The organism is Pseudomonas sp. SJZ077 (genome assembly GCF_007993905.1).
Classification (GTDB): Bacteria; Pseudomonadota; Gammaproteobacteria; order Pseudomonadales; family Pseudomonadaceae; genus Aquipseudomonas; species Aquipseudomonas mandelii.
This window is the reverse complement of the sequence record NZ_VIUJ01000009.1, coordinates 170,609-226,423: the sequence shown is the minus strand read 5'-3', so window position 1 is coordinate 226,423 and position 55,815 is coordinate 170,609. Positions and strand designations below refer to the sequence as shown.

The 55,815-nt window shown below is 58.7% G+C and carries 59 protein-coding genes (2 of these 59 only partly in view); 36 read left to right on the top strand and 23 right to left on the bottom strand.

What is annotated here, in order from left to right:
* Together FBY01_RS16125 and FBY01_RS16120 are read left to right on the top strand one after the other, a co-directional pair.
* A protein-coding gene (locus FBY01_RS16125; RefSeq protein ID WP_010457626.1) for an efflux RND transporter periplasmic adaptor subunit crosses the window boundary here: on the top strand, positions 1–438 show its 3' portion. It extends 711 nt beyond the left edge of the window; the window shows 438 of its 1,149 coding nt (coding positions 712–1,149); its start codon lies off the left edge, out of view; the stop codon is at positions 436–438.
* 13 nt (positions 439–451) lie between these two features.
* Positions 452–3,487: a multidrug efflux RND transporter permease subunit gene (locus FBY01_RS16120; protein ID WP_010457628.1), complete on the top strand. Its 3,036-nt coding sequence runs from the start codon at positions 452–454 to the stop codon at positions 3,485–3,487.
* 172 nt (positions 3,488–3,659) lie between these two features.
* Here FBY01_RS16120 and FBY01_RS16115 read toward each other — a convergent pair whose 3' ends face one another.
* The 5 genes from FBY01_RS16115 to colR all read right to left on the bottom strand — a co-directional run bounded on the left by FBY01_RS16115 (position 3,660) and on the right by colR (position 7,384).
* On the bottom strand, positions 3,660–3,887 hold the full coding sequence (locus FBY01_RS16115) for a hypothetical protein (protein WP_077749882.1): 228 nt from the start codon (positions 3,885–3,887) through the stop codon (positions 3,660–3,662).
* Positions 3,888–3,889: 2 nt separating this feature from the next.
* On the bottom strand, positions 3,890–4,603 hold the full coding sequence (locus FBY01_RS16110) for a lipopolysaccharide kinase InaA family protein (protein ID WP_145308550.1): 714 nt from the start codon (positions 4,601–4,603) through the stop codon (positions 3,890–3,892).
* 4 nt (positions 4,604–4,607) lie between these two features.
* Positions 4,608–5,276, bottom strand: a complete 669-nt coding sequence (locus FBY01_RS16105; protein WP_077749907.1) for a class I SAM-dependent methyltransferase — start codon at positions 5,274–5,276, stop codon at positions 4,608–4,610.
* Positions 5,277–5,436: 160 nt separating this feature from the next.
* Positions 5,437–6,711: a HAMP domain-containing sensor histidine kinase gene (locus FBY01_RS16100; RefSeq protein ID WP_145308548.1), complete on the bottom strand. Its 1,275-nt coding sequence runs from the start codon at positions 6,709–6,711 to the stop codon at positions 5,437–5,439.
* A complete protein-coding gene (gene colR / locus FBY01_RS16095; protein ID WP_010457636.1) occupies positions 6,701–7,384 on the bottom strand; it encodes a two-component system response regulator ColR in 684 nt (227 codons plus the stop codon). Before colR ends, FBY01_RS16100 begins: the two co-directional genes overlap by 11 nt.
* Before the next feature lie 217 nt (positions 7,385–7,601).
* On the opposite strand from colR, the gene FBY01_RS16090 reads away from it, so the two are divergent.
* On the top strand, positions 7,602–8,345 hold the full coding sequence (locus FBY01_RS16090) for a phosphatase PAP2 family protein (RefSeq protein ID WP_083375857.1): 744 nt from the start codon (positions 7,602–7,604) through the stop codon (positions 8,343–8,345).
* 169 nt (positions 8,346–8,514) lie between these two features.
* On the opposite strand, the gene groL is transcribed toward FBY01_RS16090, so the two are convergent.
* From groL to FBY01_RS16070, 4 genes are all read right to left on the bottom strand, one after another.
* Positions 8,515–10,158, bottom strand: a complete 1,644-nt coding sequence (gene groL, locus FBY01_RS16085) for a chaperonin GroEL (protein WP_008155543.1) — start codon at positions 10,156–10,158, stop codon at positions 8,515–8,517.
* 49 nt (positions 10,159–10,207) lie between these two features.
* Positions 10,208–10,501, bottom strand: coding sequence for a co-chaperone GroES (locus FBY01_RS16080; protein WP_007948593.1), 294 nt, complete (start codon positions 10,499–10,501; stop codon positions 10,208–10,210).
* 248 nt (positions 10,502–10,749) lie between these two features.
* A complete protein-coding gene (locus FBY01_RS16075; RefSeq protein ID WP_010457646.1) occupies positions 10,750–11,226 on the bottom strand; it encodes an FxsA family protein in 477 nt (158 codons plus the stop codon).
* Between the two features lie 66 nt (positions 11,227–11,292).
* Entirely contained in the window at positions 11,293–12,024 is a 732-nt protein-coding gene (locus FBY01_RS16070) for a HugZ family protein (RefSeq protein WP_010457648.1), read from the bottom strand.
* A gap of 166 nt (positions 12,025–12,190) precedes the next feature.
* Here FBY01_RS16070 and FBY01_RS16065 point away from each other — a divergent pair, with 166 nt between their 5' ends.
* Positions 12,191–12,949, top strand: a complete 759-nt coding sequence (locus FBY01_RS16065) for an SDR family oxidoreductase (RefSeq protein WP_010457649.1) — start codon at positions 12,191–12,193, stop codon at positions 12,947–12,949.
* 125 nt (positions 12,950–13,074) lie between these two features.
* Here FBY01_RS16065 and apbC read toward each other — a convergent pair whose 3' ends face one another.
* A complete protein-coding gene (apbC, locus tag FBY01_RS16060) occupies positions 13,075–14,169 on the bottom strand; it encodes an iron-sulfur cluster carrier protein ApbC (RefSeq protein ID WP_010457651.1) in 1,095 nt (364 codons plus the stop codon).
* Positions 14,170–14,495: 326 nt separating this feature from the next.
* On the opposite strand from apbC, the gene metG reads away from it, so the two are divergent.
* The 8 genes from metG (at position 14,496) to FBY01_RS16020 (ending at position 21,304) form a co-directional block, all read left to right on the top strand.
* Entirely contained in the window at positions 14,496–16,547 is a 2,052-nt protein-coding gene (metG, locus tag FBY01_RS16055) for a methionine--tRNA ligase (RefSeq protein ID WP_010457653.1), read from the top strand.
* 143 nt (positions 16,548–16,690) lie between these two features.
* A complete protein-coding gene (locus tag FBY01_RS16050) occupies positions 16,691–17,260 on the top strand; it encodes an electron transport complex protein RnfA (RefSeq protein ID WP_145308546.1) in 570 nt (189 codons plus the stop codon).
* Entirely contained in the window at positions 17,257–18,273 is a 1,017-nt protein-coding gene (rsxB, locus tag FBY01_RS16045) for an electron transport complex subunit RsxB (RefSeq protein ID WP_083375854.1), read from the top strand. The genes FBY01_RS16050 and rsxB overlap by 4 nt, the downstream gene beginning before the upstream one ends.
* Positions 18,260–19,243, top strand: coding sequence for an RnfABCDGE type electron transport complex subunit D (locus FBY01_RS16040; protein WP_145308544.1), 984 nt, complete (start codon positions 18,260–18,262; stop codon positions 19,241–19,243). Before rsxB ends, FBY01_RS16040 begins: the two co-directional genes overlap by 14 nt.
* The gene (locus tag FBY01_RS16035) at positions 19,240–19,851 is read left to right on the top strand and encodes an RnfABCDGE type electron transport complex subunit G (RefSeq protein WP_083375852.1); all 612 of its coding nucleotides are present in this window, start codon (positions 19,240–19,242) and stop codon (positions 19,849–19,851) included. The genes FBY01_RS16040 and FBY01_RS16035 overlap by 4 nt, the downstream gene beginning before the upstream one ends.
* The gene (locus FBY01_RS16030) at positions 19,844–20,353 is read left to right on the top strand and encodes an Rnf-Nqr domain containing protein (RefSeq protein ID WP_145308542.1); all 510 of its coding nucleotides are present in this window, start codon (positions 19,844–19,846) and stop codon (positions 20,351–20,353) included. The genes FBY01_RS16035 and FBY01_RS16030 overlap by 8 nt, the downstream gene beginning before the upstream one ends.
* Before the next feature lie 25 nt (positions 20,354–20,378).
* Positions 20,379–21,017: an endonuclease III gene (gene nth, locus FBY01_RS16025; RefSeq protein WP_083375850.1), complete on the top strand. Its 639-nt coding sequence runs from the start codon at positions 20,379–20,381 to the stop codon at positions 21,015–21,017.
* A 107-nt stretch (positions 21,018–21,124) separates the two neighbouring features.
* Complete coding sequence (locus FBY01_RS16020; RefSeq protein ID WP_010457665.1) at positions 21,125–21,304, top strand: PA3496 family putative envelope integrity protein; 180 nt, start codon at positions 21,125–21,127, stop codon at positions 21,302–21,304.
* Between the two features lie 95 nt (positions 21,305–21,399).
* Here the strand turns inward: FBY01_RS16020 and FBY01_RS16015 are convergent, their stop codons facing one another.
* Positions 21,400–22,026 carry a response regulator transcription factor gene (locus FBY01_RS16015; protein ID WP_010457667.1) on the bottom strand — a complete coding sequence of 209 codons (627 nt, stop codon included), beginning with the start codon at positions 22,024–22,026 and terminating at the stop codon, positions 21,400–21,402.
* Positions 22,027–22,624: 598 nt separating this feature from the next.
* Here FBY01_RS16015 and FBY01_RS16010 point away from each other — a divergent pair.
* Positions 22,625–23,194: a hypothetical protein gene (locus FBY01_RS16010; protein ID WP_010457670.1), complete on the top strand. Its 570-nt coding sequence runs from the start codon at positions 22,625–22,627 to the stop codon at positions 23,192–23,194.
* Between the two features lie 183 nt (positions 23,195–23,377).
* Here FBY01_RS16010 and FBY01_RS16005 read toward each other — a convergent pair whose 3' ends face one another.
* Together FBY01_RS16005 and FBY01_RS16000 are read right to left on the bottom strand one after the other, a co-directional pair.
* On the bottom strand, positions 23,378–24,595 hold the full coding sequence (locus tag FBY01_RS16005) for an argininosuccinate synthase (protein ID WP_007898502.1): 1,218 nt from the start codon (positions 24,593–24,595) through the stop codon (positions 23,378–23,380).
* Between the two features lie 129 nt (positions 24,596–24,724).
* A complete protein-coding gene (locus FBY01_RS16000) occupies positions 24,725–25,633 on the bottom strand; it encodes an OmpA family protein (RefSeq protein ID WP_102594577.1) in 909 nt (302 codons plus the stop codon).
* Positions 25,634–25,790: 157 nt separating this feature from the next.
* On the opposite strand from FBY01_RS16000, the gene pyrC reads away from it, so the two are divergent.
* Together pyrC and rnt are read left to right on the top strand one after the other, a co-directional pair.
* Entirely contained in the window at positions 25,791–26,837 is a 1,047-nt protein-coding gene (gene pyrC / locus FBY01_RS15995) for a dihydroorotase (protein WP_145308540.1), read from the top strand.
* Positions 26,834–27,511: a ribonuclease T gene (rnt, locus tag FBY01_RS15990; protein ID WP_008155580.1), complete on the top strand. Its 678-nt coding sequence runs from the start codon at positions 26,834–26,836 to the stop codon at positions 27,509–27,511. The genes pyrC and rnt overlap by 4 nt, the downstream gene beginning before the upstream one ends.
* A 75-nt stretch (positions 27,512–27,586) precedes the next feature.
* Here rnt and FBY01_RS15985 read toward each other — a convergent pair whose 3' ends face one another.
* Positions 27,587–28,189, bottom strand: coding sequence for a peroxiredoxin (locus tag FBY01_RS15985; protein WP_010457682.1), 603 nt, complete (start codon positions 28,187–28,189; stop codon positions 27,587–27,589).
* Positions 28,190–28,504: 315 nt separating this feature from the next.
* Between FBY01_RS15985 and FBY01_RS15980 the strand changes: the two genes are divergently transcribed.
* Both FBY01_RS15980 and bfr read left to right on the top strand, forming a co-directional pair.
* Positions 28,505–28,723: a bacterioferritin-associated ferredoxin gene (locus FBY01_RS15980; RefSeq protein WP_007943567.1), complete on the top strand. Its 219-nt coding sequence runs from the start codon at positions 28,505–28,507 to the stop codon at positions 28,721–28,723.
* 199 nt (positions 28,724–28,922) lie between these two features.
* The gene (gene bfr, locus FBY01_RS15975) at positions 28,923–29,396 is read left to right on the top strand and encodes a bacterioferritin (RefSeq protein WP_010457685.1); all 474 of its coding nucleotides are present in this window, start codon (positions 28,923–28,925) and stop codon (positions 29,394–29,396) included.
* A gap of 221 nt (positions 29,397–29,617) precedes the next feature.
* Here bfr and grxD read toward each other — a convergent pair whose 3' ends face one another.
* The 5 genes from grxD to FBY01_RS15950 all read right to left on the bottom strand — a co-directional run bounded on the left by grxD (position 29,618) and on the right by FBY01_RS15950 (position 33,272).
* Positions 29,618–29,959, bottom strand: a complete 342-nt coding sequence (gene grxD, locus FBY01_RS15970) for a Grx4 family monothiol glutaredoxin (RefSeq protein ID WP_145308538.1) — start codon at positions 29,957–29,959, stop codon at positions 29,618–29,620.
* A 97-nt stretch (positions 29,960–30,056) separates the two neighbouring features.
* Positions 30,057–32,165 (bottom strand): molybdopterin oxidoreductase family protein, encoded by a 2,109-nt coding sequence (locus FBY01_RS15965; protein ID WP_145308535.1) that lies wholly within the window; start codon positions 32,163–32,165, stop codon positions 30,057–30,059.
* 134 nt (positions 32,166–32,299) lie between these two features.
* On the bottom strand, positions 32,300–32,593 hold the full coding sequence (locus FBY01_RS15960; protein WP_010457688.1) for a hypothetical protein: 294 nt from the start codon (positions 32,591–32,593) through the stop codon (positions 32,300–32,302).
* Between the two features lie 156 nt (positions 32,594–32,749).
* Positions 32,750–33,085, bottom strand: coding sequence for a hypothetical protein (locus FBY01_RS15955; RefSeq protein WP_138739082.1), 336 nt, complete (start codon positions 33,083–33,085; stop codon positions 32,750–32,752).
* Positions 33,066–33,272 carry a hypothetical protein gene (locus FBY01_RS15950; protein ID WP_010457690.1) on the bottom strand — a complete coding sequence of 69 codons (207 nt, stop codon included), beginning with the start codon at positions 33,270–33,272 and terminating at the stop codon, positions 33,066–33,068. The genes FBY01_RS15955 and FBY01_RS15950 overlap by 20 nt, the downstream gene beginning before the upstream one ends.
* 448 nt (positions 33,273–33,720) lie before the next feature.
* On the opposite strand from FBY01_RS15950, the gene argF reads away from it, so the two are divergent.
* Entirely contained in the window at positions 33,721–34,641 is a 921-nt protein-coding gene (argF, locus tag FBY01_RS15945) for an ornithine carbamoyltransferase (protein ID WP_145308533.1), read from the top strand.
* Complete coding sequence (locus FBY01_RS15940) at positions 34,638–35,747, top strand: ABC transporter ATP-binding protein (RefSeq protein WP_010457692.1); 1,110 nt, start codon at positions 34,638–34,640, stop codon at positions 35,745–35,747. The genes argF and FBY01_RS15940 overlap by 4 nt, the downstream gene beginning before the upstream one ends.
* A gap of 55 nt (positions 35,748–35,802) precedes the next feature.
* On the opposite strand, the gene FBY01_RS15935 is transcribed toward FBY01_RS15940, so the two are convergent.
* Together FBY01_RS15935 and ybaK are read right to left on the bottom strand one after the other, a co-directional pair.
* Positions 35,803–36,585, bottom strand: a complete 783-nt coding sequence (locus FBY01_RS15935; RefSeq protein WP_010457693.1) for a PhzF family phenazine biosynthesis protein — start codon at positions 36,583–36,585, stop codon at positions 35,803–35,805.
* A 16-nt stretch (positions 36,586–36,601) separates the two neighbouring features.
* Positions 36,602–37,072, bottom strand: coding sequence for a Cys-tRNA(Pro) deacylase (gene ybaK, locus FBY01_RS15930; protein ID WP_077749898.1), 471 nt, complete (start codon positions 37,070–37,072; stop codon positions 36,602–36,604).
* 371 nt (positions 37,073–37,443) lie between these two features.
* On the opposite strand from ybaK, the gene FBY01_RS15925 reads away from it, so the two are divergent.
* The 4 genes from FBY01_RS15925 to glpD all read left to right on the top strand — a co-directional run bounded on the left by FBY01_RS15925 (position 37,444) and on the right by glpD (position 42,581).
* A complete protein-coding gene (locus tag FBY01_RS15925; RefSeq protein WP_010457695.1) occupies positions 37,444–38,295 on the top strand; it encodes an MIP/aquaporin family protein in 852 nt (283 codons plus the stop codon).
* 75 nt (positions 38,296–38,370) lie between these two features.
* Positions 38,371–39,876, top strand: coding sequence for a glycerol kinase GlpK (gene glpK / locus FBY01_RS15920; protein ID WP_077749900.1), 1,506 nt, complete (start codon positions 38,371–38,373; stop codon positions 39,874–39,876).
* A 94-nt stretch (positions 39,877–39,970) separates the two neighbouring features.
* Entirely contained in the window at positions 39,971–40,726 is a 756-nt protein-coding gene (locus tag FBY01_RS15915; protein ID WP_010457697.1) for a DeoR/GlpR family transcriptional regulator, read from the top strand.
* 316 nt (positions 40,727–41,042) lie between these two features.
* Positions 41,043–42,581: a glycerol-3-phosphate dehydrogenase gene (gene glpD, locus FBY01_RS15910; RefSeq protein WP_145308531.1), complete on the top strand. Its 1,539-nt coding sequence runs from the start codon at positions 41,043–41,045 to the stop codon at positions 42,579–42,581.
* Positions 42,582–42,642: 61 nt separating this feature from the next.
* Here the strand turns inward: glpD and FBY01_RS15905 are convergent, their stop codons facing one another.
* Complete coding sequence (locus tag FBY01_RS15905) at positions 42,643–43,530, bottom strand: LysR family transcriptional regulator (RefSeq protein ID WP_145308563.1); 888 nt, start codon at positions 43,528–43,530, stop codon at positions 42,643–42,645.
* Positions 43,531–43,635: 105 nt separating this feature from the next.
* Between FBY01_RS15905 and FBY01_RS15900 the strand changes: the two genes are divergently transcribed.
* From FBY01_RS15900 to FBY01_RS15845, 12 genes are all read left to right on the top strand, one after another.
* Positions 43,636–45,003, top strand: coding sequence for an MFS transporter (locus tag FBY01_RS15900; RefSeq protein WP_145308529.1), 1,368 nt, complete (start codon positions 43,636–43,638; stop codon positions 45,001–45,003).
* On the top strand, positions 44,984–45,394 hold the full coding sequence (locus FBY01_RS15895; RefSeq protein ID WP_145308527.1) for a DUF4440 domain-containing protein: 411 nt from the start codon (positions 44,984–44,986) through the stop codon (positions 45,392–45,394). Before FBY01_RS15900 ends, FBY01_RS15895 begins: the two co-directional genes overlap by 20 nt.
* 286 nt (positions 45,395–45,680) lie before the next feature.
* Positions 45,681–46,607 (top strand): glutamate/aspartate ABC transporter substrate-binding protein, encoded by a 927-nt coding sequence (locus FBY01_RS15890; protein ID WP_145308525.1) that lies wholly within the window; start codon positions 45,681–45,683, stop codon positions 46,605–46,607.
* A gap of 192 nt (positions 46,608–46,799) precedes the next feature.
* On the top strand, positions 46,800–47,546 hold the full coding sequence (locus FBY01_RS15885) for an amino acid ABC transporter permease (protein WP_010457703.1): 747 nt from the start codon (positions 46,800–46,802) through the stop codon (positions 47,544–47,546).
* Positions 47,546–48,217, top strand: coding sequence for an amino acid ABC transporter permease (locus tag FBY01_RS15880; protein WP_010457704.1), 672 nt, complete (start codon positions 47,546–47,548; stop codon positions 48,215–48,217). Before FBY01_RS15885 ends, FBY01_RS15880 begins: the two co-directional genes overlap by 1 nt.
* Positions 48,214–48,948 carry an amino acid ABC transporter ATP-binding protein gene (locus tag FBY01_RS15875; RefSeq protein ID WP_102594572.1) on the top strand — a complete coding sequence of 245 codons (735 nt, stop codon included), beginning with the start codon at positions 48,214–48,216 and terminating at the stop codon, positions 48,946–48,948. Before FBY01_RS15880 ends, FBY01_RS15875 begins: the two co-directional genes overlap by 4 nt.
* Before the next feature lie 161 nt (positions 48,949–49,109).
* Positions 49,110–51,011 carry a sensor histidine kinase gene (locus FBY01_RS15870; RefSeq protein WP_102594571.1) on the top strand — a complete coding sequence of 634 codons (1,902 nt, stop codon included), beginning with the start codon at positions 49,110–49,112 and terminating at the stop codon, positions 51,009–51,011.
* The gene (locus FBY01_RS15865) at positions 51,008–52,336 is read left to right on the top strand and encodes a sigma-54 dependent transcriptional regulator (protein ID WP_010457707.1); all 1,329 of its coding nucleotides are present in this window, start codon (positions 51,008–51,010) and stop codon (positions 52,334–52,336) included. The genes FBY01_RS15870 and FBY01_RS15865 overlap by 4 nt, the downstream gene beginning before the upstream one ends.
* Positions 52,337–52,344: 8 nt before the next feature.
* On the top strand, positions 52,345–52,674 hold the full coding sequence (locus tag FBY01_RS15860; RefSeq protein ID WP_169857921.1) for a GlpM family protein: 330 nt from the start codon (positions 52,345–52,347) through the stop codon (positions 52,672–52,674).
* Between the two features lie 267 nt (positions 52,675–52,941).
* A complete protein-coding gene (locus FBY01_RS15855) occupies positions 52,942–53,862 on the top strand; it encodes an arginase (RefSeq protein ID WP_145308523.1) in 921 nt (306 codons plus the stop codon).
* Positions 53,859–54,233 (top strand): EamA family transporter, encoded by a 375-nt coding sequence (locus FBY01_RS15850; protein ID WP_010457711.1) that lies wholly within the window; start codon positions 53,859–53,861, stop codon positions 54,231–54,233. Before FBY01_RS15855 ends, FBY01_RS15850 begins: the two co-directional genes overlap by 4 nt.
* Before the next feature lie 10 nt (positions 54,234–54,243).
* Positions 54,244–54,642: a transporter gene (locus tag FBY01_RS15845; RefSeq protein WP_010457712.1), complete on the top strand. Its 399-nt coding sequence runs from the start codon at positions 54,244–54,246 to the stop codon at positions 54,640–54,642.
* Between the two features lie 154 nt (positions 54,643–54,796).
* Here the strand turns inward: FBY01_RS15845 and FBY01_RS15840 are convergent, their stop codons facing one another.
* On the bottom strand, positions 54,797–55,558 hold the full coding sequence (locus FBY01_RS15840) for a MipA/OmpV family protein (RefSeq protein WP_145308519.1): 762 nt from the start codon (positions 55,556–55,558) through the stop codon (positions 54,797–54,799).
* A gap of 220 nt (positions 55,559–55,778) precedes the next feature.
* Between FBY01_RS15840 and FBY01_RS15835 the strand changes: the two genes are divergently transcribed.
* A protein-coding gene (locus FBY01_RS15835) for an MtnX-like HAD-IB family phosphatase (RefSeq protein WP_145308517.1) crosses the window boundary here: on the top strand, positions 55,779–55,815 show its 5' portion. The gene runs 662 nt beyond the window's last position; only the first 37 of its 699 coding nucleotides appear in the window; the start codon lies at positions 55,779–55,781; its stop codon lies beyond the right edge, outside the window.

Here is a 55,815-nt window from a genome sequence, read left to right as displayed (position 1 = left end):
GCGATCAACCCGAAAGTCGAAAACAGCACCCGCAATGTTCAGGTCCGCGCGACCCTGGCCAACCCCGACGGCAATCTGCTGCCGGGCATGTACGCCAGCCTGCAGGTGATGCTGCCCGACCCGCAGCCGCGCATCGTCGTGCCGCAAAGCGCGATCACGTACACGCTGTACGGCAACTCGCTCTACGTCGTCGCGCAGAAAAAAGCCGAAGACGGCAGCCTCGAAAAAGACGACAAGGGCCAGCCGATCCTGATCGCCGAACGGCGTTTCATCGAAACCGGCGAGCGCCGCGACGGGCTGGTGGTGATTACCAAAGGCTTGCAGAACGGCGAAAAAGTGGTCACGGCCGGTCAGATCAAACTGGACAACGGCGCACACATTGCCATCAGCGACGACAAGACCCTGACCGATAAGAACAGTCAGCCACGTACTGACTGATCAAGGAATCCTCATGGCTTTTACCGATCCGTTCATCCGCCGCCCGGTGCTCGCCACCGTGGTCAGCCTGTTGATTGTGCTGCTGGGCTTCCAGGCCTGGAGCAAGCTGCCGCTGCGCCAATACCCGCAAATGGAAAACGCCCTGATCACGGTCACCACGGCGTACCCCGGGGCCAACGCCGAAACCATCCAGGGCTACATCACCCAACCGATGCAGCAAAGCCTGGCCAGCGCCGAGGGCATCGACTACATGACCTCGGTCAGTCGCCAGAACTTCTCGGTGATCTCGATCTACGCGCGCATCGGCTCCAACAGCGACCGCCTGTTCACCGAGCTGCTGGCCAAGGCCAACGAGGTGAAGAACCGGCTGCCCCAGGACGCCGAAGACCCGGTGCTGAGCAAGGAAGCCGCCGACGCCTCGGCCCTCATGTACATCAGTTTCTTCAGCAAGGAGCTGAGCAACCCGCAGATTACCGATTACCTGTCGCGGGTCATCCAGCCAAAACTGGCGACCCTGCCGGGCATGGCCGAAGCCGAGATTCTCGGCAACCAGGTATTCGCCATGCGCCTGTGGCTGGACCCGGTAAAGCTGGCCGGTTTCGGCCTGGCCGCCAGCGACGTGACCAACGCGGTGCGCCAGTACAACTTCCTCTCTGCGGCCGGTGAAGTGAAAGGCGAGTACGTCGTCACCAGCATCAATGCCAACACCGAACTCAAGTCCGCTGAAGCGTTCGCTGCGATTCCGCTCAAGGTCGAGGGTGACAGCCGGGTGCTGCTCAGCGATGTGGCGCGGGTTGAGATGGGCGCGGAAAACTACGACTCGATCAGTTCGTTCGGTGGCACTCCTTCGGTGTACATCGGCATCAAGGCCACGCCGGGCGCCAACCCGCTGGACGTGATCAAGGAAGTGCGCAAGATCATGCCGGAGCTGGAAGCCCAGTTGCCGCCGAACCTCAAAGGGGAAATCGCCTACGACGCCACGCTGTTCATCCAGGCCTCAATCGATGAAGTGGTAAAAACCCTCTTCGAAGCCGTGCTGATCGTGATCGTGGTGGTGTTTCTGTTTCTCGGGGCGCTGCGTTCGGTGGTGATCCCGGTGGTCACCATTCCGCTGTCGATGATCGGCGTGATGTTCTTCATGCAGATGATGGGCTACTCGATCAACCTGCTGACACTGCTGGCGATGGTGCTGGCGATCGGGTTGGTGGTGGACGATGCCATTGTGGTGGTGGAGAACATTCACCGACACATCGAGGAAGGCAAGAAGCCGCTGGATGCGGCCATCGAAGGTGCCCGGGAAATCGCCATGCCGGTGGTTTCGATGACCATCACCCTGGCGGCAGTGTATGCGCCCATCGGTTTTCTGACCGGGCTCACGGGGGCGCTGTTCAAGGAGTTCGCCCTGACGCTGGCCGGTGCGGTGGTGATTTCCGGCGTGGTCGCGTTGACCCTGTCGCCGATGATGTGTGCCTTGCTCCTGCGCCACGACGAAAATCCCAGCGGCCTCGCGCACCGCCTGGACCTGATTTTTGAAGGCCTCAAGCGCCGATACCAAAGCATGCTCCACGGCACCCTCAACACCCGGCCGGTGGTCCTGGTGTTTGCGGTGATTGTGCTGTGCCTGATTCCGGTGCTGCTCAAGTTCACCAAGTCGGAACTGGCGCCCGATGAAGATCAGGGCATCATTTTCATGCTGGCCAACGCCCCGCAACCGGCCAACCTCGATTACCTGAACACTTACACTGACGAATTCATCACGATCTTCAAGGAGTTTCCCGAGTACTACTCTTCGTTCCAGATCAATGGATTCAACGGCGTGCAATCGGGGATTGGCGGTTTCCTGCTCAAACCGTGGAATGAACGCGACCGCACGCAGATGGCCATCCTGCCCGAGGTCCAGCGCAAACTGGAGGGCATTGCCGGACTGCAGGTCTTCGGCTTCAACCTGCCCTCGTTGCCCGGCACGGGTGAAGGGTTGCCGTTTCAGTTCGTCATCAACACGGCCAACGATTACGAAGCGCTGCTGCAAGTGATGGACCGGGTGAAAAAACGGGCGATGGAGTCCGGCAAGTTCGCCTTTGTCGATGTCGACCTGGCCTTCGACAAACCCGAAGTCGTCGTGGACATCGATCGCGCCAAGGCCGCGCAGATGGGCGTGTCCATGCAGGACCTGGGCGGAACACTGGCCACATTGCTGGGACAGGCGGAAATCAACCGTTTCACCATTGAGGGTCGTAGCTACAAGGTCATCGCTCAGGTCGAACGACCGTTCCGCGACAACCCGGACTGGTTGAACAACTACTACGTGAAAAACAACCAAGGCCAACTGCTGGCCCTGTCGACCCTGATCACCGTCAGCGATCGGGCGCGTCCACGGCAGTTGAACCAGTTCCAGCAGCTCAACTCGGCCATCCTGTCAGGTGTGCCGCTGGTCAGCATGGGTGAAGCCATCGATGTCGTGCGACAGATTACGCTGGAAGAAGCGCCGGCCGGTTTTGCCATGGATTACGCCGGCGCCTCGCGCCAATATGTCCAGGAAGGCAGCGCGCTGTGGGTGACCTTCGCCCTGGCACTGGCGATCATTTTCCTGGTCCTCGCGGCCCAGTTCGAGAGCTTCCGTGACCCGCTGGTGATTCTGGTGACAGTGCCGCTGTCGATCTGTGGCGCGTTGATACCACTGTTCCTGGGTTGGTCGAGCATGAACATTTATACCCAAGTGGGCCTGGTGACCTTGATCGGCCTGATCACCAAGCACGGGATCCTGATCGTCGAGTTCGCCAACCAGCTGCGCAGAGAGAAAGGCCTGACACCTCGCGAAGCTGTGGAAGAAGCTGCTGCAATCCGGCTGCGCCCGGTGTTGATGACCACGGCGGCGATGGTATTCGGCATGGTGCCTTTGATTATCGCCACGGGCGCGGGCGCAGTCAGCCGGTTTGATATCGGCATGGTGATCGCAACCGGAATGTCGATCGGCACGTTATTTACGCTGTTCGTGTTGCCGTGCATCTACACCCTGCTGGCCAAACCCGACGCAAAAGAACACTCATAATCCATTTGGGAGCGAGCCTGCTCGCGATGGCGGTGTGTCAGGTACCTCAATGTTGACTATGCCGCCGTCATCGCGAGCAGGCTCGCTCCTACCTTGGGCCATGCACGGCTTGAAATTCGGCACAAAAAAAGGCCTCGCATTGGCGAGGCCTTTTATTTTGGCTTCAATCTGTTCAACTCTGCGGCCTCATTCCTTGAGAAAGTCCGAACATGAACAGCAATAAATCATGATCGGGTTGAGATGCCACAGATGCCTTGGCAACCCGTGGCAACGGACAGTGCGCGTCACCGTTCACTGAACTGAGAACTTGCGTGCGGGGCTGCTCCCACGCCGCCACCGCCAATGAAGCAACTGCCAAGGCTCCTATCAGAAACACACCTCGTGCAATTTCTAGTTTCATTGCTATAAACCTTTGATAGCGCTGCCAAACGCCGTCTCATAAAAGTAGACGAGTTTGCGCCAGTCCGCCGTGCTGAACGACGAGTGGCGACGCAGCTGCTTCATGTCGTGAGCCGCCGCCCGATAGGCGGTCAAGCGCTGCCGGCATTTCTCCAGGTCGATCAAGGCGATTTCGACCTTGGCCGACTCGCCTTCACCGGTCACCCGCACGAATACGTGCTTGATATAGATGCAGCTGTGCTGCCAACGGCCCTTGTGCATGCGGGCCAGGTTTTCGGCCAGGTCCTTCAAGACTCGCTCATGCACCGCTTCGCCGTGACGCTCGCGACCGCCGCCGGCGTACCAGTGTTCGATTTCCTCGAAGCCGTCCAGCGACTTCGTCACCAGCAATGCGCGCCATTTGTGCACGGGGTCGCGCTGTGCGCCGCAGAAAACGATTTCCGGAACTCTCACCCCAAGCGCGTGCAGGCCAATGAGCGCATCACGCTCGCGCAACACGGTCGGACGACCGAAGGGATGCAGCCAGCTGCGATAGATATGCCCGGTCTGTCGCTTGGCGTAGAGCAGCTGACCATCGTTGCCCATGACCCGCTGCACGCCACTTTCTCCACCGCGACGGACGTTAGGTTCTTCTACCCATTCACCGCGCTGATTCCAGAAATAGTCGAAGCGGTCCTGAGAGGCGACGTCCGTCTCTGCTGCACATTGCACTGCCATCCTGTTACCTCTTGCGTAATACGTAAACTCGCCACATGGCATAGAGCGGTAAAAAGTCCAATCGTTCCTGAATACGGAACCCCGCTTGTTCAAACTCTTTTTCTACCGTGGCCGCCGGTAACACAAACCGGTTTTGGTAACCTTCCTGCCCACGCCGTTTCTCTGAGCGCTTGCGTTTCCAGGCCTTGAAATTGCCGTCCACCCACAACGAAAGGATCACGCTGTCACGCGTGACTCGTTCAAATTCGCGCAGAATGGCCAGTCGATGCTCGGCTTCACCGATGTGATGCAGCAAACGCATGCAGAAAATGCTGTCGACAGCGTTGTCGGGCAAGGCAATGTCGAATGCGGAAGTGTGCAAGGGTTGTACCCGTTTCACCACGTCGGCCGGTTGCGCCTGGGTGGCAATCTTCAACATTGACTCGGAGTTGTCGGCCCCGATGATCGCGCGATTGGCTTTCTCCGCCAGCATTGGCCAAAAACGCCCTGCCCCACACGGCAAATCGAGGACCAGCCCTGGCTCACCGACCAGCTTCAGCGCCTTTCGCGCCAACTGCACATCACGCCAGTGGGATAGCTTACGACCAAGACCATCCTGGTGCTTCTGCAAATACCTTTGAGCGTGTTGATCGTCGTACTTCTCGGAAAAATCGAGTTTGATCGGGCCGTCCATCATTAAGGTCTCCTGAACTTCTGATGACGCCCACCTTAGGTAGCGTAGTGTCGGTGTCAGGTCATACCTTTGTGAAAAAATTGTTAAGGAAATGTTGAATCATTACAAGATTTTTCAAGTTGACCACCATGGCTCGGAGCCCCGACTGCTCAAGCAACCGCTAGCTTTGGCTCAATTGCACCTGAAAACGACAGCCATTAGGTTCCATGTTGGTCAAGCTGACGCTCCAGCCCTGGTTCTCGCAAATCCGCTGCACCAGCGACAACCCCAGTCCCAGGCCTTCGCCGCGCTTTTCACTGCCGCGCACGAAAGGTTCGAACATTGCCTCGCGTTTTTCCTCGGGAATGCCCACACCGCTGTCCTCGACCGTGAAACCCGTGGCCGTGAGGGTCAAGCGGATAAACCCGCGCTCGGTGTAATGCAGCGCGTTACGCAACAGGTTGCCCATGACGGCGTGCAAGAGGGTTGCGTTGTAACAGGTGTCCAGCGGATTGCCCGGTTCGAAGATCAGGCTCAGCCCCTTGGCTTCGATCGGTTCGCGCCACTGGTTGAGCAGCCCGTCGGCGACCTGGCTCAATGTCTGCTGCGGCGACATGCTCGCGTCTTCTCGCTGGGCCCGGGCCAACATCAGGAAGGTTTGCACCAGCTCGCGCATCTCGGCGCACGCGCGGGCAATTCGCTCGACCTGGGCATGGCCACGCTGGTCGATACCGGGGTTTTCCAACAGCAGCTCACAGGAACTGGCCAGCACCATCAGGGGCGTGCGCAGTTCGTGGCTGACGTCACTGGTAAACAATCGCTCACGGGTCAATGCCTGGCGCAGCCGACCAAGGGTGGCGTCGAAGGCAACCGCCAGCTCGCCCACTTCGTCAGCGGCATAATCCGGTGCCAGGGGTGGCGCCAGCCCCAGCAATTGATCGCGGTGACGCACCTGGCGGGCGAGTCGCACCACCGGCGCCATCACTTTGCGCGCCAGGACCCAACCGAGAAAGACTGCCAGCGCCAGGCTCAGTACGAAGCCCACCAGCACCACGGCAAACAGCACTCGCTCACGTTCTTCGAAATCGCTTTGATCCTGCAGCAGTACGTAACGCCGGCCATCGACCACTTCAACCATCGCGTGATACGACAGCTGCTCGCGAAAGACCTCGTGGAAACCGGGCTCCAGATGCCGTAAATCCTTGGGCAACTCGAAGTCCCCCGGCCCACCGCTGAAATAGAACAGCTGGTCCGGCTCGGGGCGGTGGCTCCAGTCAGAGACGCTGTCCATCAGCAGGAGCCGTTGAAGATCGCCACCCAGCCCGGCTGAAATCAGCTTTTCTTCCACCAGGTGCACGGTCGCCACAATGCCCATGGCGAAGGCGCCTGCCACCAGTGCGCTCATCAGCGCAAAGGCGATGATGATCCGTTGAGCGAGGCTCTGCTTAAACTCCATCGCGACTCTCGGCCAAGCGATAACCCACACCGTGCACGGTTTGCAGCAAGGGCTTGGCGAAGGGCTTGTCGATCACCTGGCGCAGTTGATGGACGTGGCTGCGCAGGCTGTCGCTGTCCGGGCAGTCATCACCCCAGAGGGCTTCTTCGAGAATTTCGCGGCGCAGAACATGCGGGCTTTTCTGCATCAGCACGGCCAGCAACTTGAGGCCGACCGGGTTGAGCTTGAGCAGGCGACCTTCGCGGGTCACCTCCAGGGTATCGAGGTCGTAGCTCAGATCACCCACCTGCAAGGCGCGTCGACCGCCACCCTGGGCACGACGCATGACCGCTTCGATACGCGCCGCCAGTTCGGACAGGGCGAACGGTTTGATCAGGTAGTCATCGGCACCGGACTTGAAGCCTTGCAGCCGGTCATCCAGCTGATCGCGCGCGGTGAGCATGATCACCGGCGTGTCGCGGCGGGCGTCTTCGCGCAGGCGTTTGCACAGCGTATAGCCGTCAATGCCGGGCAACATGATGTCGAGCACGATCAAGTCATAGTGCTCGGTGGCCGCCAGGTGCAGGCCTGACAAACCGTCCTGCGCGCAATCCACGGTGTAGCCTTTGAGCCCCAGGTAATCGGCCAGATTGGCCAGGATATCGCGGTTGTCTTCAACCAATAGAATTCGCATGGGCACCTCCTCCGCACAGTAACGGCCGTCATGGCCCGCGCAGCTTAAGGCCAAGTGTGGCTCAGGGCTAGGACTGCGTGCAGTTGTCAATCCGATAGAAAAAACCGATGAAGGTTTAACAAGTTTTTCACTATCGATTCACACGCCAATGACAGCGCCGGGCTCAGACTCCGCGCGGATGCGCACTTCATACCCCTTCACCGACCAAGGAACTGCCATGGCTTCGACCGCTGCCCGCCCCGCTTCCAGACCGCTCAACTTTTGGGTGTGTCTGGGTGTGCCCGCTATCACAGCGATCAGTTTGGTGCTGCTTGAGCTGACGTCTCTGGACATGAACCTGGCCAAACTGTTCTACGACCCGGTCGCCGGGGAATTCATCGGACGCCACAGTTACTTCCTTGAAGACATCCTGCATGACCGAGCCAAGCAATTGGTCATCGCCTTTTCGGTGTTTGCGATCATCGGCTTTATCGGCTCGTTTTTCATCGCCAGGCTCAAGCCGTTCAAACGCGAACTGGGTTGCCTGGTGATGTCGCTGGCGCTGGCGACCTCGTTCGTGACCCCAGTGAAAGCGGTGACGGCCGTGCAATGCCCGTGGAGCCTCGAGCAATTCGGCGGCCACGAAACCTACAGCGAACTGCTCAGCCCGCGTCCGCAAACCGACAAGCCTGGGCGTTGCTGGCCTGGGGGTCATGCGGCGACGGGGTTTACCTTGTTCGCGCTGTTTTTTGTGTTGCGTGACCGTCGCCCGCGTCTGGCGCGCCAGGCCTTTGTGTTTGCGTTTGCACTGGGGACGGTGTTTTCGGTGAGCCGGATGATGCAGGGGGCGCACTTCTTTTCGCATAACGTGTGGACGGCGATTTTCTGCTGGCTGATCTGTCTGGGGTCTTACTACTACATCCTGTATCGACCGGCGTCCAAGGCTGAGAAAGCGTCCGAAGCACAACCGGTTAGCGTATGAACTGACGCCTTCGCGGGCAAGCCTCGCTCCTACAGGGATTTCGCTGGACCTGTAGGAGCGAGGCTTGCCCGCGAAGAAGCCCTTAAAAACCACACAACTTTATGCCGGGCAATAAAAAACCCCGCCGGTTCATCACCGGCGGGGTTTTCATGTACGGGGTAAGGCTGGCTTACATCATGCCGCCCATGCCACCCATACCGCCCATGTCTGGCATGCCGCCACCCGCTGGGCCGTCTTCCTTGATCTCAGCGATCATGGCTTCGGTAGTGATCATCAGGCTGGCAATCGACGAAGCCGCTTGCAGAGCCGAACGAGTCACTTTAGCCGGGTCCAGGATACCCATTTCGATCATGTCGCCGTATTCGCCGGTCGCAGCGTTGTAACCGTAGTTACCCGAACCTTGCTTGACCTTGTCGACCACAACGCTTGGCTCGTCGCCGGAGTTGGCAACGATCTGGCGCAGTGGCGCTTCTACAGCGCGACGCAGCAACTGGATGCCAACGTTCTGGTCATCGTTGTCGCCTTTGAGCTCGGAGATTGCCTGCAGAGCGCGAACCAGTGCCACGCCGCCGCCAGGTACCACGCCTTCTTCAACGGCTGCACGGGTAGCGTGCAGGGCGTCTTCAACGCGGGCTTTCTTCTCTTTCATTTCAACTTCGGAACCAGCGCCAACCTTGATCACTGCAACGCCGCCGGACAGCTTGGCCAGACGCTCTTGCAGTTTTTCACGGTCGTAGTCGGACGAAGTGTCAGCCACTTGCTGACGGATCTGCAGAACGCGAGCCTGGATGTCAGCTTCAACGCCGGCGCCGTCGATCACGGTGGTGTTTTCTTTGGACAGGATCACGCGCTTGGCATTACCCAGGTGTTCCAGGGTAGTGCTTTCCAGGCTCAGGCCGATCTCTTCGGAGATTACGGTACCGCCAGTCAGAACAGCGATGTCCTGCAGCATGGCCTTGCGACGGTCGCCGAAGCCTGGAGCCTTGACGGCTGCGACTTTAACGATGCCACGCATGTTGTTCACAACCAGAGTCGCCAAGGCTTCGCCTTCAACGTCTTCGGCCACGATCAGCAGTGGACGGCCGGCTTTGGCAACGGCTTCCAGGACTGGCAGCATTTCGCGGATGTTGGAGATCTTTTTGTCGACCAGCAGGATCAGCGGACCGTCCAGCTCGGCAGTCATGGTCTCTGGCTTGTTGACGAAGTACGGGGACAGGTAGCCACGGTCGAACTGCATGCCTTCAACAACCGACAGTTCGTTTTCCAGGCCCGAGCCCTCTTCAACGGTGATCACGCCTTCTTTACCGACTTTTTCCATGGCTTCGGCAATGATGTCGCCGATGGAGCTGTCGGAGTTGGCCGAGATGGTGCCGACCTGAGCGATGGCCTTGGTGTCAGCGCAAGGCTTGGACAGGGCTTTCAGCTCTTTGACGATAGCGATGGTCGCTTTGTCGATGCCGCGCTTCAGGTCCATCGGGTTCATGCCGGCAGCGACGGCTTTCAGGCCTTCGTTGACGATCGACTGAGCCAGAACGGTAGCGGTGGTGGTGCCGTCGCCTGCGTCATCGTTGGCACGGGAGGCAACGTCTTTGACCAGCTGCGCGCCCATGTTTTCGAAGCGATCTTTCAGCTCGATTTCTTTGGCAACGGACACGCCGTCCTTGGTGATGGTCGGAGCGCCGAAGCTCTTCTCGATGATCACGTTACGGCCTTTAGGGCCCAGGGTCGCTTTTACTGCGTCAGCCAGGACGTTGACACCGGCGAGCATTTTCTTGCGGGCGGAATCGCCGAATTTAACTTCTTTAGCAGCCATGATCGATATTCCTTAAATACTTTGTAGTAACGGGAAAATGAGCGGGGAATCAGCCTTCGACAACAGCGAGGATTTCGCTCTCGCCGATGACCAGCAGGTCTTCGCCGTCAACTTTCACAGTGTTGCTGCCGGAGTAAGGGCCGAACACAACCTTGTCACCCACTTTCACGGACAGCGCACGCACTTCACCGTTGTCCAGGACTTTGCCCGGGCCTACAGCGAGGACTTCGCCCTGGTTTGGCTTTTCAGCAGCCGAACCTGGCAGGACGATACCGCCAGCGGTTTTCTTTTCTTCTTCGCTGCGACGGACGACGACGCGGTCATGCAGAGGACGAAGCTTCATTGTCGATCTCTCCTAATTGTGGTTTTCATCGGCCGGTGTATTCCCGGCGGGTTTAACAAATCCGGCGGTGCCGGGTGCGGTTCGTCAAGCGAACCGCGGAAGTCTGTCTGGCGTGATCGCCAGAAACCTTGCGGTGACCGTTACATAAGGGCGCATAAGCTTATTACAAGGGCGGGGATCGAAATTTTTTTGCATCAATGCCCCGAAAACGAACACGGCACCCGAAGGTGCCGTGCAGCTGAAACGCTTTACTTGGAATCGCGGTGTTCGAACTCGCCTTCGATTACGTTCGGCTCGCGGCCCAGCGGCTGCTGCGGAGCAGGACCGCCACGTGGTTGAAGATCATCGGCAAACGCCCGCTGGCGGATCGCTGCCTCTTCAGCGCGCTGGCGCATTTTATTGGCCAGCAGTCGACGGGAGATCGGCAGCAGCATGATCAGACCCAGCACGTCCGTGACGAAGCCCGGCAGAATCAACAGACCGCCCGCCAGGGCCAGCATCAAGCCTTCAAGCATGGTCTGGGCCGGCAACTCGCCGCGGTTCAGGCTTTCACGCGCACGCAACGCAGTGGCCAGACCGGCGATGCGCAGCACGAACACGCCGAGCATCGAGCCGAGAATGATCAGCAGCAGGGCCGGGAAAAACCCGATGGCCCCGCTGACCTTGACGAATACGAACAGCTCCAACACCGGAAACAGTACAAAGAGCAATAAAAAAGGGCGCATCAAATGGTTCCTCAACGCAAGAATGCCTTGCCAGTCTTCCCTAGATGACGTCGCCGTTTCGTGAATTCAAGCGTCAGCCACTTCATTTTTCGGCCAATGCTCGGCGTGAGCCAGGAAAACCAAGGCTTCGCGCACTTGTGTCGGCGTATTACAAGTTGCCTGGAACGGCAGCCAGTACAGGGCCTGGCCAATGCGTAGGTGCATGCCTTCGCTATCGATACCCGCCAGTTGCGCCGGCTCGGTTTTCGGCAGCCCCGCCAAATCGACGTAGTGGGCGATGGCTTTGGCGTGATCGGCGTTCATGTGCTCGACCATGCTCAGTTCGGCTTTGCCGGCGAACGGATTGGCCAGGGTCAGTTGGTCGACCCAGTGAATCGCACCGAAACCGCCGATGTAACGGTGACGCACAGGCTTGAGCACCCAGAAATCGAAATCGTGGGCCTTGTGGTAGCTCTGCGACTCCGGGAAATAGCGGTAGTAACGCTCGGCGGCCGCTTCGATCGCGGCCTCGTCTTCGAGCTTTTCTGCTTCGGCGAGATAAGTCAGGCGACCAACGGCTTGCACATCGTCGGCCTCACGTTCGCCCACAAAGAGCGAGCATTTCGGATCTTTCTGCAGGTTATGGGTGTGCTGGGCGATGCGGCTGATAAGGATCAGCGGCCGGCCCTGCTCGTCCAGGCAATACGGAACCACGGAGCCAAACGGGAAACCGGGCATCGACTTGGAGTGCGTCGACAGCACCCCGCGGTATTCCTTGAGAAGCAATTCTCGGGCATTCTTGGCCGCTTCAACGCTCAATTTATGACTCCTTATATAGAATCCGTCGAAAAAACGGACAGGCGCCTGGGGATAAGTTCCAGTACGCCATCGGGGCAGTTCTCATGTGCAACCAGGCCACATCAGGTGCAGATCGAGAGGCCCTCTAGGAAGGAAACCACTCTGAACCTGCTATTGGGGCATGCGAATGCAACTCACTGACAAAGTAATCATTATCACTGGCGGTTGCCAGGGTTTAGGCCGTTCCATGGCCGAGTATTTCGCGGGTAAAGGCGCGAAGCTGGCGCTGGTGGACCTGAACCAGGAAAAGCTCGACGACACCATCGCGGCGTGCAAAGCCAAGGGCGTAGAAGCTCGGGCTTACCTGTGCAACGTTGCCAACGAAGAGCAAGTGACGCACATGGTCGCCCAGGTGGCCGAAGATTTCGGCGCGATTCATGGATTGATCAACAACGCCGGCATCCTGCGCGACGGCCTGCTGCTGAAGGTCAAGGATGGCGAAATGACCAAGATGAGCCTGGCCCAATGGCAGGCGGTCATCGACGTCAACCTGACCGGCGTGTTCCTGTGCACCCGTGAAGTCGCGGCAAAAATGGTCGAGCTGAACAACAGCGGCGCGATCATCAATATCTCCTCGATCTCCCGCGCCGGCAACGTCGGCCAGACCAACTACTCCGCCGCCAAGGCTGGCGTGGCCGCGGCAACCGTGACCTGGGCCAAGGAACTGGCACGTTATGGCATTCGCGTGGCTGGCATTGCACCGGGCTTTATCGAAACCGAGATGACGTTGGGCATGAAGCCTGAAGCGCTGGAGAAGATGACGGCCGGGATCCCGCTCAAGCGCATGGGCAAACCGGAAGAGATCGCCCATTCGGCGGCGTACATTTTCGAGAACGACTACTACACCGGCCGGATTCTGGAAATGGATGGCGGGCTGCGGATCTAAGGCCTCATAGATCAATGTGGGCGCTAGCCTGCTAGCGATTGAGCGGGTTCAGTCAACTTATTTGTTGAATGTGAATCCGCTATCGCTAGCAGGCTAGCTCCCACAGTTAGTTGTGTTTCAGGCCATCAATCGTCGCTGATGGTGATGTTCGGCATCGCCGGCGACACCGCTTCCTGCAACACAATCCGCGCGCCGACGTGGCGGGCGAGTTCCTGGTACACCAGGGCAATCGGGCTGTCAGGTTCGGCGATCACCGTAGGCTTGCCGCCATCGGCCTGTTCGCGGATAGCCATTGCCAGCGGCAACGACGCCAGCAGTTCGACGCCATACTGGTTGGCCAGCTTCACCCCTCCGCCCTCACCAAACAGATGCTCGGCATGCCCGCAATTGGAGCAGATGTGCACGGCCATGTTTTCCACCACACCGAGCACCGGGATGTTGACCTTGCGGAACATCTCCACGCCCTTGCGTGCGTCCAGCAATGCCAGATCTTGCGGCGTGGTAACGATCACCGCGCCAGCCACCGGGACTTTCTGCGCCAGAGTCAGCTGGATATCACCGGTGCCTGGTGGCATGTCAATGACCAGGTAATCCAGATCGCCCCAGGCGGTTTGCGTGACCAGTTGCAACAATGCGCCGGAAACCATCGGCCCACGCCAGACCATCGGCGTGTTGTCGTCGGTCAGGAACGCCATCGACATCACTTCAACGCCATGGGATTCAATCGGCACGAACCATTTCTGATCCTTGACCTTCGGTCGGGTGCCTTCGGGGATGCCGAACATGATGCCCTGGCTCGGACCGTAGATGTCCGCGTCGAGAATCCCGACCTTGGCGCCTTCACGGGCCAGGGCCAGCGCGAGGTTGGCGGCGGTGGTGGACTTGCCCACGCCGCCCTTGCCGGACGCCACGGCGACCACGTTCTTGACGTTGGCCAGGCCCGGGATTTGCGCCTGGGCCTTGTGCGCGGCGATCACGCTGGTGATGTCAACGCGCGCGCTCGTCACGCCGTCGAGGCCTTCGATCGCCATTTGCAACATTTGCGACCAGCCACTCTTGAACAGACCGGCGGCGTAGCCCAGTTCCAGTTGCACGCTGACGCGATCGCCCTGGATGTCGATGCTGCGCACACACCCGGCGCTGACCGGGTCCTGGTTCAGATAAGGGTCGGTGTATTGGCGAAGGACGGCTTCCACCGCTGCGCGATTGACGGCGCTCATGGGCAACTCCGATAGCAAGACTGGAAAATCAGGGGGGTATCCTACGCCGGACATACATTTGTGGCGAGGGAGCTTGCTCCCGCTCGGCTGCGAAGCAGTCGCAATCAGGCAGACGCACTCCTTGCGCCGAAAACGGGTTGGAGGGTTTGGGGCGGCTTCGCCACCCAGCGGGAGCAAGCTCCCTCGCCACAGAAGCATTTTCACGCTCATACTGCCGGTGCATAGGTTTGGGCATTCGATGCAACCGGAAACAGGCTGACGGGGTGAAAAATATGCGCCAGCGCTTTATAGTGGCCGACCTCCGTTTCATCAAGTAGCCGAGCCCCATGTCCGAGCCACGCAAGATCCTCGTCACCAGCGCCCTGCCCTATGCCAATGGTTCGATCCATCTTGGCCACATGCTGGAATACATCCAGACCGATATGTGGGTGCGCTTCCAGAAGCACCGCGGCAACCAATGCATTTATGTCTGCGCCGACGACGCCCATGGTTCGGCCATCATGCTGCGCGCGGAAAAGGAAGGCATCACCCCGGAACAACTGATCGCCAACGTCCAGGCTGAACACAGCGCCGACTTTGCCGAGTTCCTGGTGGATTTCGACAACTTCCACTCCACTCACGCCGAAGAAAACCGTGAGCTGTCGAGCCAGATCTACCTGAAGCTGCGCGACGCCGGGCACATCGCCCAGCGCTCGATCACTCAGTACTTCGACCCGGAAAAGAAAATGTTCCTGGCCGACCGCTTCATCAAGGGCACCTGCCCGAAATGCGGCACTGAAGACCAGTACGGCGACAACTGCGAAAAATGCGGTGCAACCTACGCACCCACCGACCTGAAGGATCCGAAGTCGGCGATCTCTGGTGCCACTCCGGTGCTCAAGGATTCCCAGCACTTCTTCTTCAAGCTGCCGGACTTCCAGGAAATGCTGCAAGCCTGGACCCGCAGCGGCACCCTGCAAGAAGCCGTGGCGAACAAGATCGCCGAATGGCTGGATGCCGGCCTGCAACAGTGGGACATCTCCCGCGATGCGCCGTACTTCGGCTTCGAGATCCCCGACGAGCCAGGCAAATACTTCTACGTCTGGCTGGACGCGCCGATCGGCTATATGGCCAGCTTCAAGAACCTCTGCGCCCGCCGTCCGGAACTGGATTTCGACGCGTTCTGGGGTAAGGACTCCACCGCCGAGCTGTACCACTTCATCGGCAAGGACATCGTCAACTTCCACGCCCTGTTCTGGCCAGCGATGCTCGAAGGCGCCGGTTTCCGCAAGCCGACCGGCATCAACGTGCACGGCTACCTGACCGTCAACGGTCAGAAAATGTCCAAGTCCCGCGGCACTTTTATCAAAGCCCGGACTTACCTGGACCACCTGTCGCCGGAATACCTGCGCTACTACTACGCGGCGAAGCTGAGCCGTGGCGTCGATGACCTGGACCTGAACCTCGAAGACTTCGTGCAGAAGGTCAACTCCGATCTGGTCGGCAAAGTCGTCAACATCGCCAGCCGTTGCGCCGGGTTTATCCACAAGGGCAACGGCGGTGTGCTGGTGGCCGGCAACGCCGCACCGGAACTGACCGAAGCGTTTCTGGCCGCAGCGCCAAGCATTGCCGAGGCCTACGAGGCGCGCGACTTCGCCCGTGCCATGCGCGAGATCATGGGCCTGGCCGACCGTGCCAACGCCTGGATCGCCGACAAGGCACCGTGGTCGCTGAACAAACAGGAAGGCAAGCAGGACGAAGTCCAGGCCATCTGCGCCCTGGGCGTGAACCTGTTCCGCCAACTGGTGATCTTCCTCAAACCGGTGCTGCCGTTGCTGGCCGCCGACGCCGAGGCGTTCCTCAACGTCGCGCCGCTGACCTGGAATGACCACGCGACCTTGCTCAGCAACCATCAACTGAACGAGTTCAAGCCGTTGATGACCCGTATCGACCCGGTAAAAGTCCAAGCCATGAGCGATGCATCGAAAGAAGACCTGACCGCCAGCGCAACCGACACCGGCAATGCCGCGCCGGCCGGCAATGGCGAACTGGCCAAGGATCCGCTGTCGCCCGAAATCGATTTCGACGCCTTCGCCGCGATCGACCTGCGCGTCGCCTTGATCGTCAAGGCTGAACACGTGGAAGGGGCCGACAAGCTGCTGCGCCTGACACTCGACATCGGTGACGAGCAACGCAACGTGTTCTCCGGGATCAAGAGCGCTTACCCGGATCCGTCCAAGCTCAATGGCCGTCTGACCATGATGATCGCCAACCTCAAGCCGCGGAAAATGAAGTTCGGCATCTCCGAAGGCATGGTGATGGCGGCCGGCCCTGGTGGAGAAGAAATCTACCTGCTCAGCCCCGACAGCGGTGCCAAGCCGGGCCAGCGCATCAAGTAAGTTTCTGCGCTAAATCGATCCCACAGTCGTGCCTGGCGCGACTGTGGGATTTTCATATCAGGCCCCACCCTCCGTCCTTCCCGGATAATGCCTAAGCTTTTTAGAACGCTCTGTTAAAAAGCCCTCTTTCTACCGGCACAATCATGACCGAGATGCTGCTTACGCTTATCAGTGCCGCCCTGATCAACAACCTCGTGTTGCACTGGCCGCTGGGCGTCGATCCGCTGCTGGGCAGCGAGCGCGATCAGGTTCATGCATTGGGTATTGCGACGACGTGTCTGATGCTGATGGTCGGCATACTGGGCTACCCGGCTTATCACTGGCTGCTGGTGCCGCTGGAACTGGCTTCGCTGCGTCTTTTCGTGTTCCTGCCCTTGAGCGTATTGCTGATCGGCCCGCTGCTGAAAGCGCTTTCCCGGTTACTTCCAAAGCTTGCGTTTGATGGCCTCTGGCCGTTGCTGCTGGGCAACGCGGGTGTGCTGGGGCTGGCATTGCTCAACGCTCAGGACGACAAAGGATTCTTCCACGCCACCGCCCTGTGCCTCGGTGCAGGACTGGGGTTCTGGCTGGTGCTCAGCCTGTTCAGTGACTTGCGCCAGCGCACAATCGAAAATGATATTCCCCTGCCCTTTCGCGGCCTGCCGATCGAGCTGATCGGCGCCGGACTGATCGCAGTGGCTTTTCTCGGATTCAGCGGGCTGATCAAAACATGAGTCTGATTCAACGCATCGACGCCCTCTTGCCGCAGACCCAATGCGGCAAGTGCGGCCACCCCGGATGCAAGCCTTACGCCGAAGGCATCGCCAGCGGCGAGCCGATCAACAAGTGCCCGCCAGGGGGCAGCGAAACCATCTCGGCGCTGGCCGAGTTGCTGCAAGTGCCGGTGCTGGAACTGGACGTCAGCCGCGGCTCGGCACCGGCGCAGATCGCTTACATCCGCGAAGCCGAATGCATCGGTTGCACCAAATGCATCCAGGCGTGTCCGGTGGATGCCATCGTCGGTGCTGCCAAATTGATGCACACGGTGATCATCGACGAATGCACCGGTTGCGACCTGTGTGTCGCGCCGTGCCCGGTGGATTGCATCGAAATGCGGCCACTGCCCTTGGCCACGGTGCTGCCGATTGTTGGTGGCCTGGCGTTCAGCCTTGAGGAACAACGGGCGCGCACCGCCAAACGCAATCATGCGCGGCGTCGCTTCGAACAGCGCAACGCCCGTTTGCGCCGCGAGGAAGAGCAGAAACTCGCCGAACGTCAGGCCCGCGCTCAACGCGCCACGCCGCAAAACGAAGTGCCGACGCTCGACCCGGTTCAGGCTGCGCTTGAGCGGGTGCGTGCGCAGAAAGCGGCAAACGCCGATGCGGCGTTGAAAAAAGCCAAGATCGACCTGGCGATGAGTCGTGCGCAACTGAACAAGTCGCTCAAGGCGTTCGGGCATCCGCCGACCTTCGAGCAGCAGTCGCAATTGATCGTGCTGCAACAGCAATTCGAGATGGCAGAGCAAGCCTTGGCCAAGCTGGAAAGCAGCGCGCCGCCCATCCCCGCACCGGCACCCGCCGCGCCAGCGAAGGATGCCGAGCTGAAACGGGCGAAGATCCAGCTGGCCATGCGCCGCGCCGAACTCAACAAGGCGCGAACCGGCGAAGCCGCAGCTGAACAGATTGCAGCGCTGGAACGCGCTGTGATGGACGCCGAGCGTCAGGTGGATGCCTATGTCGCCCCTTGAATCGGTGGACGAACGCCTTCAGCAGGCCATGAAGTGGGTGTTGCTGGCCACGGTGCCGGGCATGCTGGCGTTGTTCTGGTTGTATGGCTGGGGCGTGTTGATCAACCTGATTTTGACGGCTATTACCGCATTGACGGTTGAAGCTGCGGTGCTGCACCTGCGCAAGCAATCGATCAAGCCAACGCTGAGCGACGGCAGCGCGCTCGTCAGCGCGACGTTGCTGGCCTTGGCCTTGCCGCCTTATTGCCCGTGGTGGCTGACGGTCAGTGCGGCGGCATTCGCCCTGCTCGGTAAACACCTTTATGGCGGGGTTGGCAAAAATCCGTTCAACCCGGCGATGCTTGGTTTTGCCCTGGTGCTGGTGACCTTTCCCCAACAGATGACCCTCTGGCCATCGGCCCACGGCATGAGTCTGCTCGGTGGCTTGCAACAGGTCTTCGGCTTCGGTCAGGCGCCAGATGCCTGGGCCCAGGCCACGGCGCTGGACAGCCTGCGAATCAACAAAAGCCTGACCATGGATGAACTCTTCGCGAGCAATCCGGCGTTCGGCCATTTCGGCGGACGCGGTGTGGAATGGGTCAACCTGGCCTTTCTCGCTGGCGGCGCGTTTCTTCTGCAACGGCGGGTGTTCACCTGGCATGCACCGGTCGGCATGCTTGCCAGTCTGTTCATCATCAGCCTGTTGTGCTGGAACGGTTCGGGCTCCGACTCCCATGGCTCGCCGCTGTTTCACCTGCTCACCGGCGCGACCATGCTGGGCGCGTTTTTTATTGCCACCGAGCCGGTGTCCGGCGCGAAGAGCCCCGGTGCCCGATTGTTGTTCGGTGCCGGCGTGGGATTACTCACCTACCTGATTCGTACTTGGGGCGGATACCCCGACGGTGTAGCGTTTGCCGTGTTGTTGATGAACCTTGGCGTCCCGGCGCTGGAGCGGTTAGTCGCGTCCAGGCAGGAGCAGATGGCCCCATGAACCGAGCGACGAGCGTTGTGATGCTGGTGCTGCTGGCCGGGTTGGGAATTGGCGTGACGTACGTCGTGCAGCACGCTAGCGAACCGCGCATCAGTGCGCAACAGCGCTTGATCGACAGCCGCAACCTGCTGGACCTGCTACCGCCAGACAGCTACGACAATCAGCCGTTGGACCAGCCACTCGCCCTCGAAAACATCCGGCTGTCCAACAGCACGCTGCTGGGCGGCTATTTGGCGACCAAGGCCAGCCAACCGAGCGCGGTGTTGCTGCGCAGCCAGACCTTGGGCTACGAGGGCTCCATCGAGCTGCTGATCGCCATCGGCGCCAGCGGCAAGTTGCTGGGGGTCAAGACCCTCAAGCAATCGGAAACCCCAGCCCTGGGCGGCAAGATCGCCGACTGGCCCAATACCTGGCTTCAGGTGTTTACTGGCAAGTCGCGAAACGCCCCCGGCGACACCGGCTGGGCCTTGAGAAAAGACCAGGGTCAATTCGATCAGATAGCGGGCGCGACCATTACTTCACGGGCGGTAATCAGCGCCGTTCATGACGCGTTGCGTTTCTTCGACGAACACCCGCAACAGCTAATCGGGAGCAGTGCGCATGAATAAGACATCGACACTGCGCAACTCTCTGATGCTTGCGCCTCTGATCGGAGCTACGCAGGCCTGGCCGACCGCTCTCGGCCTGTGGCTGATGTTCTTCGTAGTGATCAATGCATATGACCTCAGCATGGCCGCCTTGCGATCACGGCTGATCCCGTCCACCCGCTTGCTTGCCAGCATCCTGTTGGCCGCCACGTTGACCAGTTGCGCGGAACTGGCCGCGCAGGTCGCGTCACTTCAATGGCATCAGCACGCGGGGATCTATGCAGGATTGATCGCCTTGCAATGTGTGGTGCTGGAGCACAATGGTTTTTTCCAGGAACCGCGGCTTGATCGCCTGCGTTTGTGTGGCCTGTTTGGCGCGCTATTGGTGGGGCTAGGCCTGCTGCGCGAGGTTATCGGTAACGGCGGTCTGCACCTGGCCACGCTGGTCCCTGGCGGATTCATTCTCTTGGGACTGCTGATCGCCGCCTGGCAGGCCTGGCACCGACCGACTCCCTCACACTGACCGACATCGAGGAAACGCACTGTCCATGAATGCCGCAAAACGTCTGGAAATTTTCCGCAGGTTTCACGAAGACAACCCGGAACCGAAGACCGAACTGGCCTATTCCTCGCCGTTCGAATTGCTGATTGCGGTCATTCTGTCCGCCCAGTCGACCGATGTTGGTGTGAACAAGGCCACCGCCAGACTCTATCCGGTGGCCAACACGCCGGCGGCGATCTATGCCTTGGGCGTCGAAGGGCTGTCGGAATACATCAAGACCATCGGCCTGTTCAACAGCAAAGCGAAAAACGTGATCGAAACCTGTCGTTTGCTGGTTGAGCGCCATGGCGGCGAGGTTCCGCAAACCCGAGAGGAACTGGAGGCGCTGCCCGGCGTCGGCCGCAAGACCGCCAACGTGGTGCTCAATACCGCTTTCCGGCAACTGACTATGGCCGTGGATACCCACATTTTCCGAGTCAGCAACCGCACGGGCATTGCTCCGGGCAAAAACGTGGTCGAGGTGGAGATGAAGCTGATGAAGTTTGTCCCCAAGCAATACCTGCTCGATTCACACCATTGGCTGATCCTTCATGGACGCTACGTTTGCCTGGCCCGCAAGCCTCGTTGCGGGAGCTGCCGGATCGAAGACCTGTGCGAATACAAGCAAAAGACCTCGGACGATTGAGGCAGTATTAGTTTTATTGATTCATCGATTGAAAAAATCTTTTTTACCCGCCGGGAGTTTGTCGATATAAGGAGCGCCAAAGGCAGTCTTAGCCTGGAGTTAACCTTATGAGCACTGGCAAAGAGCAATTGGACGTAGAAGACGACTTCACACCTGTTGAGACCGATGACGCTGAACCGGTGGTTGAAGTGGCGAAGACCAACCTGAGCAAACGCCGCACCATTGACAATCTGCTGGAGGAGCGTCGACTGCAAAAGCAGTTGGCCGATTACGATTTTGACCTTTGACACCTGAAAGCCTCCCGAAACGGAGGCTTTTTACTGGGTGCTGCCCGCCCCCCGATGAACGCCCTTTCATCACGCCTCGTCAATCGCCAGTGCGCTCATACCAGTCCATTACGTTGAGCGAGTTCGATCAGATCAACCAATGAGCGAGCATTGAGCTTCAACAACAGGCGTGTCTTGTAAGTACTGACCGTTTTATTGCTGAGGAACATGCCATCGGCAATCTCCTTGTTTGTCTTTCCTCGAGCCAACTGTTGCAACACCATCATTTCGCGCCCGGATAGACGATCCACCATATCGGCTTCACTGGCATTCCCGAGACTGGAGCGAACGGTATGCAGCGCTTGATTCGGAAAGTAGCTGTAGCCCGAAAGCACGGCCTTTATCGCACTGAGCAATTCAGTGAGATCCTGTTGTTTGCAGACATACCCCGCGGCCCCCGACTGCATGCAACGCATGGAAAAATGTCCGGGGGCCTGAGAGGTCAGGATCAGCACTTTAAGAGGCATCGCTGTTGTGGTCAGACGCGCAATGACTTCCAGCCCGTCCAGCTTCGGTATCCCAATATCCAGAATGACAATATCCGGCATAAGTTCGCGGGCAAGTTGTAACGCATCCACACCGTTATCTGTTTCTGCAATGACTTCGTAGCCATGACGTTCCATCAGCATACGTACCGCAAGACGAATGACGGGGTGATCATCCACGATCAGCACTTTATTCATGGGCAAGTCCAATTTCGCTGTTCGAATTTTTAGAGCCCGCACAATAGCCTAGTCGTTTCATCCGTGGCATGCCGCCCCCCTCGGCCACCCGCAGCGAAAGACATTCCCTACAAACAAGCAGGACATGTCTTACAAAAATCAGACGAATACTGTGTGTCTTAAATTTTATCGCCCCGGCGGCACGGTGCTTTCAAAATTGTTTTTGTATCGATTTACATCAGGAAATCAAAGAAACCAGAGGTTGACCGAAGGATCCGACAGACGCTGACGATTGAGCTACGCTAAAAAACAACCGATATTTTCAGGCGAACATTCACACTCGCTCGTTAAAAATCAAGACGTGACCACTAATCAACTTACAACAACCCTTACACCAGGCAACACTTCAGAAACAGCAATAAACGCCACACTTACCAAAACAACAATAACAAAAATACCCGAGGCGCAAATAATACAGCTACTATGACTCCCGTTAACAAACCCACTAAAAGGACACCCCCAAAACAGCAGACCGCCTTCCCGACTCCGACAACTTACCAACACCCGAAACCTCTCCATAAATTGATCGAGAACAGACAATCTTCCATGAGCAAACAACATGAACAAACTCAAAATAAGAATTTCCAACCCCATGACAATCATTGCAATATTTGCAACACTGTCTGAAACTTCGGCTGCTATCTCTCTTCCATTTCTCGACAATAAGGAACGAGAGATCTATATCTGGTTCCTTATCAGCTTTCCCTTTTATTTGCTCTTCCTATTCTTCGCCACACTCAACTTCAACTATCGATCGCTTTACGCGCCCTCTGATTTTGAGAAAGGCAAGCATTTCATCAAGGCCATGACCGATGCCGATCACGCGCAAGTCAATACACCCGAGCATTTGATTGAGCACCCCTTACGCTCATCGGTGTTGCTAAAGGATCTGCACATCGTCGATGCACGATGGATGAGCAACAAAATGGACTTCAACACTTTGATGGAAAAGATCCAGCAACCACAGGAAAACCCTGCGCGCGTGATCGTGTTCCTAACCTGTACTGATTCAGAGGCGTTACTGAAGGAAGGCGCACACAAGCATTCGAAACAAACAAAGAAACGCAACAGCACTACGTTCTGGGTTGCCTACAATTTGAGCTCACATGGCATGACGACGATGGCTTGAACGCCAATAGCAGAAGACCGATTGCGACGGGCAGTCGGAGAGTAAAGCAGACGAAAGCTTATTTGTAACAACAACAAGAAAGTTGATACATGATACCCGGCAGGAAAAATCCCTCTTTCAGAAATGTGGCCTTGTCACTGACAAGGCCACATTTCCATTACCGTCGTTGCAGCTTCAAAGATCTCAGAAAAGCTTCCGGCCTTTGTTTGCAGCAATGCGCATGCGCAAGGCGTTGAGCTTGATGAAGCCCGCTGCGTCGGCCTGGTTATAGGCGCCGCCGTCTTCTTCGAAGGTCGCGATGTTGGCATCGAACAACGATTCGTCGGACTTGCGACCGGTGACGATCACATTGCCCTTGTACAGCTTCAGGCGCACAACGCCGTTCACGTGTGCCTGGGACGCATCGATCATTTGCTGCAGCATCAGACGCTCAGGGCTCCACCAGTAACCGGTGTAGATCAGGCTGGCGTATTTAGGCATCAGCTCGTCTTTGAGGTGAGCCACTTCGCGGTCCAGAGTGATCGATTCGATCGCACGGTGAGCGCGCAGCATGATGGTGCCGCCAGGAGTTTCGTAGCAACCACGGGACTTCATGCCCACGTAACGGTTCTCGACGATGTCGAGACGGCCGATACCGTGTTCGCCACCGATACGGTTCAGGGTCGCCAGCACGGTGGCCGGGGTCATTTCGACGCCGTCCAGTGCCACGATGTCGCCGTTGCGGTAGGTCAGTTCCAGGTACTGCGCCTTGTCAGGAGCCTTCTCCGGGGAGACGGTCCATTTCCACATGTCTTCTTCGTGCTCGGTCCAGGTGTCTTCCAGCACGCCGCCTTCATAGGAAATGTGCAGCAGGTTGGCATCCATCGAGTACGGGGATTTTTTCTTGCCGTGGCGCTCGATCGGGATATTGTGCTTTTCAGCATAATCCATCAGCTTTTCACGGGAGAGCAGGTCCCATTCGCGCCAAGGGGCGATCACTTTCACGCCAGGCTTCAGTGCGTAGGCGCCCAGTTCGAAACGAACCTGGTCGTTACCCTTGCCGGTGGCGCCGTGGGAAATGGCGTCAGCGCCGGTTTCGTTGGCGATTTCGATCAGGCGTTTGGCGATCAACGGGCGAGCGATGGAAGTACCCAGCAGGTACTCGCCTTCGTAAACGGTGTTGGCGCGGAACATCGGGAAAACGAAATCGCGCACGAATTCTTCGCGCAGATCGTCGATGTAGATCTCTTTCACGCCCATGGCCTGAGCCTTGGCGCGTGCAGGTTCAACCTCTTCGCCCTGACCCAGGTCAGCGGTAAAGGTCACCACTTCACAGTTATAAGTATCCTGCAGCCACTTGAGGATCACCGAAGTGTCCAGGCCGCCGGAATACGCCAGAACGACCTTGTTTACGTCCGCCATGCCATCACTCCACGGGGTTCTACGGAAAGCCGTGAAGTCTACCGGTCATACGGAATAATTTACAGAGGCGCGACAGCTTATGACGACGAAGCGACAGATTCTGTCGAGCGAGCGACGAATTCAGCAAACTCAGGATGTCGCCGAAGAGCTTCCCGGCGTCGTGGTTTGAGGCGCGACTTTCTCGGTCGGTGCCACCCGCTCCAGGCGCACCGCGACCCGGCGATTCTTCGCGCGGTTGGCGGCGCTGGTGTTCGGCGCCACAGGGTAGCGCTCACCGTGGAAACGCAGGGTGATCTGCGATTCCTGGATGCCATTGGCCTTGAAATAGTCCATCACCGCCAACGCCCGGCGGCGTGACAGCTCGCGGTTGGTCAGGCGATTGCCGCTGTTGTCGGAGTGCCCGTCGAGTTCGATGTGATTGACCGTCGGATCCGCTTTCATGAACTCCAGCATCACCTGCAACTGCGCCTTGGCTTGCGAATCAAGATCAACGCCTTCACCCGGGAAACCGATCTCGGACTGTTTGACCTGCTCGAAATTCTTCGGCAGCAGTTTCGCCACGCAACCCTGGTAGTCGTTGAAGGCCTTGCTGAACTTGACCGGCAACAGGCGCACTTCAGAGACGCGGCCATCACCAGAGGAATGCCGGATGACCGGACTGCGGCCATCCATCAACCCGCTGATCAGGCGCCCGGCCTGAACTTGCGAACTGTTGAACAACACGTTGCCGCTGCCGATTCTCACCGATCCCAGATTGATGTCGCCACGTCCCGGTTGCCACGGCGCAGCGGCCGCCAGCAGGGTTGCTGAACCGCCACCGATCATCGCATTGTAGGCTTTCAGACGAAACGTCGCCTGCTCGCCGGCGCGGCGCACGAATTCACCCGAACCGAAATCGGTAATCGGTTGAGTCAGGCGGCATTCGAACTTGTCACCTTCGACCGTCCACTCGATGCTCTCCAGACGTGTCTGGAAAGTGAGCGCCATCGCAGGGAGGCTGGCAAACACACTGAGCAAGGCTAAATAACGCTGGCGCACGGGAGGCTCCACTGGCTTCTACAACAAAAAGACCGACACACATATTTACGGCATACCTGTTGGATATCGGAAGCTTCCTGCAAAACTTGATAGCGAGTGCCTGAGAGAGTCTTTTCCGGTAGCATTCCCCAGAGTTTGACCCGCCTGGAATCCCCTCATGTCCGACCGCCTGACCCTGCTGCGTCCCGACGACTGGCATATTCATCTTCGCGATGGTGCTGTGTTGACCAATACCGTTGCGGATGTCGCGCGCACCTTTGGTCGCGCCATCATCATGCCCAACCTGGTACCTCCGGTGCGTAACGCCGCTGAAGCCGACGGCTATCGCCAGCGGATTCTCGCTGCACGTCCGGCCGGCAGTCGTTTCGAACCGTTGATGGTGCTGTACCTGACCGACCGCACCCAGCCCGACGAAATTCGCGAGGCCAAGGCCAGCGGTTTCGTTTACGCCGCCAAGCTGTACCCGGCCGGCGCGACCACCAACTCGGACTCGGGTGTCACCAGTATCGACAAGATCTTCCCTGCACTTGAGGCCATGGCCGACGTCGGGATGCCCTTGCTGATTCACGGTGAAGTCACCCGCGGCGATGTCGATGTGTTCGACCGCGAAAAAATCTTCATCGATGAGCATATGCGTCGTCTGGTCGAGCGTTTCCCGACGCTCAAAGTGGTGTTTGAACACATCACCACCGCGGACGCCGTGCAGTTCGTCAACGAGGCTTCGGCCAACGTTGGCGCGACCATCACCGTGCATCACCTGCTGTACAACCGCAATCACATGCTGGTGGGCGGGATTCGGCCGCACTTCTATTGCCTGCCGATCCTCAAGCGCAACACCCACCAGGAAGCCCTGCTCGACGCTGCCACCAGCGGCAGCAACAAGTTCTTCCTCGGAACCGACTCGGCGCCTCACGCCCAGCACGCCAAAGAAGCGGCCTGCGGCTGTGCCGGTTGCTACACCGCTTATGCGGCGATCGAGATGTACGCCGAAGCCTTTGAACAACGCAACGCGCTGGACAAGCTTGAAGCCTTCGCCAGCCTCAACGGCCCGCGCTTCTATGGCCTGCCGGTGAACACCGATCGCATCACCCTGGTCCGCGATGAGTGGACCGCCCCAACCAGCCTGCCATTTGGCGAGCTGACCGTAATCCCGCTGCGCGCCGGTGAAAAACTGCGCTGGCGCCTGCTGGAGGAACACGCGTGAGTGAAGACCATTTCGACGACGAACAGGACGGTCAAGGCGGCGGAGGTGGTTCGCGCCACCCCATGGCTGAGCGCTTCCGTGGGTACCTGCCAGTTGTTGTCGACGTTGAAACCGGTGGTTTCAACTCTGCCACTGACGCCCTGCTGGAAATCGCCGCGACCACGATCGCCATGGATGAAAAAGGCTTTGTGTATCCCGATCACACCTATTTCTTCCGCGTCGAACCTTTTGAAGGCGCGAACATTGAAGCCGCGGCGCTGGAATTCACCGGGATCAAACTCGATCACCCGCTGCGTATGGCGGTGAGCGAAGAAACGGCCCTGACCGATATCTTCCGTGGTATCCGCAAGGCCCTGAAAGCCAACGGCTGCAAACGGGCAATTCTGGTTGGGCACAACAGCAGCTTTGACCTGGGTTTCCTCAACGCCGCTGTCGCACGCCTGGACATGAAACGTAACCCGTTTCACCCATTCTCCAGTTTCGATACCGCGACCCTCGCTGGCCTGGCTTACGGTCAAACCGTACTGGCCAAGGCTTGCCAGGCGGCGGACATCGACTTCGACGGTCGTGAGGCTCACTCGGCGCGCTACGACACCGAGAAGACGGCCGAGCTGTTCTGCGGCATCGTCAATCGCTGGAAACAAATGGGCGGCTGGGAAGACTTCAACGACTGATCCCGGTCGCTGAATTTCTCCCAACCATAAAAAAACCGGCCTCAGTGGCCGGTTTTTTTATGCCTCGAACGTGCCTTACAGCGCAGCAGCGTTCTCGGTCAGGTAAGCCGCGACGCCTTCGGTCGAAGCAGTCATGCCTTTGTCGCCTTTTTTCCAGTTGGCAGGGCAGACTTCGCCGTGCTCTTCGTGGAATTGCAGCGCGTCGACCAGACGGATCAGCTCTTCCATGTTACGGCCCAGCGGCAGGTCGTTGATGATCTGCGAACGGACAACGCCTTTGTCGTCGATCAGGAACGCGCCACGGAAAGCCACGCCGCCTTCGGACTCAACGTCGTAGGCCTTGGCGATTTCGTGCTTCATGTCGGCAGCCATGGTGTAACGAACCTGGCCGATACCGCCATTGTTCACCGGGGTGTTGCGCCATGCGTTGTGGGTGAAGTGCGAATCGATCGACACCGCGACCACTTCAACGTTGCGCGCCTTGAAGTCAGCCATGCGGTTGTCCAGAGCGATCAGCTCGGACGGGCAAACGAAGGTGAAGTCCAGTGGGTAGAAGAACACCAGGCCGTATTTGCCTTTGATGGCCGAGGACAAGGTGTAGCTGTCAACGATTTCGCCATTGCCGAGGACGGCAGGTACGGTGAAGTCCGGGGCTTGTTTGCCTACGAGTACGCTCATTGAATATCTCCTGGTCTATATATCGTGAAGAACTGGGTTCGTGTCAGCCTGCCACCCTCAGGCGACAGCCCTGTGACACGCCCCCCTTCGCAAGGACCGACCATCATACACGGCGTTTTTGGGCTGTCCTCAACGGTTTTTCAACCGCGCGTCAAATTGGTCGTCGCGACAGGTGATGGCAGAAGCCCGGATGAAAACCGTTCGTCAGTCATACTCGCTTATAACGCGAAGCTTTCAGAAAGCACTTTGACAATCATTCTCGTTAACATTAAGATCCATCGCAACTGAGTCACCACCAGCGACGGTTCTTAGCTTATGTATGTCTGCCTCTGCACTGGCGTCACCGACGGTCAAATCCGCGATGCAATCTATGAAGGTTGCTGCAGCTACAAAGAAGTCCGCCAGGCCACTGGCGTAGCCAGCCAATGCGGTAAATGCGCCTGCCTTGCCAAGGAAGTGGTGCGTGAAACCCTGACCAAATTGCAATCGGCCCAGGCTGCGATTCCTTTCCCTGTAGAATTTACTGCCGCGTAACTACCCTATTCCAAAGAACCGGACTTGATGTCCGGTTTTTTTATGTCTGAAAATCAACTGCTTACGCTCCAGACGCGGAACACAAACATTCTTATTCCGATTAATTTTCATTTAAGTTTCAATAACTTAGGTTTGACACTCTTAGTTGTGCGGCTCAAACTCCGCCTTATTGACAGCTAATACAGGGCAGGACCCCATCATGAAAGGCGACATTACAGTCATCCAGCATCTCAACAAGATCCTTGCCAATGAGCTGGTCGCGATCAATCAATATTTTCTGCATGCGCGCATGTACGAAGATTGGGGTCTGAACAAGCTCGGCAAGCACGAATACCACGAATCCATCGACGAGATGAAACACGCGGACAAGCTGATCAAGCGCATCCTGTTCCTCGAAGGCCTGCCGAACGTCCAGGACCTGGGCAAGCTGCAGATCGGCGAACACACCCAGGAGATGCTCGAATGCGACCTGCGTATTGAGAAAACTGGTCATGCCGACCTCAAGGTTGCCATCGCTCATTGCGAAACCGTGGGTGACTTCGGTAGCCGTGAATTGCTCGAAGATATCCTTGAGTCCGAAGAAGAACACATCGACTGGCTGGAAACTCAACTGGGCCTGATCGATAAAATCGGTCTTGAGAACTATCTGCAATCGCAGATGGGCGAAGAGTAAGTTAGCGCCCGCTAAACTCGAGACAATAAAAAGCCCCGCACTCTTTTATAGAGGCGGGGCTTTTTAATGCCCTTTGTCTCGTCCTGAACAAGGTTTGCACCTGTTTCAGGACGAAACATCTGCAGGAGCGAAGCTTGCTCGCGAAAGCGCTAGTCCAGTCAACTTATGTGCTGAATGTTGTACCGCTTTCGCGAGCAAGCTTCGCGCCTACAGGTACAGGGTCAGGCTTCGGTCTTGTTCGCAGTAGCCGCTTCAACGGCAGCCTTGATCGTGGCCTGCAGCGAACCATCAGCCGACATTTCAGTCATGATGTCGCTACCGCCGACCAGCTCACCACCGACCCACAGTTGCGGGAAGGTTGGCCAGTTGGCGTATTTTGGCAGGTTGGCGCGGATTTCCGGGTTCTGCAGGATGTCCACGTAAGCAAACTTTTCACCACATGCCATCACGGCCTGCGCGGCTTTCGCGGAGAAGCCACACTGCGGGGCATTCGGCGAACCTTTCATGTAAAGCAGAATGGTGTTGTTAGCAATCTGCTCTTTAATCGTTTCGATGATATCCATGGAGCACCTCGGCTGAACTTTCCGACTCAGAGGTCGGCACGGTGGCGCATTGTAACGGAAACCCGAGCGCCATGCTCGGTCTCCCCGACAGACACAATCAGGCCGCCGCCACTGTCACCGGAACACCGTTCAACGCAGCATTCCCCGACAACTCGTCGAGCTGACATTCATCGGTCAGGTCGTTGGCGCTGGAGCCCGGTTGACTACTGGCGATCGTCATCTGCACGCCGGGCCGTGCATGCCCCCAACCGTGAGGAAGGCTGACCACGCCTTTCATCATGTCCAGGCTGGCGAGCACTTCCACTTCGATCACACCGACCCGCGAACTGACCCGCACGCGCTGCCCGTCACCGAGTCCACGACTGGCCAGGTCATCCGGGTGCATCAACAATTGATGGCGCGGCTTGCCCTTCACCAGACGGTGATAGTTGTGCATCCACGAGTTGTTGCTGCGCACATGGCGACGACCAATCATCAGCAATTCGTCGGCAGCCGGTGCTTGCAGCGCGGCAAAACGGGCAAGGTCAGCGAGAATCGCAGCCGGCGCGGCCTGGACTCGCTGGTTGGCGGTTTTCAGGCGTGGCGCCAGGTTCGATTTGAGCGCGCCCAGATCGACGCCGTGCGGGTGATCGAACAGCGTCGCCAACGAAAGCCTGTGCGCCGAGGCATCGCCATAAAGCCCCATCCGCAGCCCACGATCGATCATCTGCGCCGGTGCAATGGTCGGTTTCAGCTCCTTGCCGGTCTTCGCAGCAAAAGCCTGGGCCAGGCCGACAAAGATCTCCCAGTCATGCAATGCACCTTCGGGCTTGCCCAGGATCGCCCGGTTGAAACGGGTGACGTTGCGCACCGCGAACATGTTGAACGTGGTGTCGTAGTGATCGTTTTCCAGTGCCGAAGTCGACGGCAGGATCAGGTCGGCATAGCGCGTGGTTTCATTGATGTACAGGTCGATGCTGACCATGAACTCCAGACCGTCCAGCGCCTGTTCCAGTTGCCGGCCATTGGGTGTGGACAGCACCGGATTGCCGGCCACGGTGATCAGCGCACGAACCTGCCCTTCCCCGCCCGTCAGCATCTCTTCCGCCAGGGCCGACACCGGCAACTCACCGCCGTACTCGGGACGCCCGGACACCCGGCTCTGCCACAGATTGAAATGCCCACCCGACGTCGAAGCCACCAGATCCACCGCAGGTTCAGTGCACAAGGCACCGCCGACGCGGTCGAGGTTGCCGGTGACCAGGTTGATCAGTTGCACCAGCCAATGACACAGCGTGCCGAAGGCCTGGGTCGAGACGCCCATCCGGCCATAGCAGACCGCTGTCGGCGCCGCCGCGAAATCCCGGGCCAACTGACGAATCTGTTCTGCCGGCACCGCGCACAAGGGGCTCATCGTGTCGGCAGTGAATGTGCTGATCGCCTGACGGACTTCATCCAGACCGTCGACCGGCAAATGGCTGTCGCGGGTCAGACCTTCTGCGAACAAGGTATTGAGCAACCCGAACAACAGCGCCGCATCGCCACCGGGGCGCACGAACAGATGCTGATCGGCTATCGCTGCCGTTTCGCTGCGGCGCGGATCGACCACCACCACTTTGCCGCCCCTGGCCTGAATCGCCTTCAGGCGCTTCTCCACATCGGGCACGGTCATGATGCTGCCGTTGGAGGCCAGGGGATTGCCCCCGAGGATCAACATGAAATCGGTGTGGTCGATGTCCGGAATCGGCAGCAGCAAGCCGTGGCCGTACATCAAATGGCTGGTCAAGTGATGAGGCAACTGATCGACCGAGGTCGCGGAAAACCGGTTGCGGGTTTTCAGCAGGCCCAGGAAATAATTGCTGTGGGTCATCAAGCCATAGTTGTGCACGCTGGGGTTGCCTTGATAAACCGCCACCGCATTCTGCCCGTGATGCTCCTGAATCGCCGCCAGGCGTTCGGCGACCAGGCTGAAAGCGTCTTGCCACTCGATAGGCTGCCATTCGCTGCCCACTCGCAACATCGGCTGACGCAGGCGATCCGGATCGTTCTGGATGTCTTGCAGGGCAACCGCCTTGGGGCAGATGTGCCCACGACTGAACGTATCCAGCGGGTCACCCTTGATTGAGGTGATCTGCACGCCATTGCCTTCGACCTCGGAGGTCTCGATGGTCAGGCCGCAGATGGCTTCACACAGGTGGCAGGCACGGTGATGGAGAGTCTTGGTCATGGCCAGTCTCTGTTTTGTTCTGGGCGGGCAATATCAGCCGCGGGAACAAAACTATGGCGCGTGACCCGCGACTGCGCCAGCGACGTTCGTCTTGTGAATCGACGACCATCAGGCTAGCCGATGGCCGTGCACGATCAATTCGGCGGCAACCTGGGCGGCGGCGCCTGCAACTGGATCTCCTGAATGGTTTCGATCTGTTCCTGGGCGATATGTACGCCGGTGAGCTCGCCGATCAGTCGCCAGTGTTCGTCGAGCCCGGTACTAATGGTTGCCATGCGATCGATCATGCGTCGACCGGCCGCTTTGGTCACTTCGTCCTCACTGCGCATCAATTCGAAGGACATCGACGTCATGGAAGCGGTGAGGTGGGTCAAGGAGCGGGCCGTGAGGCTGAGTAAGTCCATTAAAAGCTGTTCTTTCGATTCCATTCCGAAGGCTTCCTGCGTCACTCGTGAGTTAGTTATAACCCAGCACTTTGTATTAGCAAACGTTTCATCCAGAACACGGTGACAACCGGCGCCTTGAACAACAGACAAGACACGAAACGACCTCGTCAAAACCTGCGTTCGACCACACAGACAGGCTCACTGAGGCTGAGAAATCTTCGACGCCTTCTTTTTGAGCGGTGAGGCCAAGGCCGTCCAGATTCCGCCGACCGCCAGCCAAAGCATCACGCCGGACCCGATCAGGATGATAGCTTTCTGGTTTGCCAGGATGCCCAGCTGATGAGGCTCGGCTTGATAGACCTGCAACGCGATATCAATGACGCTCACCACTGTGAACCACGCGACCACCAGGGCAGCTCCATGCTTCAGGTCCGGCGTTGATCGCGCGAGTAGCGAAGCTCCCAGGTAGATTCCAATTGCGACCAATCCTCCCACTACCAAAAACTGGGTCGAATCAATCTGCAATCGCGTCATCCCTGAAATTCTTCACGCCGATAAAAGCGCCGACGATGGCGCCCACCACTGCGCTCGGAACGCCTGGATAAATCGTGCTTGCGATAATCGCGAAGCCCATGACCGTAGAAATGACAGCCATATCGAAGGCCGGCGAAACACGACGAAGGCGCGTCAGACCAGTGTGTCCGGGTTTATTGATCGCCATACAGCGCTCCCTCCCTGGGAGTGTTTGACTTTACGCAGTCGAGAATCCGCAATGAGGCGGATAATACCTGAGCGCAATCCGAAACCCGGCACCTGAAAACGTAACAGCAAACAACTCCGCGAGCTTGTAAGGGGCCCGGAGGGCGCTGTTCAGCGGGTCTTCCATTCTTCGCCGGATATCGAGCCAGATCACGGCAGTTATTGCAATCGAGCTTCGGCACCGTGTACAAATGCTGCTCACAAACTCGCAACGCGGATCGCGTTGTATCGCTTGAAACATGTTGGAAACCGTAAAAAAAGCCTCCTATTGGAAAAACGCGACATTTAATGTCAATATCGCGCCTCCCCCTATTTCGTCGCCCCGTGCGGCTTACGCCGCAGGTCTCGCCCGTTTTTCAGTTAAACAAGGCTTTGAGTATCTGCGGTCTGTTGCAAAAAGGTAGTCAATGATGAGCGCAAGGCACTTTCTCTCCCTGATGGATTGCACGCCCGAAGAGCTGGTCAGCGTGATCCGTCGAGGCGTTGAGCTCAAAGACCTGCGTAACCGCGGCGTACTGTTCGAGCCTCTGAAAAACCGCGTACTCGGGATGATTTTCGAGAAGTCCTCGACCCGTACCCGTATTTCGTTCGAAGCCGGCATGATCCAGCTCGGCGGCCAGGCCATCTTCCTGTCGCCGCGCGACACGCAACTGGGCCGTGGCGAGCCGATCGGCGACTGCGCCATCGTGATGTCGAGCATGCTCGACGCCGTGATGATCCGCACCTTTGCCCACAGCACCCTGACCGAATTCGCCGCCAATTCCCGCGTTCCCGTGATCAACGGCCTGTCCGATGACCTGCATCCGTGCCAGTTGCTGGCCGACATGCAGACGTTCCTCGAACATCGCGGCTCGATTCAGGGTAAGACCGTGGCCTGGATCGGCGACGGCAACAACATGTGCAACAGCTATATAGAAGCGGCGATCCAGTTCGACTTCCAGTTGCGCATCGCCTGCCCTGAAGGGTTTGAACCCAACCCGCAGTTCGTGGCCATGGCCGGCGATCGCGTGACCATCGTCCGCGATCCGAAGGATGCCGTGCGCGGCGCCCACCTGGTGAGCACCGATGTCTGGACCTCCATGGGCCAGGAAGAAGAAACCGCCAAGCGCCTGAAGCTGTTCGCGCCGTTCCAGGTGACTCGCGCCCTGCTCGACCTGGCGGCCGAGGATGTGCTGTTCATGCACTGCCTGCCGGCCCACCGTGGCGAGGAAATCAGCTTCGACGTGCTCGATGACAAGCGCTCGGTCGCCTGGGACCAGGCGGAAAACCGCCTTCACGCACAAAAGGCCCTGCTCGAGTTCCTCGTCGAGCCGGCGTATCACCACGCATGAGCCCTCCATTACTGCTTAACCTGCGCAACCTCGCCTGCGGCTATCAAGACCAGCGCGTCGTGCAGAACCTCAACTTGCATTTGAATGCCGGTGACATCGGTTGCCTGCTGGGCTCCTCGGGCTGCGGCAAGACCACCACGCTACGGGCGATTGCCGGTTTCGAACCGGTGCAGGAAGGTGAAATCACCCTCGCAGGCGAGACCATCTCCCGCGCCGGTTTCACCCTTGCCCCGGAGAAACGCCGGATCGGCATGGTGTTCCAGGACTACGCGCTGTTTCCGCATTTGAGCGTGGCCGAGAACATCGCCTTCGGGATCCGCAAGCACCCGCAAAAGGATCGTGTCACCGAAGAGTTGCTGGAGCTGGTCAACCTGAAAAACCTCGGCAAGCGCTTTCCGCACGAGTTGTCCGGTGGTCAGCAGCAGCGTGTCGCGCTGGCCCGCGCACTGGCACCGGAACCGCAATTGCTGTTGCTCGACGAACCATTCTCCAACCTCGATGGCGAACTGCGACGCAAGCTCAGCCATGAGGTGCGCGACATTCTCAAGGCCCGTGGCACCAGCGCGATTCTGGTGACCCACGACCAGGAAGAAGCCTTCGCGGTGAGCGATCATGTCGGGGTGTTCAAGGAAGGTCGGCTGGAACAATGGGACACGCCCTACAACCTGTATCACGAGCCACTGACGCCGTTTGTGGCCAGCTTCATTGGCCAGGGTTATTTCATTCGCGGCCAGCTGAGCAGCCCCGAGTCGGTGCAGACCGAATTGGGTGAGTTGCGCGGCAATCGTGCCTACACCTGGCCCGTGGGCGGTGCGGTGGATGTGTTGCTGCGTCCGGACGATATCGTTTATGCACCCGACAGCGGTTTAAAGGCGCGGATTGTCGGCAAGTCGTTCCAAGGGGCCTCGACGTTGTACCGTTTGCAGCTGCCGACCGGGGCGCAACTGGAGTCGATTTTCCCGAGCCATGCCGATCATCAAGTCGGTGCCGAAGTGGGTATTCGAGTCGCGGCTGAACACCTGGTGCTGTTCCAGGCATCGGGCAGCACGGCTGCGCAGATTCCGGTGGTAGAGTCCGGTGTCCGGCGCTACAGCACCGCCAGCTAATACACACGGACAAAAATGTGGGAGCGTGGCTGCTCACTCCCACATCAAATTTGGGTTAACCGAGAATGAGTGTTCCGCTCGCAACCAGCGTCGCATTCCCGCCTATCTTCACCCGGTCCCCTTCCAGTCGGCAGAACAACGCCCCGCCTCGCTTCGAGCACTGATAAGCGCTGAGACTCGTCTTGCCCAACCGCTTCGACCAATATGGAATCAAGCTGCAATGGGTCGAACCGGTCACCGGGTCTTCATTGATGCCGATTGCCGGGGCAAAGTACCGGGACACGAAATCATGCTGACTCCCCTTGGCGGTGACGATTGCACCCGGCCACGGCAGCTTGGCCAGGGCGATCATGTCTGGCTGGCAGTTGAGCACGGCCTGCTCGGACTCCAACACCACGAACAACTCGTTGGAACCCAGAACATCGACCACTTCGACGCCCAAGGCGCGCTCGACATCCAGGGTCACGCCCACTTCAGATGGCACGACGGCCGGAAAATCCAGCCACAAGCGCCCGTCCTCGCGGCTTACGCTCAACGGGCCGGACTTGCAGATGAAGTCCAGGCGCTCGACCGGCTCCTTATAGATGTCAAACAACACATGCGCGCTGGCCAGGGTCGCATGGCCGCACAATGGCACTTCGGTCGTCGGGGTAAACCAGCGAATGTGCCAACCCTGCCCTTCACGCACCACGAAGGCGGTTTCGGCGAGGTTATGTTCGGCGGCAATCTTCTGCATCAACTCATCGGCTAGCCACGCCTCGAGCCGATACACCATGGCCGGGTTACCACTGAACGGACGATCACTGAACGCATCGACTTGATGAAATTCAAGCTGCATAACCTTCTCCCCTGATTCAGGCGCGGCCGATATCGGCAAACTTGGCCTGAGTGTGTTCGGCCAGGACCGCCGGCGCCAATTCAACCTCAAGACCGCGCCGGCCGGCGCTGACGAAAATGGTCGCAAAGGGCTGAGCGGAGTTATCAATAAAAGTGCGCAAGCGCTTCTTCTGCCCTAACGGACTGATCCCGCCCAACAGATAACCCGTCGCGCGTTGCGCCGCGGCAGGATCGGCCATTTCGGCTTTTTTCACGCCCGCCGCGTGAGCCAGATGCTTCAAGTCCAAAGTTCCGACGACCGGCACCACCGCTACCAGCAACTCACCTTTCTCACTCGCGGCCAGCAGCGTCTTGAACACTTGCGCCGGGTTCAGCCCCAGTTTCTCCGCGGCCTCCAGCCCATAGGACGCAGCCTTTGGATCATGTTCATAACTGTGCACGCGATGTTCGGCTCGAACTTTTTTCAACAAATCCAATGCGGGGGTCATGGCAGCTCCAGAGTGGGCGGCAGTAGAAAAATCCTGCGCTGGATTCTAGGACATTGGTCGGCAAAAGGCTCTATTGCGCCACTGTTTCAGCGGCTTGACGGCACAGGCTACCGTTCGTCCGTGCCTGGCCGGTCGCGTGAACAATACGATCATTCACATGACTAATAGTTGAATTGTGACCGACAGTTCACTTTCGACCTTTGACAGCAGCGTTTCTTGTCTATATTTTTTCGAATCTGAATACTGTACGAATGTGTCATCGCAGCACCCCAGTAGCGGGCCGAGAACAGGATGGGGATTCTGCCTCGGTGGAAAACGCGCTTTGGCCATGATGAAAGAAGCGCCAGACAACAACAAAAACGAGGTTTTCAATGACAACTGCTTTACAACAACCGTCGCTCTCAAGCCAATGCATGGCCGAGTTTCTGGGCACTGCACTGCTTATCTTTTTCGGCACCGGTTGTGTTGCCGCTCTCAAGGTCGCGGGTGCCAGCTTTGGCCTGTGGGAAATCAGCATCATCTGGGGCGTCGGCGTGAGCATGGCGATCTACCTGACCGCCGGGGTTTCCGGGGCTCACCTCAATCCCGCCGTGAGCATCGCACTGAGCATTTTCGCCGACTTCGAAAAACGCAAACTGCCGTTCTATATCCTCGCTCAAATTGCTGGCGCGTTCTGCGGCGCATTTTTGGTCTACACGCTGTACAGCAATCTATTCTTCGATTTCGAACAAACTCACCATATGGTCCGTGGCACCCAGGCGAGCCTCGAATTGGCGTCGGTGTTCTCCACCTTCCCCAACCCGGCCCTGTCCACCGCCCAGGCTTTCCTGGTGGAAGTCATCATCACCGCCATCCTGATGGGCGTGATCATGTCCCTGACCGATGACAACAATGGCCTGCCAAAAGGGCCGCTGGCACCGCTGCTGATTGGCTTGCTGATCGCCGTGATTGGCAGCTCGATGGGCCCGCTGACCGGTTTCGCGATGAACCCGGCGCGTGATTTCGGTCCGAAGCTGATGACTTTCTTCACCGGCTGGGGTGAAATTTCCCTCACCGGCGGCCGCGATATCCCGTATTTCCTGATTCCGATTTTTGCACCGATTGTCGGTGCCTGCCTCGGCGCTGCCGCGTATCGCGGGCTGATTGCCCGTCATCTGCCCAGCGCCACACCTGCTACACAGGACGTAACACCGGCCATTGACGGCAAACCAAGAACTTCTTGATACCGTAGGCGCGTGATCCTGCCCATAAGATCACGCGCCGGACCTCTCTTCCTTTTTTCGTCCAAGGCAATCGACATGACCGACATTCAGAATAAGAACTACATCATTGCCCTCGATCAGGGTACGACCAGCTCCCGCGCGATCATTTTCGACCGCGACGCGAACGTGGTCTGCACCGCCCAGCGCGAATTCGTCCAGCATTACCCGCAAGCCGGTTGGGTCGAACACGACCCGATGGAAATCTTCGCCACCCAAAGCGCCGTGATGGTCGAGGCCCTGGCTCAAGCCGGCCTGCATCACGACCAGGTCGCGGCCATCGGCATCACCAACCAGCGCGAAACCACCGTGGTCTGGGACAAGACCACCGGCCGCCCGATCTACAACGCGATCGTCTGGCAGTGCCGCCGCAGCACCGAGATTTGCCAGCAGCTCAAACGCGACGGCCACGAGCAATACATCAGCGAGACCACCGGCCTGGTCACCGACCCGTACTTCTCCGGCACCAAGCTCAAGTGGATCCTCGACAACGTCGAAGGCAGCCGCGAGCGTGCGCGCAACGGCGAACTGCTGTTCGGGACCGTCGACAGCTGGCTGATCTGGAAATTTACCGGCGGCAAGGTCCACGTCACCGACTACACCAACGCCTCGCGCACCATGCTCTTCAACATCCACACGCTTGAGTGGGACACGAAGATGCTGGAGATACTGGATATTCCGCGCGAGATGCTGCCGGAAGTTAAATCTTCGTCCGAAATCTACGGCCACACCAAAAGCGGCATCGCCATCGGCGGCATCGCTGGCGACCAGCAGGCCGCCCTGTTCGGCCAGATGTGCGTCGAGCCGGGCCAGGCGAAAAACACCTACGGCACCGGCTGCTTCCTGCTGATGAACACGGGCGACAAAGCCGTGAAATCCAAGCACGGCATGCTCACCACCATCGCCTGCGGCCCGCGTGGCGAAGTGGCTTACGCGCTCGAAGGCGCAGTGTTCAACGGTGGCTCGACCGTTCAGTGGCTGCGTGACGAACTGAAGATCATCAACGACGCCCACGACACCGAATACTTCGCCAACAAGGTCAAGGACAGCAACGGCGTGTACCTGGTGCCAGCCTTCACCGGCCTCGGCGCGCCTTACTGGGACCCGTATGCCCGTGGCGCCCTGTTCGGTCTGACCCGCGGCGTACGTGTGGATCACATTATTCGTGCAGCCCTGGAGTCGATTGCCTACCAGACCCGCGACGTGCTGGACGCCATGCAACAGGATTCCGGCGAACGTCTGAAATCCCTGCGCGTGGACGGCGGCGCGGTTGCGAACAACTTCCTGATGCAGTTCCAGGCCGACATCCTCGGCACTCAGGTCGAGCGTCCGCAAATGCGCGAAACCACTGCACTGGGCGCCGCTTACCTGGCCGGCCTGGCGTGTGGCTTCTGGGGCAGCCTGGATGAGCTGCGCGGCAAGGCGGTGATCGAACGCGAATTCGAACCGACCCTGGACGAAACCGCCAAGGAAAAACTCTACGCCGGCTGGAAAAAAGCCGTCAGCCGCACCCGCGACTGGGAACCACATGAAGGCGCTGAATAAGCCAACCTGAGTACTCGTATCGGTATGTAACTGGTAGGGAGCAGATTCCTGCGGCATCATGGGCAAATTTTGCACGGCAGCCAAAGGAAGCCCCATGAATCTGCCTCCCCGTCAGCAGCAAATCCTCGAACTGGTCCGCGAACGCGGCTATGTCAGCATCGAGGAAATGGCTACGCTGTTCGTCGTTACACCGCAAACCATCCGCCGCGATATCAATCAGCTCGCGGAAGCCAATTTGTTGCGTCGCTACCATGGCGGCGCAGCCTACGATTCCAGTGTCGAGAACACCGCCTACGCCATGCGCGCCGACCAGATGCGCGATGAGAAGCAGCGTATCGGTGAAGCCATTGCGGCTCAGATCCCGGATCACGCCTCGCTGTTCATCAATATCGGTACTACCACCGAATCGATTGCCCGGGCGCTGCTCAACCACAACCACTTGAAAATCATCACCAACAACCTGCACGTGGCCTCGATGCTCAGCGCCAAGGACGACTTCGACGTTCTGCTGACGGGCGGCAATGTGCGGCGCGACGGTGGCGTGGTCGGCCAGGCGAGTGTCGATTTCATCAACCAGTTCAAAGTCGACTTTGCCTTGGTCGGCATCAGCGGTATCGATGAAGACGGCAGCCTGCTGGACTTCGATTATCAGGAAGTGCGGGTATCCCAGGCAATCATCGCCAACGCCCGGAAGGTCATTCTGGCGGCTGACTCCAGCAAATTCGGGCGCAACGCCATGATTCGCCTGGGGCCGATCAGCCTGATTGATTGCCTGGTCACCGACCAACAACCTTCGCCGGCGCTGGCGCAACTGCTGAGTCAGCACAAGATTCGGCTGGAAGTCGTTTAACCCTCTCCAAACAGCGCGCTCCCTTGTGGCGAGGGAGCTTGCTCCCACTGGGCTGCGAAGCAGCCCTGAAACCGGTAATCGTTGTATTTCAGGAAGAGCGTGTCGTCTGATTTGCGTCTGCTGAGCAAGCTCCCTCGCCACAAAAGCCTCCCCCCCCCTCATTTAATGTTCGTATATTTTCCTTTCTCGGCCCTTCGATCAGTATTTTCAATCGAAGTTGACTGGCTGTGGGCGGCTTTATGGGCTACCATTTTCGCAAATGAACATTAATGTTCGAATTCCAATACAGAAAATCAAAAGAGCCCGAGGCCAGCCGATGCCCACTTCTACCTTGCCTACGCCCCCTCTCGCTGAGGTCTACGACATCGCCGTCATCGGTGGTGGGATCAATGGCGTTGGGATCGCAGCGGATGCCGCCGGTCGCGGCCTTTCGGTGTTCCTTTGCGAAAAAGATGACCTTGCCAGCCACACTTCGTCGGCCAGCAGCAAGCTGATCCACGGCGGCTTGCGCTACCTCGAACATTACGAATTCCGCCTGGTACGCGAAGCCCTCGCCGAACGCGAAGTGCTGCTGGCCAAGGCGCCGCACATCGTTAAGCAGATGCGCTTCGTGTTGCCGCACCGTCCGCACCTGCGTCCAGCCTGGATGATCCGCGCCGGCCTGTTCCTGTATGACAACCTCGGCAAGCGGGAAAAACTCGAAGGCTCGAAAAGCCTGAAGTTCGGTCCGGACAGCCCGCTGAAAAGCGAAATCACCAAAGGCTTCGAATACTCCGATTGCTGGGTCGACGATGCGCGCCTGGTGGTGCTGAACGCCATGGCCGCCCGCGAGAAAGGCGCCCACGTTCACACCCAGACCCGCTGCGTCAGTGCCCGTCGTACCAAGGGCCTGTGGCATCTGCACCTGGAGCGCGCCGACGGCAGCCTGTTTTCGATCCGCGCCAAAGCGCTGGTGAACGCCGCCGGCCCTTGGGTCGCCAAGTTCATTCGTGATGACCTGAAGATGGAATCGCCCTACGGCATTCGCCTGATTCAGGGCAGCCACCTGATCGTGCCAAAACTGTATGAAGGCGAACACGCGCACATTCTGCAAAACGAAGATCAGCGCATCGTCTTCACCATTCCGTACCTCAATCACTTCACCCTGATCGGCACCACCGACCGCGAGTACACCGGCGATCCGGCCAAAGTGGTGATCACCGAAGGCGAAACCGATTACCTGCTGAAAGTGGTCAACGCCCACTTCAAGAAGCAGATCAGCCGCGACGATATCCTGCACAGCTATTCCGGCGTCCGTCCGCTGTGCAACGACGAATCCGACAACCCGTCAGCCGTCACCCGCGACTACACCCTGGCGCTCTCGGGCACTGGCGAAGAAGCGCCGTTGCTGTCGGTGTTCGGCGGCAAGCTGACCACCTACCGCAAACTGGCCGAGTCGGCGCTGGCACAATTGGCGCCGTACTTCACGCACATCAAGCCAAGCTGGACTGCCAGCGCCACCCTGCCGGGCGGCGAAGACATGACCACCCCGCAGGCGCTGAGCTCGCTGATTCGCGACAAGTTCGACTGGGTTCCGACTGAAATCTCACGCCGCTGGGCAACCACCTATGGCAGCCGCACCTGGCGCATGATGGAAGGCGTGCAGAACCTCAACGACCTGGGCGACCACATCGGCGGCGGTCTCTACACCCGCGAAGTCGATTACCTGTGCAGCGAAGAGTGGGCAACCACCGCCCATGACATTCTGTGGCGCCGCAGCAAATTGGGCTTGTTCACTACCCCGGCGGAACAGCAGAAACTGGTGGATTACCTGAGCAAGGTCGAGCAGAACCGCAGCAAGATCGAAGCGGCCTGATCGCCATCCGTTTAAATGAAAGCCCCTGAATCCGACGATTCAGGGGCTTTTTTGCAGGCGCTCATTGCGCCAGATGCAGCAACAGGAAATCAATGAACGCCCTCGTTTTGTGGGGCAAATGCGGGCTGTTGGGAAACACCACGCTGACGGACTGCGAGGGCAGCGAATAGTCGGGCAACAGGCGAATCAGCCGCTCGCTGGCGATGTCGTCCTTGACCACCCAGGCGGGCAGCACCGAGACGCCCAGCGACGACAACGTCATGGAGCGAATGGCCGTGGAAGAGTTGGATTCAAACTGATTGATCCCGTTGATCTCGACAGCCCCTGATTGCGGATGACGCAACGTCCACTGGGTCGGTGCCTGCAGGTTGCTGTTGGCGATCCACGGCACCGAGTTCAGGTCCTGAGGCGTTTGCACCGGGTGACGCGCAAGGAACGTCTGCGTAGCCACCAGGACAATTTCATAATCCGCCAGCTTACGGCTCTTGAAAGCCGAGTCTGCCAAGTTGCCCAGACGAATAACCAGGTCTAACTTTTCCGCCACCAGATCATTGAGTGAAGAGTTAAAGTCATAGCAAAGTTTTATTTCCGGATAGCGCTCTATAAATTGCGGTATCAACGGAAGGATATAAGCCTCGCCGTATTCTATGGTGGAACTGAACCGCAACTTGCCGGTGACACGATTATGACCTTTCAATACATTATCGAAGGCACTATCGATGTCCGCGACAATACCTTTGAACGATTCATAAAAATCCTGACCTATTTCCGTGAGGGAGATATTTCGGGTACTTCGAATCAACAACGTTGCAGACAGCACATCCTCCAGCGCCTTGACATGCAGGCTGGCCATGGCTTTGCTGATATTCAGGTAATTGGCGGCCTTGGTGTAAGAACCAAAATCGACCACCGCCAGAAATGTCTGTACCCGATTAAGATGAGTGTGCATAGCAATAGAGCTCACTGTTCAATCCCGTCAAACATTGTTTCAAGGATAGTCGTATCGACAGCTCAAGTCCATCGCCCCTATGCTTTGCGACAAAGGGGAAACAACATGACCTATCGCTACAAAGTTGCACTGATATTTCTCATCGGCTTTTTTATAGACTGCATTAACATCTTTATATCGGCGGTCGCACTACCGACTCTATCGGCGGCGCTGCACGTTAGTACTTCAGACGTTGCCTGGGTGGCTAACGCTTATATTCTGGGGCTGACACTGATCATCCCGGTCAGCACCTGGCTGGCCGGTCGTTTTGGCAGTCGGGAAATCCTCACCGCCTCGATGATCGTGTTCACAGCCTCCGTGTGGATGTGCGGGCTGGCCGACAGTTTCAACGAGCTGGTGATCTGGCGCTTCGTCCAGGGGATGGGCGGCGGTCTGTTGATTCCAGTCGGCCAGGCACTGACATTCAACCTGTTCAAGGGTGAGCAGCGGGCGAAAATATCCACGTTGGTCATGGCTGTTGCCCTGATAGCGCCCGCCATTTCACCGACCATCGGCGGCATCATCGTCGACAGCAGTTCCTGGCGCTGGGTGTTCTACAGCAACATCCCGTTCTCGCTGATCGCGGCTTTGCTGTCCTGGTTCTGGATCAACGAAGCGCGGCCGACAAGTTTGCCCCGGCCCGACATCAAGGGTTTGCTGCTGGTCAGCGCCGCACTCGGCAGCCTGTTGATGGGCATGTCGTTGTATGGCGGCGACGCTCCGGCCTGGGTGGCCGCCCTCTTCGTCACGGCCGGCGTTACGTTTGTCCTGCTGTACGGGCTGCACTACCGCCGCTGCAAAAACCCGATCATTGAACTGAGCCTGCTCAAAAGCAAAAAACTCAGCACCTCCATCTTTATCTATTACGCGATTCCCGGTGTGTTCACGGGGGTCAACCTGATGAGCATCTTCTTCCTGCAAAACACCCTGCACTTCAGCGCCCGACTGACTGGGATGTTCATGATCCTCTACGCCATCGGCGCATTCATCGCGATGTTGATCTGTGGCCGGACCTACAACCGGATGGGCGCCAAACGGTTGTTTGCCCTCGGCATGCTGTTGCACAGCGCCGGCATTGCCACCCTGTTAATGGTCAACGATCCCTCGGACCTCCGGGTAATAGTCATCGCCTACAGCTTGATGGGGATTGGCGGTGGCATCGGTGCCAACACCGCACAAACCACATCGCTGATGGACTTCGAGGGCAATGACACGCACAAGGCCAGTGTCATCTGGAACATCAACCGACAGATGTCATTCAGCATCGGTGCCGCCCTGTTCCTGATGGTTTTCAACCTGCTCTTGAAGCACTTCGATACCACCCAGGCCTATCACGCGACCTTCGCCATCGCCGCGCTGGTGGGCCTGTTTCCACTCTTTCAACTGAGTCAGTTGAACACTCAAAAGGACTGTCATGCACAACAAAATAGTTGAACAGGCGCACCACAGCGTTCATCACGTGCACGAGTTGATTCAAACCCTGTTCTCCGATGCAAACGGTCAGGGACAGGCCATGATCGAGCCGCTGATGTCGGCATTCGCCGAGCACTTCAGCATGGTCACCACCTCGGCCACCATCGTCAGCCGGGCGACGGTCGAACAGATGTTCAAGGGTGCAATCGGCGCCAAGCCAGGTCTGGAGATCATCATCAGCGACCTGCAAACGGTCTGGCAGGAAGGCCACAGCGTGGCGATCCGCTACAAGGAAACCCATCGCCTCGACCAGCGCGAAAGCTCAAGGGTTTCGGTGGCGATCATTGACCTGCATCACCGCAACGCCCAGTGGATCTACCTGCATGAAACGCCGCTAAGCCAGGAAAGCTGATTTTCGATAATCAGCTGGCAGCCCCAAACACTATTCGGTTTTCCGAACACGACCTGTCGGTCGATTCGGTTAACCGGATTATCCTTCACAAAAAAAGAACGCCATAAATATTTAATCCCCTTATAAATCAATAACTTGATTTGACTCGCCTGGCCTGGCACGAGTCATGCTCTACACTCTTGGACGAATGCCTGTTGCGCACCCACTTCAGGAGCCGTCAGGCATTCGAAGCACAAAAGGGCCGATGAACTGGCTCCATAAAAAAAACAATGTCGAGGAAAATTTGATGCGCATCGTTCCCCATATCCTGGGCGCAGCCATTGCTGCCGCTCTGATTAGCACTCCAGTTTTCGCTGCCGAACTCACCGGCACACTGAAGAAGATCAAAGAGTCCGGTGTGATCACCCTCGGGCATCGTGACGCTTCCATCCCGTTTTCCTATATCGCTGATGCTTCCGGCAAACCGGTCGGCTACTCCCACGATATCCAGCTGAAAATCGTCGAAGCCATCAAGAAAGACCTGGACATGCCCAACCTCCAGGTCAAATACAACCTCGTGACCTCGCAAACCCGTATCCCGCTGGTGCAGAACGGCACCGTGGACGTCGAGTGCGGTTCCACCACCAACAACGTGGAACGTCAGCAGCAAGTTGCCTTCTCCGTCGGCATTTTCGAAATCGGTACGCGTCTTCTTTCCAAGAAAGACTCCGCGTACAAGGACTTCGGCGACCTGAAAGGCAAAAACGTCGTGACTACCGCGGGCACCACGTCCGAGCGCATCATCAAGTCGATGAACGCCGACAAGCAGATGGGCATGAACGTCATCTCCGCCAAAGACCATGGCGAATCCTTCCAGATGCTGGAAACCGGCCGCGCCGTGGCTTTCATGATGGACGACGCCTTGCTGGCCGGTGAAGCAGCCAAAGCCAAGAAGGCGGATGACTGGGCCGTGACCGGTACTCCACAGTCCTACGAGATCTACGGCTGCATGGTTCGCAAAGGCGACGAGCCGTTCAAGAAGGCGGTGGATGACGCCATCAAGGCAACCTACGCTTCGGGCGAGATCAACAAGATCTACGAAAAATGGTTCATGCAGCCAATCCCGCCTAAAGGCCTGAACCTGAACTTCCCGATGAGCGACGAGCTCAAGGCCCTGATCGCCAATCCGACCGATAAAGCGGCTGACGACAAGCCTGTAGAAAAAAAGTCCTGAATTCTGACTAACCTTATCTCCTGAGAGGGCCACTGCCCTTTCAGGGGATAGTCACTCCCTGCTGGCATTTCTGGAAACACTCGAACCGGTGGCTGTCGAGCCGCTCGTGTGTGCCTGACCACCAGAGTCGGGCGGGAACGGAGCTTCCCCAGGCGGGCACTTGTACATCGAACGATCTGAGGGGAGACCCTAATGAATTACAACTGGGACTGGAGCGTGTTCTTCAAGTCCACCGGCGTGGGCAGTGAGATTTATCTCGACTGGTACCTCTCCGGTTTGGGCTGGACCATTGCCATCGCCGTCGCCGCCTGGATCATCGCGCTGCTGTTGGGCTCGATTCTGGGTGTCATGCGCACCGTGCCGAATCGCATCGTATCGGGCATCGCGACCTGCTACGTCGAACTCTTCCGTAATGTGCCGCTGCTGGTTCAGCTGTTCATCTGGTACTTCCTGGTGCCCGATCTGCTGCCGCAAAACCTGCAGGACTGGTACAAACAGGACCTGAACCCGACCACCTCGGCTTTCCTCAGCGTCGTCGTTTGCCTGGGCCTGTTCACCGCTGCTCGTGTATGCGAACAAGTGCGTACCGGCATCCAGGCGCTGCCTCGCGGCCAGGAAGCCGCCGCTCGCGCCATGGGTTTCAAACTGCCGCAGATCTACTGGAACGTGCTGCTGCCCCAGGCCTACCGGATCATCATTCCGCCGCTGACCTCGGAATTCCTGAACGTGTTCAAGAACTCCTCCGTGGCGTCGCTGATCGGCCTGATGGAGTTGCTCGCGCAGACCAAACAGACCGCCGAGTTCTCCGCCAACCTGTTCGAAGCCTTCACCCTGGCCACCCTGATCTACTTCACCCTGAACATGAGCCTGATGCTGCTGATGCGTGGGGTCGAGAAGAAAGTCGCCGTACCGGGCCTGATCTCCGTAGGGGGTAAATGATGGAATTCGACTTCTCGGGTATCGTTCCGTCCCTGCCGGGCTTGTGGAACGGCATGGTCATGACCCTGCAACTGATGGCGCTGGGCGTCGTCGGCGGGATCATCCTCGGCACCATCCTTGCGCTGTGCCGTCTGTCCCACAGCAAACTGCTGTCGAACCTGGCTGGCGCCTACGTCAACTATTTCCGTTCGATCCCGCTGCTGCTGGTCATCACCTGGTTCTACCTGGCGGTGCCGTTCGTGCTGCGCTGGATCACCGGCGAAGACACCCCGATCGGCGCGTTCGCCTCCTGCATCGTGGCCTTCATGATGTTCGAAGCGGCGTACTTCTGCGAAATCGTCCGGGCCGGCGTGCAGTCGATTCCCAAGGGCCAGATGGGTGCTGCCCAGGCTTTGGGCATGACGTATGGCCAGATGATGCGTTTGATCATCCTGCCGCAAGCGTTCCGCAAGATGACCCCGCTGCTGCTGCAACAGAGCATCATCCTGTTCCAGGACACTTCGCTGGTCTACGCGGTCGGCCTGGTGGACTTCCTCAATGCTTCCCGTGCCAGTGGCGACATCATCGGTCGCTCCAACGAGTTCCTGATCTTTGCAGGTCTCACGTACTTCACAATCAGCTTTGCCGCCTCGCTGCTGGTCAAGCGTCTGCAAAAAAGGTTTGCCGTATGATCTCTATCAAGCAAGTCAACAAGTGGTATGGCGACTTCCAGGTACTGACTGATTGCAGCACCGAGGTCAAAAAAGGCGAAGTGATCGTGGTGTGCGGGCCGTCCGGTTCCGGCAAATCCACCCTGATCAAATGCGTCAACGCCCTGGAACCGTTCCAGAAAGGCGACGTGGTGGTCGATGGCACGTCCATCGCCGACCCGAAGACCGACCTGCCGAAACTGCGTTCGCGCGTCGGCATGGTGTTCCAGCATTTCGAACTGTTCCCGCACCTGACCATCACCGAAAACCTGACCATTGCGCAGATCAAGGTGTTGGGCCGCAGCAAGGAAGAAGCCACCAAGAAAGGCCTGCAACTGCTTGAGCGCGTTGGCCTCTCGGCTCACGCCCACAAGCACCCGGGCCAGCTCTCCGGTGGCCAGCAACAGCGTGTGGCAATTGCCCGTGCGCTGGCGATGGACCCGATCGTCATGCTGTTCGACGAACCGACCTCGGCGCTGGACCCTGAAATGGTCAACGAAGTGCTCGACGTGATGGTGCAACTGGCCCACGAAGGCATGACCATGATGTGCGTGACCCACGAAATGGGCTTTGCCCGCAAAGTGGCGGATCGCGTGATTTTCATGGACCAGGGCAAAATCATCGAAGACTGCAAGAAAGAGGACTTCTTCGGCGATATCACCCACCGCGCCGAGCGTACACAGCACTTCCTTAACAAGATTCTGCAGCACTAAGTTCTACCACCCCCCCCCTGTGGGAGCGAGCCTGCTCGCGAAGACGGCTTAACAGTCAACATCGACCTTGGCTGATCCACCGCTTTCGCGAGCAGGCTCGCTCCCACAAGGGTCCGCGGCGATTTACAAGTAAGTGTTGTGGTTGACCCAAGGCATCTGTGATGAAATGCGACCCCACTCTCTATCGCGCTGCGCCGCCATCACTCGCCGTGAAACCCCGTCTGATTCGCCATCTGTTCCTGCCCCCCCTGGTCATCGCCCTGATGATCGGATTGGGTTACCTCGGCTTCTGGGTCAGTGAACACTACGGGATTCGCAGCCTTAGCGAGAACGGCCAGCGTCAGCTCGAACTGCACGCCCGCGCCGTCGAGAGCGAGATCAGCAAGTACACCTACCTGCCCAGCCTGCTGGAACTTGAATCCAGTGTTTCAAAACTGCTGGCCGACCCGTCACCGGAACACCGGCAGACGGTCAATGATTACCTCGAAGGCCTGAACCGGCGCAGCCGCAGTCGGGCCATCTACGTGATGGACACCACCGGCCGCGTCATGGCCACCAGCAACTGGCGCGATGTCGACAGTTACCTGGGCGAAGACCTGTCCTTTCGCGCCTATTTCCAGAACGCCGTGCGCGGTCAACCGGGGCGCTTCTACGGGATCGGCAGCACCAGCGGCGAACCCGGTTACTACCTGGCCCACGGCCTGGAAGAACACGGCAAGATCATCGGCGTCGCGGTGGTCAAAGTCCGCCTGGAAGCCATGGAAGAACGCTGGCAGCGTGCGCGCCTCGAAGCCTTTGTCAGCGACGAGAACGGCATCATCATTCTGTCCAGCGATCCGGCGCGGCGGCTCAAATCGGTGGTTCCGTTGAGCGAAGAAACCAAGGAAAAACTGGCCCGCAGCCTGCAGTACTACTGGTTCCCGCTGAACGAATTGCAGCCACTGGCCCGGGAAAAACTGGCCGAAGGTGAAGAAAAACTGACCTTCCCCGCCAACAGTGAAGTGGAGTCAGACGAAGAGGACATCAGCTACCTCTCGCAGACCCGCCCCCTGAGCGACACCCCGTGGAACTTCACCCTGCTCACGCCGCTCCAGGATTTGCGCCGTGAAGCGATCAATCAAGGGATTCTGGTGGCAGTGGCGTTTGCCCTGGTGGCGTTCCTGCTGATTGCCTGGAACGAGCGGCGCAAGGTGATCGCCACCCGCCTCGCCGCCCGTGAAGCCCTGCAGCAAGCCAACAATCAACTGGAGCGTCGGATTACCGAACGCACCACGGATCTGCGCGCCAGCAACGAACGCCTCAAGGGGCAGATCCGCGAACGGCGTCAGGCTGAAGAGACGTTGCGCCGCGCCCAGGATGAGCTGGTGCAGGCCGGCAAACTCGCCGCCATCGGCCAGATGTCGACCAGCATCGCCCACGAACTGAACCAGCCGCTGGCGGCGCTGCGCACCTTGTCCGGCAATACCGTGCGCTTTCTCGAGCGCGGTCAACTGGACGTGGCCAGCACCAACCTGAAGACCATCAACGAATTGATCGACCGCATGGGCCGGATCACCGCCAGCCTGCGCTCCTTCGCCCGTCGCGGTGACGACAAGGGCCAGGCGTGCCTTGGCAAAGCGGTAGATGCCGCGTTGCAACTGCTGGGAGGTCGCGTGGAAAGTGTCCATCTGCAACTGCATCGTGACTTCAAAGACGTGCAGGTGCAGATCGACCAGACCCGTCTCGAGCAGATCCTGGTCAACCTGATCGGCAATGCCCTCGATGCCATGCAGGCACAACCGTTGCCCGAGTTGTGGCTGGAAGGCGAAGCATTTGATGGCAAATATCGCCTGCGCGTGCGCGACAACGGCCACGGTATCGACGCCGAAGCACGCAAGCATTTGTTCGAACCGTTCTTCACCACCAAACCCGGCGAACAAGGCCTGGGCCTGGGCCTGACACTTTCCGCCAGTCTGGCCGCCGCCACCGGCGGGCACCTGGGTGTCGAACACCCGGCCAGCGGTGGCACCACCTTCGTCCTCAGTTTACCGTTGGTAAGCCCCACTCACGCCGAGCCAATATGAACAACGACCTTAGTGTGCTGATCGTCGAAGACGACCCCCATGTGCTGCTCGGCTGCCAACAGGCGCTGACCCTGGAAGACATTCCCTGCGTGGGCGTGGGCAGCGCCGAAGAAGCGCTGGAGCGGGTTGGCGACAATTTTGCCGGCATCGTCATCAGCGACATCCGTCTGCCGGGCATCGACGGCCTGGAACTGCTGACCCGGCTCAAGGCGCGCGATCGCAGCTTGCCGGTGGTGCTGATCACCGGCCACGGCGACATCTCAATGGCCGTCGGCGCAATGCAGAAAGGCGCCTATGACTTCATGGAGAAACCTTTCTCCCCGGAACGCCTGGTGGACGTCGCCCGCCGCGCGCTGGAGCAACGCAGCCTGGCCCGGGAAGTGTCTTCGTTGCGCCGGCAACTGGCGGAGCGCGATTCCCTCGAAGGTCGGATCATCGGCCGCTCGCCGGCCATGCAGAATCTGCGCGAACTGATCGCCAACGTCGCCGATACCTCGGCCAACGTGCTGATCGAAGGCGAAACCGGCACCGGCAAGGAATTGGTTGCGCGCTGCCTGCACGACTTCAGTCGCCGCCACACCAAGCAATTCGTCGCGCTGAACTGCGGCGGCCTGCCGGAGAACCTGTTCGAAAGCGAGATCTTCGGCCATGAAGCCAACGCGTTCACCGGCGCCGGTAAACGACGGATCGGCAAGATCGAACACGCCGACGGCGGCACGCTGTTCCTGGATGAAGTCGAAAGCATGCCCCTGCCCTTGCAGATCAAACTGCTGCGGGTGTTGCAGGAGCGCACCCTCGAACGCCTGGGTTCGAACCAGAGCGTGGCCGTGGATTGCCGGGTGATTGCCGCGACCAAGTCCGACCTCGACGAGTCGAGCAAGGCCGGCGAGTTTCGTAGCGACCTGTATTACCGCTTGAACGTGGTGACCCTCGAATTGCCGCCGTTGCGCGAACGTCGCGAAGACATCCTGCAACTGTTCGAACACTTCCTGCAGCAGTCGTCCCTGCGCTTCGACCGCGCCGTGCCGGAACTGGACAACCAGACCCTGTCGAACCTGATGAGCCACGACTGGCCGGGCAACGTGCGCGAACTGCGCAACGTCGCCGAGCGTTTTGCCCTTGGCCTGCCGGCCTTCAAGAAATCCGGCACCAGTGGCAGCAATCAGGGTCTGGCCTTCGCCGAAGCAGTGGAAGCGTTCGAACGCAACCTGCTCAGCGACGCCTTGCAACGCAGCGGCGGCAACCTGACCCAGGCCAGCCTGGAACTGGGAATGGCCAAGACCACGCTGTTCGACAAAGTGAAGAAATACGGGCTGAGCCACTGATGGACCTGATCCTCAAAGCAGCGCTGGGGGCGGCGGTGGTCGTCATCCTCGCCGCACTGGCCAAGACCCGAAACTATTACATCGCAGGCCTGGTGCCGCTGTTTCCGACCTTTGCGCTGATTGCGCATTACATCGTCGGCAAGGGGCGTTCGCTGGAGGATTTAAAGACCACCATCGTGTTCGGGATGTGGTCGATCATTCCGTACTTCGTTTACCTGGCGACGTTGTACGTGATGGTCGACCGGATGCGGCTTGAAGCGTCGCTCGCCATCGCGGCAGTGGCGTGGCTGATGGCGGCCACCGTCCTCGTCACCGTCTGGGTTCGCCTCCACGCTTGACCATCCCCCCCTGTGGCGAGGGAGCTTGCTCCCGCTGGGTTGCGAAGCAACCCCATTACCTGCAATCGAGTTTCAGCAGAAAAACCTCCTTGACCGCTTAGGGGCTGCTTCGCAGCCCAGCGGGAGCAAGCTCCTTCGCCACAATGAATTTCAGTGCAGCAGACGGCTGGCCCGCCCCTTGCATTTACCCCCAAAAGCCCCCTCGGCCGGCGTTCATGATGGATGAAGCCGGTGTCTGGGAGGGTCTGCCAAGGGTGAATTGCGACCTTGAACATTTTAGATCTCGACCACAGCCTGACGGCCCAGGCGCCCATCTCGCGGCTGCTGGAAAGCGGCCGTGCCAAACGCCTCGACTTGCTCGACCTCGGCCCGAAACTGCGGCTGTGGTCCAGCGAACGGACCTGGCGGCGGTTCGCCGAACGCTTGCAGCAACGGCCCCGGCACAGCGGCCCGCAACCGGAAATTTTCTTCGTCGGTTCCGGTGATTACCACCATTTGACCCCGGCATTTCTGACCGATTTGCCGGAGCCGGCAAGCCTGATTCACTTCGACAACCACCCCGACTGGGTCCGCTTCGCCCCCCGCCGGCATTGCGGTTCGTGGGTCAATCAGGCACTGAAACTGCCGAACATCCAGCGCATCGTCACCCTCGGCCCGTGCAGCGACGACCTGCAGAATCCACAGCTCAAGGGCGGCAATGTCCGGGCGCTCAAACGCGGCGTGTTGCAGCTGTTTCCGTGGCAGCGCCCGCCCTCGAAAGTGTGGGGCCGGGTCGGTGACGGCGCTGGCCATCGACAGCAGGAAAACCTGCTGCACTGGCGCAATCTGGCGGAGCTCGACTGGCCGGTGTTTCTCGAACAGTTGATCGCCAGCCTGCCCACCCGCGCAGTGTGGATCACCCTCGACAAGGATGTATTGGCCTGCGAAGACGCGGCGACCAATTGGGACCAGGGCGGCATGCGCTTGAGCCACTTGCTGCAAGCCATCAGAGCCTTGGCGGCCAGCAAGCGAATCCTCGGCATCGACATCTGCGGCGAGTACGCCCGACCGGCCTTCAGCAACGCCCTCAAGCGCTGGGAAGCCAAATCGGATCAGCCCCCGGCCGAACGCTGGAGCGAAGCGGATCTGCTGCGCAACGCGACGACCAACCAGGCGTTGATCGATCTGTTCGAGGAGTTGTTTCCATGACCTTCACCGTGATTGTGCTGGTGGCGTTTTCCATTGTCCTGGACGTCATCGGCCAGCTCTGTTTCAAGCTCGGCCTGGATCGTTTACCGGAGCTCGAAGGCGGGTTTCGCCTGAATGCGTTCTGGGGCCAGGTATTCAACGCGCCGCTGCTGTGGTGCGGGATCGGCGCCTACGTAATCGAATTTTTCGTCTGGCTCGAAGCCCTGTCCCGGGCGCCGCTGAGCCTGTTGTTTCCAGCGGCGGCGCTGGCGTACTGCGGCGTGGTGCTGGCCGGCAAACTGATCCTCGGCGAGACCGTCAGCCGGCGGCGCTGGCTCGGCACTTTAGTGATTACGGCGGGCGTGATGCTCGTGTGTGTCACCCATGCATGAGGCAAAAGCGATGATCAGGAACAAGACCGACTGGCTGCATGAACGCCTCGGTACGGTGGTGCTGTGGGCGTTGTTGATCGGGTTTGAAAGCGCCGGCCAGATCGCCACCAAGGTCGGTGGAGATCAGCTGGGGCAGATGGATTTCAACCTGCAATGGCTGCTGGCTGTGGCGGTCAATCCCGGGGTGTGGTTTGCGATTGCCTGCTACATCGGGGCGTTTTTCGTGTGGATGCTGATTTTGCGGCGCAGCAGTCTGTCCCTGGCGTTCCCGCTCAGTTCGCTGGTATTTGTCGGGGTGTTGCTCGGTTCGTGGCTGGGGCTGGGCGAGCAGATCAGCGTGCTGCACTGGGTGGGGGTGGCGGTGATCATGGGCGGGATTGCGTTGCTGGCCGAAGGCGAAGAAACCTGAAAATCACCGCAATTCCTGTGGCGAGGGAGCTTGCTCCCGTTCGGCTGCGCAGCAGTCGTAAAACAGGCTGGCGAGGTATTTCTGGAAGAATGACTTGCCAAGTTTGGGGGCCGCTTCGCGACCCAGCGGGAGCAAGCTCCCTCGCCACAAGTGCTTAGTTGAATTTGTAGGCCAGTGCCGCCTGCACTTCCCCTTGGTTGGTCTCACCGAGCTCTTTGACAAGGCTGCTGTCCGCCGCAGAACCTGTCAGGTGAATCCAGCTCGCGCTGGTCAACAACGACCACTGCGGCGCCAGCGGAAACTCGAAACTCTGAGTCAAAGCCACATTCTGCAAACCACCGCCCGCGTTGTACGGCCGAATCCCCGAGGCTTGTGACTCATTGGCACTGACGCCGAAGAAAGTCTGACTCTGCCGCGCATCCGCAAAATGCGCGGTCAGACCGGAGCTCCCAATCACCCCGCCACCCAGTGGATAACCCACCTCCCCGCCAACACGCCCCAACACCCCGCCCTGGCCGCCGCGCCCTCCAACCGCTTGCCCGACCGAGGCAAACACCCGCCAGAAATCAGCCGGCGCGTACTGCACAAAGCCCCCCACCTCGCCCATGTCCGGCACATCGCGCAACCCCTGCAGTTCGCCGTTGGACGTGCGCCCCGGCAGGTAATTCACGAACGGTCCGGCGCTGAAACCCTTGGTGTTCAACGCGTCCCAGGTCAGCCCGTCGTCCGTACTGAGGCTGACATTGCCCCAATCCAGATCGAGGTAAGGCACAGGCCGGGTTTCGTAGCGGCTACCGGTCGGATCGTGGGGCTGATAGCTGAGGCCAGCCCCCGCCTCACCGGTGATGCCGTCCGCTGAAACGCTGGCCGAAAGGCAAGTCAGCGCGGCAAATAGAACAACAGTAATCCTCGACATGAGGCCATTCCTTGAACTGGATGTGCGCGCATCAATCCCCGAATCGCCCCTCTCGCGCAAGCACTCATGTTGTTTGTAGCGACCTACAAAAATTGTAGCTTCACCGCCATCCACACCAGCCTCAACCCCAGCCCCGCTGGGCCAAACCCGGTTGGCACAGTCCCTGCTCTACCCCCTTGGCAAGCGCAAACAGCGCCTCCTGCCAAGATAGGTACAACAGATGATTGACTGGCATATCGTGTGTGATTTCGACGGGA

Excerpts from the sequence above, each read along its gene's own strand:
- FBY01_RS16120 (WP_010457628.1), top strand. The coding sequence starts at position 452 with ATGGCTTTTACCGATCCGTTCATCCGCCGCCCGGTGCTCGCCACCGTG.
- FBY01_RS16115 (WP_077749882.1), bottom strand. The coding sequence starts at position 3,887 with ATGAAACTAGAAATTGCACGAGGTGTGTTTCTGATAGGAGCCTTGGCA.
- FBY01_RS16110 (WP_145308550.1), bottom strand. The coding sequence starts at position 4,603 with ATGGCAGTGCAATGTGCAGCAGAGACGGACGTCGCCTCTCAGGACCGC.
- FBY01_RS16105 (WP_077749907.1), bottom strand. The coding sequence starts at position 5,276 with ATGGACGGCCCGATCAAACTCGATTTTTCCGAGAAGTACGACGATCAA.
- FBY01_RS16100 (WP_145308548.1), bottom strand. The coding sequence starts at position 6,711 with ATGGAGTTTAAGCAGAGCCTCGCTCAACGGATCATCATCGCCTTTGCG.
- colR (WP_010457636.1), bottom strand. The coding sequence starts at position 7,384 with ATGCGAATTCTATTGGTTGAAGACAACCGCGATATCCTGGCCAATCTG.
- FBY01_RS16090 (WP_083375857.1), top strand. The coding sequence starts at position 7,602 with ATGGCTTCGACCGCTGCCCGCCCCGCTTCCAGACCGCTCAACTTTTGG.
- groL (WP_008155543.1), bottom strand. The coding sequence starts at position 10,158 with ATGGCTGCTAAAGAAGTTAAATTCGGCGATTCCGCCCGCAAGAAAATG.
- FBY01_RS16080 (WP_007948593.1), bottom strand. The coding sequence starts at position 10,501 with ATGAAGCTTCGTCCTCTGCATGACCGCGTCGTCGTCCGTCGCAGCGAA.
- FBY01_RS16075 (WP_010457646.1), bottom strand. The coding sequence starts at position 11,226 with ATGCGCCCTTTTTTATTGCTCTTTGTACTGTTTCCGGTGTTGGAGCTG.
- FBY01_RS16065 (WP_010457649.1), top strand. The coding sequence starts at position 12,191 with ATGCAACTCACTGACAAAGTAATCATTATCACTGGCGGTTGCCAGGGT.
- apbC (WP_010457651.1), bottom strand. The coding sequence starts at position 14,169 with ATGAGCGCCGTCAATCGCGCAGCGGTGGAAGCCGTCCTTCGCCAATAC.
- metG (WP_010457653.1), top strand. The coding sequence starts at position 14,496 with ATGTCCGAGCCACGCAAGATCCTCGTCACCAGCGCCCTGCCCTATGCC.
- FBY01_RS16050 (WP_145308546.1), top strand. The coding sequence starts at position 16,691 with ATGACCGAGATGCTGCTTACGCTTATCAGTGCCGCCCTGATCAACAAC.
- rsxB (WP_083375854.1), top strand. The coding sequence starts at position 17,257 with ATGAGTCTGATTCAACGCATCGACGCCCTCTTGCCGCAGACCCAATGC.
- FBY01_RS16040 (WP_145308544.1), top strand. The coding sequence starts at position 18,260 with ATGTCGCCCCTTGAATCGGTGGACGAACGCCTTCAGCAGGCCATGAAG.
- FBY01_RS16035 (WP_083375852.1), top strand. The coding sequence starts at position 19,240 with ATGAACCGAGCGACGAGCGTTGTGATGCTGGTGCTGCTGGCCGGGTTG.
- FBY01_RS16030 (WP_145308542.1), top strand. The coding sequence starts at position 19,844 with ATGAATAAGACATCGACACTGCGCAACTCTCTGATGCTTGCGCCTCTG.
- nth (WP_083375850.1), top strand. The coding sequence starts at position 20,379 with ATGAATGCCGCAAAACGTCTGGAAATTTTCCGCAGGTTTCACGAAGAC.
- FBY01_RS16020 (WP_010457665.1), top strand. The coding sequence starts at position 21,125 with ATGAGCACTGGCAAAGAGCAATTGGACGTAGAAGACGACTTCACACCT.
- FBY01_RS16015 (WP_010457667.1), bottom strand. The coding sequence starts at position 22,026 with ATGAATAAAGTGCTGATCGTGGATGATCACCCCGTCATTCGTCTTGCG.
- FBY01_RS16010 (WP_010457670.1), top strand. The coding sequence starts at position 22,625 with ATGAACAAACTCAAAATAAGAATTTCCAACCCCATGACAATCATTGCA.
- FBY01_RS16005 (WP_007898502.1), bottom strand. The coding sequence starts at position 24,595 with ATGGCGGACGTAAACAAGGTCGTTCTGGCGTATTCCGGCGGCCTGGAC.
- pyrC (WP_145308540.1), top strand. The coding sequence starts at position 25,791 with ATGTCCGACCGCCTGACCCTGCTGCGTCCCGACGACTGGCATATTCAT.
- FBY01_RS15985 (WP_010457682.1), bottom strand. The coding sequence starts at position 28,189 with ATGAGCGTACTCGTAGGCAAACAAGCCCCGGACTTCACCGTACCTGCC.
- FBY01_RS15980 (WP_007943567.1), top strand. The coding sequence starts at position 28,505 with ATGTATGTCTGCCTCTGCACTGGCGTCACCGACGGTCAAATCCGCGAT.
- bfr (WP_010457685.1), top strand. The coding sequence starts at position 28,923 with ATGAAAGGCGACATTACAGTCATCCAGCATCTCAACAAGATCCTTGCC.
- grxD (WP_145308538.1), bottom strand. The coding sequence starts at position 29,959 with ATGGATATCATCGAAACGATTAAAGAGCAGATTGCTAACAACACCATT.
- FBY01_RS15965 (WP_145308535.1), bottom strand. The coding sequence starts at position 32,165 with ATGACCAAGACTCTCCATCACCGTGCCTGCCACCTGTGTGAAGCCATC.
- FBY01_RS15960 (WP_010457688.1), bottom strand. The coding sequence starts at position 32,593 with ATGGAATCGAAAGAACAGCTTTTAATGGACTTACTCAGCCTCACGGCC.
- FBY01_RS15955 (WP_138739082.1), bottom strand. The coding sequence starts at position 33,085 with ATGACGCGATTGCAGATTGATTCGACCCAGTTTTTGGTAGTGGGAGGA.
- FBY01_RS15950 (WP_010457690.1), bottom strand. The coding sequence starts at position 33,272 with ATGGCGATCAATAAACCCGGACACACTGGTCTGACGCGCCTTCGTCGT.
- argF (WP_145308533.1), top strand. The coding sequence starts at position 33,721 with ATGAGCGCAAGGCACTTTCTCTCCCTGATGGATTGCACGCCCGAAGAG.
- FBY01_RS15940 (WP_010457692.1), top strand. The coding sequence starts at position 34,638 with ATGAGCCCTCCATTACTGCTTAACCTGCGCAACCTCGCCTGCGGCTAT.
- FBY01_RS15935 (WP_010457693.1), bottom strand. The coding sequence starts at position 36,585 with ATGCAGCTTGAATTTCATCAAGTCGATGCGTTCAGTGATCGTCCGTTC.
- ybaK (WP_077749898.1), bottom strand. The coding sequence starts at position 37,072 with ATGACCCCCGCATTGGATTTGTTGAAAAAAGTTCGAGCCGAACATCGC.
- FBY01_RS15925 (WP_010457695.1), top strand. The coding sequence starts at position 37,444 with ATGACAACTGCTTTACAACAACCGTCGCTCTCAAGCCAATGCATGGCC.
- glpK (WP_077749900.1), top strand. The coding sequence starts at position 38,371 with ATGACCGACATTCAGAATAAGAACTACATCATTGCCCTCGATCAGGGT.
- FBY01_RS15915 (WP_010457697.1), top strand. The coding sequence starts at position 39,971 with ATGAATCTGCCTCCCCGTCAGCAGCAAATCCTCGAACTGGTCCGCGAA.
- glpD (WP_145308531.1), top strand. The coding sequence starts at position 41,043 with ATGCCCACTTCTACCTTGCCTACGCCCCCTCTCGCTGAGGTCTACGAC.
- FBY01_RS15905 (WP_145308563.1), bottom strand. The coding sequence starts at position 43,530 with ATGCACACTCATCTTAATCGGGTACAGACATTTCTGGCGGTGGTCGAT.
- FBY01_RS15900 (WP_145308529.1), top strand. The coding sequence starts at position 43,636 with ATGACCTATCGCTACAAAGTTGCACTGATATTTCTCATCGGCTTTTTT.
- FBY01_RS15895 (WP_145308527.1), top strand. The coding sequence starts at position 44,984 with ATGCACAACAAAATAGTTGAACAGGCGCACCACAGCGTTCATCACGTG.
- FBY01_RS15890 (WP_145308525.1), top strand. The coding sequence starts at position 45,681 with ATGCGCATCGTTCCCCATATCCTGGGCGCAGCCATTGCTGCCGCTCTG.
- FBY01_RS15885 (WP_010457703.1), top strand. The coding sequence starts at position 46,800 with ATGAATTACAACTGGGACTGGAGCGTGTTCTTCAAGTCCACCGGCGTG.
- FBY01_RS15880 (WP_010457704.1), top strand. The coding sequence starts at position 47,546 with ATGGAATTCGACTTCTCGGGTATCGTTCCGTCCCTGCCGGGCTTGTGG.
- FBY01_RS15875 (WP_102594572.1), top strand. The coding sequence starts at position 48,214 with ATGATCTCTATCAAGCAAGTCAACAAGTGGTATGGCGACTTCCAGGTA.
- FBY01_RS15870 (WP_102594571.1), top strand. The coding sequence starts at position 49,110 with ATGAAATGCGACCCCACTCTCTATCGCGCTGCGCCGCCATCACTCGCC.
- FBY01_RS15865 (WP_010457707.1), top strand. The coding sequence starts at position 51,008 with ATGAACAACGACCTTAGTGTGCTGATCGTCGAAGACGACCCCCATGTG.
- FBY01_RS15850 (WP_010457711.1), top strand. The coding sequence starts at position 53,859 with ATGACCTTCACCGTGATTGTGCTGGTGGCGTTTTCCATTGTCCTGGAC.
- FBY01_RS15845 (WP_010457712.1), top strand. The coding sequence starts at position 54,244 with ATGATCAGGAACAAGACCGACTGGCTGCATGAACGCCTCGGTACGGTG.
- FBY01_RS15840 (WP_145308519.1), bottom strand. The coding sequence starts at position 55,558 with ATGTCGAGGATTACTGTTGTTCTATTTGCCGCGCTGACTTGCCTTTCG.